Annotated in this window: 55 protein-coding genes, 1 tRNA gene, 1 pseudogene and 1 other annotated feature (1 of these 58 running past the window's edge); of the genes and pseudogenes, 11 read left to right on the top strand and 46 right to left on the bottom strand. The window is 40.1% G+C overall.

What is annotated here, in order from left to right:
* A partial coding sequence (locus tag A3I5_RS0104475) for a transposase (protein WP_018373428.1) occupies positions 1–257 on the top strand: 257 nt, incomplete at its 5' end.
* A 213-nt stretch (positions 258–470) separates the two neighbouring features.
* Here A3I5_RS0104475 and rlmD read toward each other — a convergent pair.
* The 5 genes from rlmD to aroA form a co-directional block, all read right to left on the bottom strand.
* Positions 471–1,829: a 23S rRNA (uracil(1939)-C(5))-methyltransferase RlmD gene (gene rlmD, locus A3I5_RS0104480; protein ID WP_026216922.1), complete on the bottom strand. Its 1,359-nt coding sequence runs from the start codon at positions 1,827–1,829 to the stop codon at positions 471–473.
* A 416-nt stretch (positions 1,830–2,245) separates the two neighbouring features.
* Entirely contained in the window at positions 2,246–3,847 is a 1,602-nt protein-coding gene (locus A3I5_RS0104485) for an LCP family protein (protein ID WP_018373430.1), read from the bottom strand.
* 9 nt (positions 3,848–3,856) lie between these two features.
* Positions 3,857–4,696: a prephenate dehydratase gene (gene pheA, locus A3I5_RS0104490; RefSeq protein ID WP_018373431.1), complete on the bottom strand. Its 840-nt coding sequence runs from the start codon at positions 4,694–4,696 to the stop codon at positions 3,857–3,859.
* A complete protein-coding gene (locus tag A3I5_RS0104495; protein WP_018373432.1) occupies positions 4,693–5,169 on the bottom strand; it encodes a shikimate kinase in 477 nt (158 codons plus the stop codon). The genes pheA and A3I5_RS0104495 overlap by 4 nt, the downstream gene beginning before the upstream one ends.
* A complete protein-coding gene (gene aroA, locus A3I5_RS0104500; protein WP_026216923.1) occupies positions 5,162–6,445 on the bottom strand; it encodes a 3-phosphoshikimate 1-carboxyvinyltransferase in 1,284 nt (427 codons plus the stop codon). The genes A3I5_RS0104495 and aroA overlap by 8 nt, the downstream gene beginning before the upstream one ends.
* Positions 6,446–6,786: 341 nt before the next feature.
* Here aroA and A3I5_RS0104510 point away from each other — a divergent pair.
* Positions 6,787–6,869, top strand: a tRNA-Leu gene (locus A3I5_RS0104510).
* A gap of 188 nt (positions 6,870–7,057) precedes the next feature.
* Here A3I5_RS0104510 and A3I5_RS0104515 read toward each other — a convergent pair.
* From A3I5_RS0104515 to A3I5_RS0104585, 16 genes are all read right to left on the bottom strand, one after another.
* Positions 7,058–8,080 (bottom strand): threonine aldolase family protein, encoded by a 1,023-nt coding sequence (locus tag A3I5_RS0104515; RefSeq protein ID WP_018373434.1) that lies wholly within the window; start codon positions 8,078–8,080, stop codon positions 7,058–7,060.
* A gap of 241 nt (positions 8,081–8,321) precedes the next feature.
* Positions 8,322–8,858, bottom strand: coding sequence for a biotin transporter BioY (locus tag A3I5_RS0104520; RefSeq protein WP_018373435.1), 537 nt, complete (start codon positions 8,856–8,858; stop codon positions 8,322–8,324).
* Positions 8,859–8,868: 10 nt separating this feature from the next.
* On the bottom strand, positions 8,869–9,171 hold the full coding sequence (locus A3I5_RS12240) for a CHY zinc finger protein (RefSeq protein ID WP_083903298.1): 303 nt from the start codon (positions 9,169–9,171) through the stop codon (positions 8,869–8,871).
* 102 nt (positions 9,172–9,273) lie between these two features.
* The gene (locus A3I5_RS0104525; RefSeq protein ID WP_018373436.1) at positions 9,274–10,281 is read right to left on the bottom strand and encodes a FecCD family ABC transporter permease; all 1,008 of its coding nucleotides are present in this window, start codon (positions 10,279–10,281) and stop codon (positions 9,274–9,276) included.
* Between the two features lie 138 nt (positions 10,282–10,419).
* Complete coding sequence (locus tag A3I5_RS0104530) at positions 10,420–11,433, bottom strand: FecCD family ABC transporter permease (protein WP_018373437.1); 1,014 nt, start codon at positions 11,431–11,433, stop codon at positions 10,420–10,422.
* An 18-nt stretch (positions 11,434–11,451) separates the two neighbouring features.
* Positions 11,452–12,384, bottom strand: coding sequence for an iron-hydroxamate ABC transporter substrate-binding protein (locus A3I5_RS0104535; RefSeq protein WP_018373438.1), 933 nt, complete (start codon positions 12,382–12,384; stop codon positions 11,452–11,454).
* A 17-nt stretch (positions 12,385–12,401) separates the two neighbouring features.
* Positions 12,402–13,190, bottom strand: a complete 789-nt coding sequence (locus A3I5_RS0104540; protein WP_018373439.1) for an ABC transporter ATP-binding protein — start codon at positions 13,188–13,190, stop codon at positions 12,402–12,404.
* 506 nt (positions 13,191–13,696) lie between these two features.
* Positions 13,697–14,164, bottom strand: a complete 468-nt coding sequence (locus tag A3I5_RS0104545; protein WP_018373440.1) for an 8-oxo-dGTP diphosphatase — start codon at positions 14,162–14,164, stop codon at positions 13,697–13,699.
* A gap of 9 nt (positions 14,165–14,173) precedes the next feature.
* A complete protein-coding gene (locus A3I5_RS0104550) occupies positions 14,174–14,824 on the bottom strand; it encodes a glucosaminidase domain-containing protein (RefSeq protein ID WP_231869656.1) in 651 nt (216 codons plus the stop codon).
* A gap of 1 nt (position 14,825) precedes the next feature.
* On the bottom strand, positions 14,826–16,097 hold the full coding sequence (locus A3I5_RS0104555; protein WP_018373442.1) for a dihydroorotase: 1,272 nt from the start codon (positions 16,095–16,097) through the stop codon (positions 14,826–14,828).
* Between the two features lie 19 nt (positions 16,098–16,116).
* Positions 16,117–16,452, bottom strand: coding sequence for a MazG nucleotide pyrophosphohydrolase domain-containing protein (locus A3I5_RS0104560; RefSeq protein WP_018373443.1), 336 nt, complete (start codon positions 16,450–16,452; stop codon positions 16,117–16,119).
* A 142-nt stretch (positions 16,453–16,594) separates the two neighbouring features.
* Entirely contained in the window at positions 16,595–17,116 is a 522-nt protein-coding gene (locus A3I5_RS12060) for an NUDIX hydrolase (protein ID WP_018373444.1), read from the bottom strand.
* A 53-nt stretch (positions 17,117–17,169) separates the two neighbouring features.
* Positions 17,170–17,673, bottom strand: coding sequence for a 2'-5' RNA ligase family protein (locus A3I5_RS0104570; protein ID WP_018373445.1), 504 nt, complete (start codon positions 17,671–17,673; stop codon positions 17,170–17,172).
* A gap of 37 nt (positions 17,674–17,710) precedes the next feature.
* Positions 17,711–18,181 carry an NUDIX hydrolase gene (locus A3I5_RS0104575; RefSeq protein WP_018373446.1) on the bottom strand — a complete coding sequence of 157 codons (471 nt, stop codon included), beginning with the start codon at positions 18,179–18,181 and terminating at the stop codon, positions 17,711–17,713.
* 84 nt (positions 18,182–18,265) lie between these two features.
* Positions 18,266–18,919, bottom strand: a complete 654-nt coding sequence (locus A3I5_RS0104580) for a uracil-DNA glycosylase (RefSeq protein WP_018373447.1) — start codon at positions 18,917–18,919, stop codon at positions 18,266–18,268.
* 12 nt (positions 18,920–18,931) lie between these two features.
* Complete coding sequence (locus tag A3I5_RS0104585) at positions 18,932–19,630, bottom strand: GntR family transcriptional regulator (RefSeq protein WP_018373448.1); 699 nt, start codon at positions 19,628–19,630, stop codon at positions 18,932–18,934.
* A gap of 119 nt (positions 19,631–19,749) precedes the next feature.
* Between A3I5_RS0104585 and guaA the strand changes: the two genes are divergently transcribed.
* A complete protein-coding gene (gene guaA, locus A3I5_RS0104590; protein WP_018373449.1) occupies positions 19,750–21,312 on the top strand; it encodes a glutamine-hydrolyzing GMP synthase in 1,563 nt (520 codons plus the stop codon).
* Positions 21,313–21,732: 420 nt separating this feature from the next.
* Here guaA and A3I5_RS12065 read toward each other — a convergent pair whose 3' ends face one another.
* The 6 genes from A3I5_RS12065 to A3I5_RS12975 all read right to left on the bottom strand — a co-directional run bounded on the left by A3I5_RS12065 (position 21,733) and on the right by A3I5_RS12975 (position 28,902).
* A complete protein-coding gene (locus tag A3I5_RS12065) occupies positions 21,733–23,508 on the bottom strand; it encodes a S8 family serine peptidase (protein WP_018373450.1) in 1,776 nt (591 codons plus the stop codon).
* A complete protein-coding gene (locus A3I5_RS0104600) occupies positions 23,492–23,848 on the bottom strand; it encodes a hypothetical protein (RefSeq protein ID WP_018373451.1) in 357 nt (118 codons plus the stop codon). The genes A3I5_RS12065 and A3I5_RS0104600 overlap by 17 nt, the downstream gene beginning before the upstream one ends.
* Complete coding sequence (locus A3I5_RS0104605; RefSeq protein WP_018373452.1) at positions 23,845–25,449, bottom strand: ATP-binding cassette domain-containing protein; 1,605 nt, start codon at positions 25,447–25,449, stop codon at positions 23,845–23,847. The genes A3I5_RS0104600 and A3I5_RS0104605 overlap by 4 nt, the downstream gene beginning before the upstream one ends.
* A 255-nt stretch (positions 25,450–25,704) precedes the next feature.
* Entirely contained in the window at positions 25,705–25,869 is a 165-nt protein-coding gene (locus tag A3I5_RS12585) for a hypothetical protein (RefSeq protein ID WP_156809068.1), read from the bottom strand.
* Positions 25,870–25,951: 82 nt separating this feature from the next.
* The gene (gene lanKC / locus A3I5_RS0104610) at positions 25,952–28,441 is read right to left on the bottom strand and encodes a class III lanthionine synthetase LanKC (RefSeq protein ID WP_145955184.1); all 2,490 of its coding nucleotides are present in this window, start codon (positions 28,439–28,441) and stop codon (positions 25,952–25,954) included.
* 296 nt (positions 28,442–28,737) lie between these two features.
* Positions 28,738–28,902 carry a PhrA family quorum-sensing system peptide gene (locus tag A3I5_RS12975; RefSeq protein ID WP_095114566.1) on the bottom strand — a complete coding sequence of 55 codons (165 nt, stop codon included), beginning with the start codon at positions 28,900–28,902 and terminating at the stop codon, positions 28,738–28,740.
* A gap of 194 nt (positions 28,903–29,096) precedes the next feature.
* On the opposite strand from A3I5_RS12975, the gene A3I5_RS0104615 reads away from it, so the two are divergent.
* Positions 29,097–29,960 carry a helix-turn-helix domain-containing protein gene (locus A3I5_RS0104615; RefSeq protein WP_018373454.1) on the top strand — a complete coding sequence of 288 codons (864 nt, stop codon included), beginning with the start codon at positions 29,097–29,099 and terminating at the stop codon, positions 29,958–29,960.
* Between the two features lie 120 nt (positions 29,961–30,080).
* On the opposite strand, the gene A3I5_RS0104620 is transcribed toward A3I5_RS0104615, so the two are convergent.
* Positions 30,081–30,551, bottom strand: coding sequence for a GNAT family N-acetyltransferase (locus A3I5_RS0104620; protein ID WP_018373455.1), 471 nt, complete (start codon positions 30,549–30,551; stop codon positions 30,081–30,083).
* Positions 30,552–30,822: 271 nt separating this feature from the next.
* Here A3I5_RS0104620 and A3I5_RS0104625 point away from each other — a divergent pair, with 271 nt between their 5' ends.
* The 3 genes from A3I5_RS0104625 to A3I5_RS0104640 all read left to right on the top strand — a co-directional run bounded on the left by A3I5_RS0104625 (position 30,823) and on the right by A3I5_RS0104640 (position 33,519).
* Positions 30,823–31,437 (top strand): hypothetical protein, encoded by a 615-nt coding sequence (locus A3I5_RS0104625; protein WP_018373456.1) that lies wholly within the window; start codon positions 30,823–30,825, stop codon positions 31,435–31,437.
* An 81-nt stretch (positions 31,438–31,518) separates the two neighbouring features.
* Positions 31,519–32,742: a peptidase T gene (gene pepT, locus A3I5_RS0104635; protein ID WP_018373457.1), complete on the top strand. Its 1,224-nt coding sequence runs from the start codon at positions 31,519–31,521 to the stop codon at positions 32,740–32,742.
* Between the two features lie 114 nt (positions 32,743–32,856).
* A complete protein-coding gene (locus tag A3I5_RS0104640) occupies positions 32,857–33,519 on the top strand; it encodes a DNA alkylation repair protein (protein WP_026216926.1) in 663 nt (220 codons plus the stop codon).
* Between the two features lie 59 nt (positions 33,520–33,578).
* On the opposite strand, the gene A3I5_RS0104645 is transcribed toward A3I5_RS0104640, so the two are convergent.
* From A3I5_RS0104645 to A3I5_RS0104660, 3 genes are all read right to left on the bottom strand, one after another.
* The gene (locus tag A3I5_RS0104645) at positions 33,579–34,898 is read right to left on the bottom strand and encodes a uracil-xanthine permease family protein (RefSeq protein ID WP_018373459.1); all 1,320 of its coding nucleotides are present in this window, start codon (positions 34,896–34,898) and stop codon (positions 33,579–33,581) included.
* Between the two features lie 408 nt (positions 34,899–35,306).
* Entirely contained in the window at positions 35,307–37,523 is a 2,217-nt protein-coding gene (locus A3I5_RS11635) for a pneumococcal-type histidine triad protein (RefSeq protein WP_018373461.1), read from the bottom strand.
* A 17-nt stretch (positions 37,524–37,540) separates the two neighbouring features.
* Positions 37,541–38,473 carry a metal ABC transporter solute-binding protein, Zn/Mn family gene (locus tag A3I5_RS0104660; RefSeq protein ID WP_026216927.1) on the bottom strand — a complete coding sequence of 311 codons (933 nt, stop codon included), beginning with the start codon at positions 38,471–38,473 and terminating at the stop codon, positions 37,541–37,543.
* A 160-nt stretch (positions 38,474–38,633) separates the two neighbouring features.
* Here A3I5_RS0104660 and A3I5_RS12590 point away from each other — a divergent pair, with 160 nt between their 5' ends.
* Entirely contained in the window at positions 38,634–38,993 is a 360-nt protein-coding gene (locus A3I5_RS12590) for a hypothetical protein (RefSeq protein ID WP_018373463.1), read from the top strand.
* 310 nt (positions 38,994–39,303) lie between these two features.
* Here the strand turns inward: A3I5_RS12590 and A3I5_RS0104670 are convergent, their stop codons facing one another.
* From A3I5_RS0104670 to A3I5_RS0104725, 13 genes and pseudogenes are all read right to left on the bottom strand, one after another.
* Positions 39,304–40,203 (bottom strand): ROK family protein, encoded by a 900-nt coding sequence (locus A3I5_RS0104670; RefSeq protein WP_018373464.1) that lies wholly within the window; start codon positions 40,201–40,203, stop codon positions 39,304–39,306.
* Positions 40,203–40,772: a sugar O-acetyltransferase gene (locus tag A3I5_RS0104675; protein ID WP_018373465.1), complete on the bottom strand. Its 570-nt coding sequence runs from the start codon at positions 40,770–40,772 to the stop codon at positions 40,203–40,205. Before A3I5_RS0104675 ends, A3I5_RS0104670 begins: the two co-directional genes overlap by 1 nt.
* Positions 40,756–41,541: a ribonuclease HII gene (locus A3I5_RS0104680; RefSeq protein WP_018373466.1), complete on the bottom strand. Its 786-nt coding sequence runs from the start codon at positions 41,539–41,541 to the stop codon at positions 40,756–40,758. The genes A3I5_RS0104675 and A3I5_RS0104680 overlap by 17 nt, the downstream gene beginning before the upstream one ends.
* Complete coding sequence (gene ylqF, locus A3I5_RS0104685; protein WP_018373467.1) at positions 41,519–42,379, bottom strand: ribosome biogenesis GTPase YlqF; 861 nt, start codon at positions 42,377–42,379, stop codon at positions 41,519–41,521. Before ylqF ends, A3I5_RS0104680 begins: the two co-directional genes overlap by 23 nt.
* 113 nt (positions 42,380–42,492) lie before the next feature.
* Positions 42,493–43,029 carry a tyrosine-type recombinase/integrase gene (locus tag A3I5_RS12070; protein WP_083903300.1) on the bottom strand — a complete coding sequence of 179 codons (537 nt, stop codon included), beginning with the start codon at positions 43,027–43,029 and terminating at the stop codon, positions 42,493–42,495.
* Positions 43,030–43,174: 145 nt separating this feature from the next.
* Positions 43,175–44,536, bottom strand: coding sequence for an FtsX-like permease family protein (locus A3I5_RS0104695; RefSeq protein WP_018373469.1), 1,362 nt, complete (start codon positions 44,534–44,536; stop codon positions 43,175–43,177).
* Position 44,537: 1 nt separating this feature from the next.
* On the bottom strand, positions 44,538–45,266 hold the full coding sequence (locus tag A3I5_RS0104700) for an ABC transporter ATP-binding protein (protein ID WP_018373470.1): 729 nt from the start codon (positions 45,264–45,266) through the stop codon (positions 44,538–44,540).
* 187 nt (positions 45,267–45,453) lie between these two features.
* Complete coding sequence (gene rplL / locus A3I5_RS0104705) at positions 45,454–45,822, bottom strand: 50S ribosomal protein L7/L12 (protein ID WP_018373471.1); 369 nt, start codon at positions 45,820–45,822, stop codon at positions 45,454–45,456.
* 64 nt (positions 45,823–45,886) lie between these two features.
* Positions 45,887–46,387: a 50S ribosomal protein L10 gene (gene rplJ, locus A3I5_RS0104710; RefSeq protein ID WP_018373472.1), complete on the bottom strand. Its 501-nt coding sequence runs from the start codon at positions 46,385–46,387 to the stop codon at positions 45,887–45,889.
* Positions 46,388–46,420: 33 nt separating this feature from the next.
* Positions 46,421–46,556: a sequence feature (ribosomal protein L10 leader region), on the bottom strand.
* A gap of 545 nt (positions 46,557–47,101) precedes the next feature.
* Positions 47,102–48,448 carry an asparagine--tRNA ligase gene (gene asnS / locus A3I5_RS0104715; protein WP_018373473.1) on the bottom strand — a complete coding sequence of 449 codons (1,347 nt, stop codon included), beginning with the start codon at positions 48,446–48,448 and terminating at the stop codon, positions 47,102–47,104.
* 12 nt (positions 48,449–48,460) lie between these two features.
* A pseudogene (locus A3I5_RS12890) lies at positions 48,461–48,856 on the bottom strand (VOC family protein).
* A 13-nt stretch (positions 48,857–48,869) separates the two neighbouring features.
* Positions 48,870–50,051 carry a pyridoxal phosphate-dependent aminotransferase gene (locus A3I5_RS0104720; protein WP_018373474.1) on the bottom strand — a complete coding sequence of 394 codons (1,182 nt, stop codon included), beginning with the start codon at positions 50,049–50,051 and terminating at the stop codon, positions 48,870–48,872.
* A gap of 326 nt (positions 50,052–50,377) precedes the next feature.
* Positions 50,378–53,503 carry a serum opacification factor gene (locus A3I5_RS0104725; protein WP_018373475.1) on the bottom strand — a complete coding sequence of 1,042 codons (3,126 nt, stop codon included), beginning with the start codon at positions 53,501–53,503 and terminating at the stop codon, positions 50,378–50,380.
* Between the two features lie 343 nt (positions 53,504–53,846).
* Here A3I5_RS0104725 and A3I5_RS0104735 point away from each other — a divergent pair, with 343 nt between their 5' ends.
* The 3 genes from A3I5_RS0104735 (at position 53,847) to A3I5_RS0104745 (ending at position 55,555) form a co-directional block, all read left to right on the top strand.
* Positions 53,847–54,299: a MarR family winged helix-turn-helix transcriptional regulator gene (locus A3I5_RS0104735; protein ID WP_018373477.1), complete on the top strand. Its 453-nt coding sequence runs from the start codon at positions 53,847–53,849 to the stop codon at positions 54,297–54,299.
* A 79-nt stretch (positions 54,300–54,378) separates the two neighbouring features.
* The gene (locus A3I5_RS0104740) at positions 54,379–54,924 is read left to right on the top strand and encodes an NADPH-dependent FMN reductase (protein WP_018373478.1); all 546 of its coding nucleotides are present in this window, start codon (positions 54,379–54,381) and stop codon (positions 54,922–54,924) included.
* A 268-nt stretch (positions 54,925–55,192) separates the two neighbouring features.
* Complete coding sequence (locus A3I5_RS0104745) at positions 55,193–55,555, top strand: hypothetical protein (protein ID WP_145955185.1); 363 nt, start codon at positions 55,193–55,195, stop codon at positions 55,553–55,555.
* A gap of 3 nt (positions 55,556–55,558) precedes the next feature.
* Here the strand turns inward: A3I5_RS0104745 and yaaA are convergent, their stop codons facing one another.
* Entirely contained in the window at positions 55,559–56,299 is a 741-nt protein-coding gene (gene yaaA / locus A3I5_RS0104750) for a peroxide stress protein YaaA (RefSeq protein ID WP_026216928.1), read from the bottom strand.
* Between the two features lie 12 nt (positions 56,300–56,311).
* Positions 56,312–57,671: the 3' portion of a heavy metal translocating P-type ATPase gene (locus A3I5_RS0104755; RefSeq protein WP_018373481.1), read on the bottom strand. Its footprint extends 464 nt past the window's final position; only the last 1,360 of its 1,824 coding nucleotides appear in the window; the start codon falls outside the window, past its right edge; it ends in the stop codon at positions 56,312–56,314.

Below are 57,671 nucleotides of genomic sequence, written 5' to 3' on the forward strand. Positions count from 1 at the left end.
CTTGGTTTGAGCAACAGTTGATCCCTAGCCTAAGGGAACCTCATCTTGTGATTATGGATAATGCTTCCTTTCATCCCAAATCCAGACTGGATAACATTGGTATTCAACATCATCACTATTTTTTGCCACTACCACCTTATTCCCCTGAACTAAACCCAATTGAACAAACTTGGGCAGTTTTGAAGTACCATATAACAGAGCTGTTAAGAAAACTCTCTAGCATTTCCGAATGTTTTGAAGACTATTTTAAAACTTAATGACTATATTTTCTTGACAACTATATTGTATCAAGGTTCACTCATAAAAGCAAAAAGCAACGGCACGAAACCGTTGCTTTTTGTCTGGTCTGGAACTATTATTGCCCCAGTCTCTTGAAGTTGAATTTATCCCTTTTTAACTTCGAGGGAGTAAAAAGATCCAATGGACCTTTTTAGCCTGGCACCTTGAAATTGAAAAATGCATAGGACTTCCTAATTGCGTTTCTCTAGTAAGCTGACGACTTCGCAATGATGCGTCTGCGGAAATAAATCAACTGGCTGTACTTTGGTCAGTTTATAGCCTAGTTCCTCATAGAGCTTAATGTCACGCGCCATGGTGGCAGGATTGCAGGAAATATAGATAATTTTTTCTGGTTGCACGTTAGCACTGACCTTGATAAAGCTCTCTGTCAAGCCTTTTCTAGGAGGATCCACGATAATAATCGTAGGCTTTATTCCGTCCTTAACCCATTTTTCCATAGCTTTTTCCGCCGAATCACAGACATAAGTCACATTATCAATCCCATTTGCAGCCGCATTTTTCTGAGCATCGTGGACAGCAGCAGCTACCACTTCCACACCATAGACATGCTGGACGTGTTTAGCAAAGGAAAGTCCGATCGTTCCAATGCCAGAATAGGCATCAATAACAACATCGTCTGGCTTAACGTCCGCAAAATCAATGGCAGTTTGATAGAGCTTTTCAGCCATTTCGGTATTAACTTGATAGAAGGATTGAGCAGAGATAGCATAGGTATTGCCTAGCATTTGGTCTGTAATCGTGTCCTTGCCGTAAAGCGTCCGAAACTCTTTACCAAGGATAGCGTTGGTGTTTTGATCATTGATATTTTGAATCACCGATACCAGAGCTGGAAATTCTGCAACTATTTTTTCGATGATTTGCTCAATACGAAAGATCTTTGGCCTTGTCGTCACAATAATCAGCATAATTTCACCAGAATAATGCCCCCGTCGCACGATCAAATGACGAATGAGACCGCTCTGCTCCTTTTCATCACAAGCTTTCAAATCATAACGGCGCAGCAAATCCCGCACGAAAACTAAGAGGTTATCAATTTCTTTATCTTGAATATAAAAATCCTCAATCGGCATCAAATCGTGAGAATTTTTGCGGAAAAATCCTGTTTCTAACTGTCCACTGACACGGCGGACAGGGACTTGTGCCTTGTTGCGGTAGGCAAAAGGCTGATCCATACCAAGCGTGAGTGGCACATCTATGTCCTTGATATCTGCCATTTTATACAAACTATCCTTGACCTGCTTGGTTTTAAAGATTAATTGCGCCTCATAGTTTAAATGCCCTAAATCGGCAATTCCAGACCTTAGATAAGTCATATCAATCGCTTCATTGCGCTCAGGTGACGTGCTTAGCCGCTCCTCGACTTTTCCATAACCCATTTTTTTCGTGACCTTGAGCACTCGCATCTGAATGCGCTCGCCAGGCAGAGCATTATCCACAAAAAAGACTAAATTCTCAACTTTGGCAACACCTTTTCCATCGTGACTAAGATCTTCAATCAGAACTTCAATCACTGCATTTTTTTCTAGCATAACTCTCACTTTCTTTTGATACTTTTTCGATTTTAAAGGAGGTTGGGACAAAAGCGTCTCAACCTCGTCATTCATAAAATGTAAACTCTTGATGCAATACTGGCAGAAATCTCCCTGAAGTCAATCGCTCAAGATAGTGCCTGCACGATGCTAAGCACTATCAATCACCGCAATGTTCGTCTGCTACACCGACTTGACTGTCTACTACAACTTGTGTTTATGTCCTCTCCTGTCTACCAAACGGTAGGATAACTGATGGTCAGGAATTTTCTGTCAAAGATTGAAAATGGAAATAGAATAAGCACTCTTTTTCATGACAACACCATCAGTTTGATGACATCCTGATTTTTGACATCGCAATTTCCAAACGATTGACATTTTACAGGCGAAAGCAGAACACTGATAGAGAGTCGTCATCAGCGCAGGCCTAGCTTAGCGAGACGCTTTTGATAGGACTCAAAGTCAACTAACAAACCAAGCCCACCATACATATCGTACTCATCAACCCAATCACCAGCTTCAGGGACAGTTGTCTGCTCAATTCCGTTTGAAGCATCTTTGAGCACTGAAATCCCTTGACTCAGGATAAAGGAGTAAGGCACATTAGTTGAGGTCATCCCCATAATTTTACCAATAGCCGCTGAGCCTGTAAAGAGCTTTGTCGGATCTTTAATCTGCTGTAAAACAGCAGCCAAAACCTGCTGCTGGCGCTCTGTCCGACCAAAATCGCCAGAATCATCCTTACGAAAACGTGCATAATTGAGCAAGGTTCGCCCATCCATCTGCTGTTTTCCAACCTTAATGGTCTGCTCTGGCAACACACCGTCTTTCCAATTTAGATCATCAGGAACCTGAACAGAGTCAACTGCTTCTCCATCAATTGTCGAAAAACGAGCATCAATCGTCACACCATTCGGAAAAAGAGTGTCAATGGCTGCTGCAAAAGTGAAGAAATCCACCATGGCATAGTACTTAATATCAATGTCATAATGACTTTTGAGCGCAATCCGAATAGCCTCAGCTCCCTGCTTATCATTTTGCTCTCCGATACTAAAAGCAGTATTAAGTTTCTGGTCATAGTAGGTATTGACACCATCCTCATAACTGACCTGTGGAATATTAATAAGCGTATCGCGCATAAAGCTAGCAATCTTAATCTTACCATCAGAGTTGCCAACATTCACCACCATAATCGAATCTGTACGAGATTCTGCACTGGTTTGTCCAATCCGCGAGTCCGTCCCAAGAATCAAAATATTGGTTCCATCACGCGTCTCTTTTCCATCAAAAAACTCAACTTCTGCGGCTTCTGCTGTTGCAGCATTGCTCTTAGCATCGTTGTAACCTTTGAGGAACATGATGAACATCCCAATAAGAGAGATAAGAAGTAGAATTCCTACAGCTTTCAAGGCTTTCTTCCACCAACCTTTTTGAGGTTTTGAAAATTTTGGCAACTGTTTTTGAGATTTCCGCTGAGTTTTCCGATTTTGCCTAGTGGTTAACCGCTGCCCAGACTGACGACTTTCGATGCGACCTTGACTGATCTGATTTTCACGGTGCAGTTGATGGGCCAAATCCTGAATAGATGAATAAATTTCTACATCAGGCTGCTTTGAAGAAGTCTGAGGGATTGGCGAGGCTTCCTTCTTATCAATAGAAGCTGAAGCTTTTTGAACACTAACCTTGTCAACACTACTCCCTTTCACACGTCTCGAGCGGCGGCTTTCTAAGACTGGTAATCCTTCTGGGGTAACAACTTCAGATTCTTGAGCTCTTCTTCCACTAGTAACTGAAGAAGCTGATTGCTTTCGGCTGTCTGGTGAATAGGTTGGTAAATTGACAGGCTCGCGCTTCTTTCGTGTTCTTTCTTGTGGTGTTGGAATGACTTTTCCAGCCATTTTGGCTTCTAAATAGTGCAACTCCGCCCGATCTCGGTCACTGAGAAAATGGATGTTCTTCTGCAAATAATCATAACGCAGACTCTCATGATGGCTGAGATTTTCGTAATGTCTTGCCATTTTATTTCCTTAATGTTCCAAGTTTTCCAGATGAAAAACTTCATATTTTCCTAAAATTTTACATGCAATGTCCATCGCTGCCAATTCTTCCAAGGCATATTGAACAATATCAGGTGCATCATAGACCGCATCTATGATGAAAAAATACTCCCCTAAAATTGTCTTTAGTGGTCGACTTTCAATCTTGGTCAAGTTAATTCCCCGCCAAGCAAAAGCTGACATGGCTTTGTAAAGAGCACCTGGAAGATTATCTGGCAGCGTGAGCGCCAGAGAAATTTTATGATCACAACTATTAGTTAAGATTTGGGGATTCTCTTTACCCAATAGCCAGAAACGGGTAAAGTTTTCCTGAACTTCCTGAATGTCACGGGCAACGACCTGCAGGCCATAAGCTTCTGCCGCAGAATCTGGCGCAATGGCCGCAAAGGGCTGATCCGGATGCTCCGCTACATAGCGGGCCGCATAAGCTGTTGAAGCTGTCACCTCAAGCTGTGCCTGCGGGTAATGCTTTGTGATATAGGCCTTGCCTTGAGCAATGGCCTGTGGGTGAGAGAAGATTTTTTCAATCGGCTTTGAAACATCTGTCACTAAAAGTTGCTGCTTGATAGGCTGAATAAATTCCGCTACTGCCTGCAAATTAGCTTGATGAAAGAGGTAGTCCAAGGTCTCATGCACACTGCCCTCAATAGCATTTTCGACAGGCACAATAGCCGCATCAACAAGGCCATTTTCATAGGCCTTGATCACTTCAGTGATATTGGCAAAAGCGACCAATTGGGCATCTGCCAGTGCTCTGAGGGCAACATTATGGGAAAAAGACCCTTGCGGTCCTAAATAACCTAGTTTCATGAAAGCATCTCCACAATCTCTTCTGGCTTTTTTCCTATGACATCAATAATTTGTGTCGCAACCGCTTCATATAAGGGCAAGCGCTGTTCATATAAACGTTTTAAACTCGCCTTGCTTTGATTAAGAAAAAGCGGTCGCTGATTTTCCTGATCTTGGGACAATCTCTGGTACAAGCTCTCAAAATCCGCTGACAAATAGATGTTTGGAGAATTTTTGGCAAGTAGCTTACGATTTGCTTCTGATATGACCACACCACCACCAGTTGACAAGACGATGTCCTGAGAGAGCAATTCAGCTAACACCTGGCTTTCGATTTGACGAAAAGAGGCTTCTCCCTTTTCTTCGAAATATTTAGCAATGGACATCCCAAGACGCTCTGTAATGACAACATCCATATCAACATAATTCTTATCTAAACGTTCTGCAATGGTTGACTTTCCAGAGCCCATAAAGCCTAAAAACACTTTAGCCATGAATCAAGCTTTCTAAATCGCTAAAGAAGCTTGGATAACTGGTATTAATGGCCTCAGCACGGTCTAGTTCTACCTCGCCAGACTTAACAAGCAAAGCTGCAATAGCTGCCATCATCCCGATACGATGATCACCAAATGTATCGATACGTGCTCCGTGAAGCTCAGTTTTACCATCAATAATCATACCATCGTCGGTAGGTGTGATCTTAGCTCCCATACTGTTAAGAGCATCTGCCACCACCTGAATACGATCGGTTTCCTTGACCTTGAGCTCCTCAGCATCACGAATAATGCTCTGACCTTGCGCCTGAGTCGCCAAGAGTGCTATAATCGGCAATTCATCAATCAAGCGTGGAATAATATCCCCAGCAATCTCAACTCCGTGGAGCTCTGACGTCTCCACAGTCAAGGTCGCAGATTTAGCCACTTCATCAACTTCAGTAATGCTCAAACGGCCACCCATCGATTGAATAACTTCGATAATACCCGTCCGTGTTTCATTGATACCGACATTTTTGAGAATAATCTTAGAATTTGGCACAATGAGCCCTGCCACTAGCCAGAAAGCGGCGCTGGAAATATCTCCTGGTACGATAACCGTCTGACCGACCAAGGTTTGACCACCTCGAATACGAATTTCCTTACCGTTAACCTCAAGCTGACCACCAAATTGGCGAAGCATATCTTCGGTGTGGTTACGGGTCAATTCTTTCTCGACAATGACTGACTCCCCATCTGCCTGTAAGGCAGCAAAGATCAAGGCAGACTTGACTTGAGCAGAAGCCACTGGCAGGTGATAGCGAATCGGTTTGAGGTTACGCTTACCAGATAGCGTCAATGGCGGTAAATCACGCTCTGTCTGACCCGAAATCTCTACGCCCATTTGACGCAAAGGAATCGTCACACGGTCCATAGGGCGCTTAGAGAGCGACTCATCCCCAAACATTTCAGATGTAAAATCCTGACCAGCCAAAACACCTGAAATGAGCCGAATAGAGGTCCCAGAGTTCCCCATATCAAGAGCATTCTGTGGTGCTTTCAGACCTTTAAAACCAACTCCTTCTATGGTGACTGTTTGACCATCGTCCATCACGGAAACACCTAAGTCACGAAAAACCTGCATGGTAGAGAGCACGTCCTCGCCCCGCAAAATATCGTGAACAACCGTCTTTCCTTGACTAATCGCTCCAAAGATAATGGAACGATGACTAATGGACTTATCACCAGGTACCCTTACTATGCCATTCAGGGCAGAAACATTGGACTTTAAACGCATAGCAATCCTCTCAAACAATCTGTTTTCCTTTTATTTTACCATAAATTCCATAAAAAATGGCAAAAGCACTGGAATCACACACGGATATACAAAGAAAATCATGATTTGAAAATATTTTGTGACTAGTAAATAGAGCACCCAGCAGCTCATTATCCTATATTTTCACTGCCATATTCTTAAAAACATTCTTATCAAAATAAGTACCGCTAAAAAAGTCTGGCCTGTAAAAAAACAGAAAACAATCAATCGCCTTCTGTTTGTTAATTGTCTCTTTTTTGCCATTTCTTTGAGATTGATACTTGTTTTTTTCATCATTTTCGTGTATGATAGGAATGTGTCTCGCGGAGGTGGTGGAACGGCAGACACGCATGCTTCAGGCGCATGTGCCCGTACGGGTGTGAGGGTTCAAATCCCTTCCTCCGCATTCTAAATAGTTTAAGAGACTGAGCCCCAAAGGTACTCAGTCTCATTTTTTTGTAGTTTGACCAGCTTGCCCCACCTCAGGTCAAGACAACTAGGATTTTCAAAGACGAAATCGAAGAAAATCCAGATGGCTACGATCCTAACCATACTAACCTAATTCTAGCTTCTTAGACCATCGTTCGTCACTTTTTACAAAAGTGACTTGAGGGCATCGATATCTGCCTGTGTTGTGGACCAACTGGTGGCTAAGCGGATGACGGTGTGGTCGACATCGTATTTTTCCCAGAAGCTATAGGCTACCTGCTGACCAAGCCGTTCCAGATGACTGTTCTCCATGATGATAAATTGCTGGTTGGTCGGCGACTCCAGATAGAAAGTATAACCTTTGTCCCTTAAAATCTCCCTGAGCTGCTCTGCCATTTCCAGTGCATGCTGTCCAATCGTCTCAAAAAGGCGTTCCTGTAAAAGAGCATGGAACTGCACGCTAAGCAGACGGCCTTTAGCCAAAAGCGCTCCATGCTGTTTGACATGGGTCACAAAATGCTTGGGCTGGTTATTTTTCGTAAAGACAACCGCCTCTCCACAGAGCAGGCCTGCCTTGGTGCCACCTAGATAGAAAATATCAGTCAGTCTCGCAATGGTTGCCAAATCTGGCGAATCGGGAACCGCAAGGCCATAGACCAGACGTGCCCCGTCCAGAAAAAGAGGTATCTGGTAGTTCTGACAGATTTGAGCCAGTGCTTCTAACTCCTGCTCGGTGTAGAGCGTACCATACTCTGTCGGATGGGAAATGTAGACCATTCCCGGATAGACCATGTGACTGTGATTGCCATCGGCAAAAAAGTCCTTCAAATAGGCTTCGACCTGCTCAGCATTGATTTTGCCATCCTCGTGTGGCAGAGTTAAAACCTTGTGCCCCGTAAACTCAATAGCCCCTGCTTCGTGGGTGCTGATATGACCTGTATCTGCTGCCAAAACTCCTTCGTAAGGCGCCAACATCGTATCGATAACAATTTGATTGGTCTGTGTACCACCTGTCAAAAGGGTTACTTCTGCCTGAGGGCAATCTGTCAACTGGCGAACTTGCTCAGTTACAGTCTTTGTATAAGAATCACTCCCATAACCCGACAGCCCTTCAAAATTACTACTCATCAGTGCCTCTAGAATCGCTGGATGAGCCCCTTTATTATAATCGTTCTCAAAATGCAACATAGCCCCGCCTGTCTCCCTAAAAATCATTTGCCCCATTATAAACCAAATCTATTGAAAATTCAAGGTGGACAACGGGAGCGTACCAAATACATGAAAATTGCCCTTTAGCACAATCACCAAAAGACATTTTCAACTATGAACGCTACTGTTTAAAAGCTATAAAAAGACGAATGATAAGCACTCTCTCAAACATAGAGGTTACTTATCATTCGCTTCATATTAGATTTTGACAATGTTTTCTTTACAAAAACAAATCACCTGTCATCTTTTGCATCCTAAGAGCGATCAAGGTAGCTAGAAGAGCTTTGATGGTATCTCCTGGAATAAAAATGAGATTCGAAACAAGTGTCGTACCTATTGGCGCTTGGGTATACAGCGCCAACCAAAGCGCCCCAAAACTGTCAATAAAGAGGACACCTGCTAGCCAAATGACAAGAAAGGTTAGGGTTGGATTTCCCTTTTCAACTCGAGATAACCCCCAACCAATCAAAAGCGGCACAAAGACCCAAGCAAGAACATAACCAGCAGTTGGTCCCATCAAAACTGGTATCGTTGTCGATTTGCCAGAAAAGACTGGTATAAATACCCCTAAAACCAAGACTAAGATTACTGAAATCGTTCCTTTTTTAGCTCCCAGTAGAGCTCCTGCTAGCATGACAGCCAGATTTTGCAGAATGATAGGCACTGGAATAAACCCTAGTGGAATGCCAGGTACAAAGCCCAAAACGATCATCAGGGTCGTCATCATTGTGATTTGTGTTAAATCTTTGGTTTTCACCTTGTTCTCCTTAATGGTTTTTAAAATAAATGTTCTTATGCAAGATACATTTGGGATTGAAAGCATGCGTACAGTTAGGGCAAAAATATGTCTCATAATCAGTTCTCGACAAATAGGTTTTGCAATTTCCACAAAGAACTGGATAAACTTCAGAACTATCCGTTGCGACAAAAAGATGAGATTCCATAGCGTCATGACACTCATAGCAGGCGTAGTACTTTTGACACGCTTTACACTTGAGCGCAGCAATATCTACTCTGGAATGGTAATGTTGACAACGACTCTCCTGATCTACTCCTAGTCCATAAAACATGATTTATCGCCTCTCCCAAACTGAACACTATGAGTTTAACCTAAAAAAACTAGAATGTCAACTACTTTTTTTGAAAAAAGGTAACAATCTAGTATTATATTATTACGAAGCATTCAATCTTCCCATCAAGACAAGAAAATAGGGAGCTCCAAGAACTGAAACAATCAAACCAGTGGGAATTCCCGTCCCAACTAATAAGACCCGACCCAAAGAGTCCGCAACAAGAAGTAGAATCATGCCCAGCAAGCAAGTCGCTGGTAAAAAGACTCGATGGTCACCGCCGATGTATCGTCTTGCAAGATGACCAGAAACCAGACCTACAAAGGTGATATTTCCAACAATGATAACACTAAGGGCTGCCAAGGCTGTCGCTAAAAAAAGGACAAATCTTCGACTGCTTTTCACATTGAGGCCCAGTGCTACCGCTGTTTGTTCTTGAAGATTAAGAATGTTGAGGTCTTGACTTTTACTGTAGGCTATTCCCCACAAAAGCAGGAGTAAAGGACTTATAATGACTAACGTTCGCCAATTGTCCCCACTGATGCGCCCGCTAAGCCAGTTAACAATGGCATCGACCTTGTAACGGTTAACATTGCCCACAATAGAGACCATAACACCCGACATCATGGTACTGAGCCCAACACCAGCAATAATCAACCGAACTGGGCTAATGCCCTTTTGAGGAATACGAGCGACAAAATAGACAAGTAAGATCGTTACACACCCACCCAGCATGGCTAAGACTGGCAAAACTTGCATCACCCACGGCTTTTCCAACGAAAAATAAGCAATAACCAAAGCAACCATCATTCCTGCGCCAGCATTGATTCCCAAAATTCCTGAATCCGCTAGAGGATTACGGGTCAAGGTCTGTAAAAGACCTCCACTCAAGGCTAGAGAGCCACCAGCTACCAGACAGGCCACTAAACGCGGGAGACGAATGCGCATCATGATAAGGTAAGTTGAGCGTGATGCTTGACCGCTAAATACCTTGATCAAGTCAGAAAAACCCGCACCACTCTCCCCAACTGATAAAGATATACAAAAACAGGCTGCTAAAATCAAGATCAGCACAACAAAGATTCGCAAGGGTCTCTTTTGAAAGCTCATAAACCTATTCCTTTCCTTAGGTCGCAATAGTCTACAATAAAATTCATTAGGGCAACCTTTTTTCAAATAAGCAGCGCATTTGAACTGCCTTTTCTAATTCAAAAATGTCTTACTGGTGCAATCAAGTCTAGTGTTGTACTAAAGCACATTTGATTTTCGAATTAACCAGAAAAAGAAAGGTAGCCCTAATAAACTGATGATGGCATTAAAAGGAGTTTCGTATGGTGGATTGTAGATGCGACAGACCAAGTCACCCCAAATCATGAAGGTTGCTCCTGCTAACATAGTAACTGGCAAGAGAACACGATAGTTTTGAGGGCAAAAACGCTTGACCAAGTGCGGGATAATCAGCCCCACAAAGGAAACAGCTCCGATGAGGGCTACACTTGCTGCGGATAGGAGGAGAACAATCCCTAGCAAGGCAACTGTCATTTCCCCTGTTCGTTGCCCCAGAGATTTAGCTACCGTTTCGTTAAAGCTCAACACAGTGAGCTGATGAGCTAGAAGTTGGGCTAAAATAAGGCCGATAAGGATAATAGGACCGATGATTTGCACCATTTTCCAGTTAACACCAATCAAGCCACCAGCCTGCCAGCCCACAACAGCACTAGACAGCCCAAAGTAAATTGTAATCCCCTGACCAAGCGCCGAAAAAAGGGTTGCAACCATAGCACCTGCCAAAATCAGACGCAACTGGTTATAGCCTCTTCGAGGAACATAGGACAAGCCAAAAACCAAGGCACAGGCCACCACAGATCCAAGCAAACAGAAAGCTAAAATCCAACTGTAATGCAAACTTCCAAAGAAAGCATAGGCAAGCACTAAAGCAAGCCCCGCCCCAGCATTAACCCCCAGAAGACCGGGATCGGCAATGGGATTTCGCGTAATCCCTTGCATCATCAAGCCAGCTACCGACATGGCTGCCCCCACAAGCATGGCTGCCACAATCCGAGGCAAACGAAGATCCATAATGACATCTTGGAGTTCACTTTCCACATCAGGAGCAGCTAAAACTCCCCAAATATCACTATGGCTGTAAACTCTTGCGCCAAATCTCAGCGAAAGGTATATTCCTACTAAAAAAAGGGCAAAAATTGTTAAAAAGATAAGCCAAATTGGCTTTGGCTTATCACTTGATACCGTTTTTTTCATTTGACGACAGTCACATTTCTATTTGGCTGTTGCTAAGATAGCTTCTCTCAAGACATCTAACTCATATTCCAGACTCATTGGGTCATTGAAATAAAAAGCATTGGCATCCACTCGGATAACGCGGCCTTCTTTAACCGCTGGTATAGCATTCCAGACATCGCTCTCATAAAGAGCAGTTCCTGTCTGATCATCTTCTGCTGCAACAACAACATAATCTCCAATATAATCTGCTACCACTTCTTGGGAAATAGATAAATAACCTGTTGGAAAAACGTCATCAATGACCTTTTGAGGTGCTTTAAAGCCAAGAGCTTGGTGAACAACCTCGCCACCGCGACCCCAGTTGTCCCCAAAGAGATAGATTTCCTTTTCATAAAGCCCCATAATAGTAAAGGTCTTATCCTCACCAATGGCTGCTTTAAGCTCTTTGGCAACCTCAGCTGTCTTTGCTTTCCAATCTGTCAGCCACTTTTGAGCTTGGTCTTTTTTATTGAAAATAGCGCCAAAGTCAGACATGATTTCCAGATAATTACGTGCTCCGTACTCAAGGGCTACCACAGGGGCAATTTCAGCTAATTGGTCCAGATTTTCTTCGCTAGTGCCAACGACAATCACATCTGGCTCTAAAGCTAGGATAGCTTCCAAGTCCGTCGCAGCTACTTCTTTAGCGTCCGCAACTTTTTTCTTGAGGACTGGATTTTTCTTATCATAAGAGGTCACGCCAACCAAATTAAAGTCTAACTTTGCCAAATAACCTGTATAGGTCGAAGATAGGACAACAACGCGTTCTGGATTAGCTGGAACCTCTCCATAGTAGGTCACGCCTTTAATCTCAGGCATGCTTGATACTGTAAGCTCTCCCTTAGTGGTCTCAGCAGTGTTTGACGAACCACAAGCCACTAAAAAAAGGATTGCTATCAGTGAGACAATAGGGGCAAGAATCTTTTTCATAAAAGCTCCATTCATTTTTATTTTGTTAACAATTGATAGGTGAGCAAGATTGGCCGATCATGAATTGGGTCTCTTGCTAGCTGCACTTGAACTTGAAAAATATCCCTGAGTACATCAGCAGTCATGATATCATCAACCGTTCCTTGGTACTTAATTTGTCCAGCGCGCATGGCAATGAGTTGATCTGAAAAACGAGAAGCAAGGTTCAAATCATGCAAGACCATGACAATGGTTTTATTCATCTCACGATTTAAGCGCTGAAGTAATTCAAGAACTTCTAACTGATGATTCATATCCAGATAAGTCGTAGGTTCATCTAAGAAAATGATTTCTGTATCTTGGGCGAGAGCCATAGCGATCCAAACCCTCTGCCGTTGACCGCCTGACAAGCCATCAACTGGTAGATTGGCATAATCGAGAATGTTAGTAGCTGTCATAGCCCAGTCAATTTTTTCTCGGTCTTCCTCAGTCAATCTCCCCAAGCCAGACTGGTGCGGAAAACGTCCATAAGATACCAACTCGTAAACTGTAATACTCTCCGAAGCGTCCAATACCTGCGGAAGCAAGGCCATTTGCTTGGCCACTTCCTTGGTTGGCATTTTAGCAATAGACTGACCGTCCAAAAGAACCTGCCCTGAGATAGGCGCTAAGATCCTAGTCAAAGCCCGCAACATAGTAGACTTTCCACAACCATTGGCACCAATGATTGTCGTAATTTGGCCATCAGCTACCTTTAGAGATAAACTATCCAGAATCACTTTTTGACCATAAGAGATACTGAGATTCTCAGCACTAATCCGAGCCATTGCTTCTCCTTTTATCAATACTCAACGTATTATAGCATAATTACGACCACAATTTCAATCTTAAATTAAAATTTTTAGACAATTTAATTTAACTAATGCTCTAGAATCTCATTTATCGGTTGATCAGTCGTTTTTTAGTTTAACAGTTTCAGCGATTGTGTCCTATAGCGATTCAACCAGCAAAGATAGACAAAAATAAGGGGCTGAGACAGGCAGCTATGCTAGCGCCGCCCTCTCCCCCAAGGCGTGTAACCGTTGAAGATTACGTATAAAAATACTCCATCTCGATTTATTTTATAGTTTGACGAAGGCGATTTCGAATAAATCACAGCTACTGTCTGACTCCTATTTTTCTAGCAGATGAGGCTCTATGCAATATCACGAACAGACATGCTGATTTCTCACAGTGTTAACGCCTATTCTCAATCTACGATAGGAAGCTTCTCCCTGATTTGTTAAAGGTATAAGTCAGAAAAATCTGGCTACTTTGACATCCTTAATGAGTATCAAAAGCGATATTCCACAGTACGAGCAATCACTTGTCGCTCTTCGTCCCAGTAATGAATACGTTCAAAACTCCCTTCTTCCCAATAAAGAGGCAAACGTTCTCTGATGTCAGCTTGCATATCCAAATGGTCTAACTCTGAAATCTGAAACCAGCGTGGCTCCCCCTCTGGAGCATCTACTAAGAGCTGACCCTCAAAGTCCGTACAGAGAAAATCATAGTAGACATGACGCTCTCTCTTATCGGGATTGGTATAACCAGAAATTCCCTTTAGTTGCAATTTGCGTGCTGTTAACCCTGTCTCTTCTTTTAATTCCCGAACAGCAGCCTCACGAAAACTCTCTGGAAATTCAACTTTACCGCCAGGTTGAATCCAGCCAGAAAAAGCATCATGCTGCCTATTAATCAAAAGAATCTTATCATCGTTTTTGACCACAATGTTTACAAAATTTTTAATGGTTTCTGCCATCTATCACCTCTATCGATCAAATCTAGTCAGATCATACTGCTCAATCAAGGCATTTAGTTTACTAGCGTAACTAGTATCCGTAGCATAACGGCCTTGTAGATAATCTGTGGCTTCTTGATAAGAGCCGGTCTGGCTTTTCCAAGCACCTACGTAAAAATCTGGTGCGCCTGCTAGGCCTTTTGAAAGCAAGTTAGCATTATCCTTGAGCGAGGCATGATAGGTCGGGTATTTTCGAAAGCGTGCCACTACTGTGTAAAGGTTGCCAGTTCCGTCATCCTCTGCGGTCTCGATTTCATAAAATTGTCCCCAGTAATCGCCTTTGATGCCAAAAAGATTATTGGCTTCTTTCGTCAACTGACTCTGTCCCCAATCACTCTCCAAAATAGCCTGAGCCACCATAACAGAGGCATAGAGGTCATGTTGATGTGCAAGATCTTCTGCCGTTTTACCAACGATTTCAACAAAGGCCGAACGATCCGCTTTTGCAAAAGCTTTCTGTTCGGCTTGCATCATCAAATTTCGCCTAATCCATAGCCCGAGAAAAAGCAAGGTTACCAAGACAGCAAGCATTTTGAGGCGGCGTTTAATAACGGGTTTTAATCTTCTTTTTCGCTTCTTCTTTGACTGATTGAAGCGGAATGTTTTACGTTTTTTTACCATCTTAACTATTCTGATAAACGATTTCACCATCAGCAATCGTATACTTGACAACACCTTTCAAGGTCTGACCGACAAAAGGAGAATTACTAGCTTTAGAAGCAAAGTCTGCCGTCACAAGACGGTCTTCGTTTTCAGCAAAAATAACAAGGTCAGCTGGCCCTCCCTCTGCCAGATAGCCCGCGTCCAGATCATAAAGCGCCGCTGGGTTGCAGGTCATTTTAGCCAAATAGTCAGACAAAGCCAACTCTCCTGTATGAACCAAGTGGGTCAAACCGAGCGACAGTGAGGTTTCGAGCCCCGTCATGCCAGAAGGCGCCTGCGTCAGGTCAGCCACATTTTTCTCGTCGGCATGGTGCGGTGCATGGTCCGTAGCAATCACAGAAATAACACCTGATTTGAGCCCTTCGATCACTGCCAAACGGTCACTCTCTGTCCGAAGCGGCGGGTTCATCTTAGCATTGGCGCCTGCAGTCAAAAGCAAGCTCTCTGTCGTTGAAAAATGCTGAGGTGATACTTCTGCTGTCACCGGAGCGCCCAATTCTTGGGCAAAGGCCACAACCTTGACTGATTCTGCCTTGGACAAATGTTGAATGTGCAGACGAGCATTTTCCGCGTGCGCGATCATGACGTCACGTGCGATCATACTGTACTCAGCCACACCCGTTGCGCCGCAAACGTGGAAATGGCTCTTAGCAATGTGCTCGTTGAGCCCCAGAATTCCGTTGAGCTCAGGATCCTCCTCATGAAGCGAGATTAAAGCCCGATGCTCCTTAGCCAATCGCAAGGCATCTCTGACCACCTTGGTTGACCGGAGAGGAATGCCATCATCTGAAAAACCAACCGCACCAGCCTTGAGCAAGCTAGCAAAGTCTGTCACGTTTTTCCCATCAAAGTTTTGAGTCACTGTGGCCACAGCGTAAATATGGATTTGCTCCTTGGCAGCTGAGGCAAGAACCTCTTGCAAGGTTTCGACCGTTGAGATCGTTGGATTGGTATTGGCCATCATGACCACACTGGTCACACCACCAGCAGCGGCGGCTAACGCTCCTGTATGAATATCCTCTTTGTGAGTTTGACCAGGCTCTCTAAAATGCACATGAATATCAACCAAACCAGGGGCAACTATCAGCCCTGTAGCGTCTATAACATCAGCACCTTCTCTGACGATTTCATGGCCCATCTGAACAATCTGCCTATCTTGAACCAAAATATCCATTTTCTGATCCAGACCCGATTTCGGATCAACCACACGACCATTCTTAATTAAAAGCATTTATTCACCACTGTTCTTTCTAGGACTTCCTTTGAGCTTTGAGAAAAGTCTCCAAATCCATCTCATGCTGGTACTTGACAGCAGCTCGCTTATCCTTTTCAAGGATAATCCGATTGAGATCAAGGCCATTAACTGCCGCAATCGCCACTGTGTAATGCAAAATATCCGCTAACTCTGTCACCAGCTCCAAGTCCAAATCAGCCTTATCTTGAACCTTGCGCCCTGCTCGCTGATTGAGGACTTCAGCCACTTCGCCAACCTCCTCTACCAACTTCATAAAAAAGCCCTGCTCATCTTGATCACCCTGATAATGCTGAGCTAAGTATGCTTGTAACTGTGGGATAGTGATATTCATGTTAGCCTCCTTTGAATTAAAACATAAAGCCTGTTAGAAAAAGCGTAGGAGCAGGGAAAATTAATGATGAGCGCAGACACTCTGGAAAATTTTAGAGTGTTTTCTGGCTTTTTTAGGACGTGTTCAATTAAAGTGCTTCTTTCTATCGCTCTTCCAACAGCAATCCTGACTGACCGATCATTTTTAAACCTTCTTGCAGTACTATCTTATCCCGCTGAGATAAAAAGCGTTGTTGCTCTGTAGAAGTAGCTTGCTCAAACACTTTTTGATAGGCTTCAAAGATTGGCAGAATTTCGAGTTCAAGTCCATCCAAATTTTCTTTTTCATCTAATTGTTTAGCTGATTGCTTACTTGAGACTTGAGCAAAGTAGATATAATTGACTTGAACAGTTGACACAAAGGTCCGATGTTCCTCAACAATCCCTAATTCCTGTAAACAGTCACAATCAAACCCTGTTTCTTCTTTAACTTCCCGCCAAAAAGCTGTCACCGCATCTTCATCAGGCTCTAATCCTCCACCAGGCAAAGTGTAAAAATGGTGTTTCCGATAATATAACAGTAACATCTGACTTCTATCCTCTGTTAATAGCAGTCCACGAACAGCCTCACGTTTGTTATCAGGATTGACCAATAACTCTGCATCTCTGATGATCCATTTTTTCATCTTTTCGATTCTTCCTCCGCTGCACACTAGCTTTTTTGAATATGTCATCTACACTAAGCTTTCAGGTCAAACTCACAAACCTTTACAACCTGCTTGTCCTCAAAAATCTCTAGTAATGATACTCCTGTTATCCGTCCTCTTAGAGGATCTAGTCTTTTTTCGCAATAGCCAAAGGCTGCCATCAAGTCACGCGCTGTCAGATAGTTCGCCAAAGTTACATGAGGAATCCAGCTCTGGGGCTGGTAGAAAGACACCCTGTCGCTATCAAACTGCGCCAGCGTCGCATGCAAGTCTTGATGAAAATTCAGTAACTCCCGATTGACTTGCGGTGTCAAAAGCAGAGCTCCTGACTGAGCAAAAGAACTGAGGAGTGGTAAAGTTAAGACTATCGCAGATTGCCCTTGACAGAAATCATGCAACCTCTGGATAAAATCAGCTCTATCGGTTAAATGATTGTAACTTCCCAAGGTCAAATGAGGACAGCGATTAGAAACCCTGCTGGCATAGTTAGAAATCTTTGCATCTTCCAGCTCTCGCCAGAAATGACGCACTTCCATATCCAGATCTTAATCAAAAAAGGCAACTACCGCAAACTCACTCATAAAAGGTAACCTCCTCACTCACCAATTCATTATCCTTGTAGGAAAATTTGGCTGAAAAGAACGGCTTATTATCCAAAATCCAGCCGAGAAAGGTCTTGTCACCCTCCCAAGTTGGCTGCTGCAAGACTTGGTCATAGGAAATCCAAGCCAGTTCTCCCTCAGGGCAGTCCTCGATCAATTGACCTTCAAAACCCGTCACTCGAAAAACGTAGGTATACCAATCATTATCTGGCGTAAATTCAGGAAAGGTAATCACGCCCGCCAACTTCATCTCTGTTGCCAAAAGCCCCGTTTCTTCTAAAATCTCGCGTTTCGCACAGTCTTCTGGACTCTCTCCTGTTTCAAATTTGCCACCAACACCAATCCATTTGCCCTTATGGACATCATTTGGCTTCTTATTACGATGAAGGAGCAAGAGAGACTCTCCATTATCCACATAGCAAATCGTCGCTAAAAATACCATTTCATCTCCTCCAGTCCATACTATAACAAAAGTGCCGATAGAACAGCTGAGCTAACGACCTTAAATTTTAATTTTTGACAAGTTTTAGCGTAACCAATCAATCTCCGCTCTGCCATTTTCCGCCAAAAATGCATTAGCCTTTGAAAAGGGACGGCTACCAAAAAAGCCACGATGACTAGACAAGGGGCTAGGATGAGCCGACTCTAATATCAAGTGGTGTCTATTAGTGATGAGGCCTTTTTTCTTGCGGGCATAGGCACCCCAAAGGATGAAAACTACAGGAGTTTCCAGATCATTGACCACACTGATGACAGCGTCTGTAAAGGGCTCCCAAATGCGACCAGCATGTCCATTGGCTTGGCCAGCAGGAACAGTCAGACAAGCGTTCAACAAAAGAACTCCCTGATCTCCCCATGAGGTCAAATCGTGAGAACTTTTGACACCAATATCATCACTCAGTTCCTTGAGGATATTTTGTAAAGATGGCGGTGCAGGAATGGTGTCTGGAACCGAAAAAGATAGGCCCTGGGCTTGATCTGGGCCGTGATATGGATCTTGTCCCAAGATAACTACCTTGACGTCCTGAAGGGCAGTGTGTTGAACTGCCGCAAAGACCTTCTCACGTGGTGGGTAGACCAGTCCCTCAGAATAAACCTGATCTAAAAAGGCATTGATCCTTCCAAAATAATGGTCTGGCAATTTAGCCTTGATCAACTCGTGCCAAGCAGAATGTTGCATGGTAAAATCTCCTTAATTATTTTCTAAGTAAAACTCAAATCGCTCCCCTGCATACTGACTTTTCACATACTCAAAGGGCTGACCGTCTTCAAAGTATGACACCTGAGTAAGGCCTAAAATGGCCTGCCCCGGCTCCACACCCAGATAGTCTGTGACAATGCCCTGAGCTAGACGAGCATAGATAGTCTGCTGACTCTTGCCAATTTTGTAGCCAGCCTCGGTCAATGCTTTGAAGAAATGCTGCGTCACTTCCTCCTCAGAAATCCGAGCAATAAACTTCTTAGGCACTACAGCCACTTCATAAACCACAGGAACATCATCAGCAAACCGCACCCGCTCCATACGCACGACGCTCTCCATTGGGCGTAACTCCAGATGAGCCTGCTCTTTCTTATTGGGTTTGCCACTGAGATAGGAAATCAACTGGGTTGAAGGCTGCTTGCCCTGAGACTTGATAATTTCCGTGAAAGATGTCGTCCCTCTCATCTTTTCTTGAATCCGATTGCCAGCTACATAAGTTCCAGATCCGACTTTACGCTCCAAGACCCCTTCTTCAACAAGCAATGTCATCGCCTGACGGAGAGTCATTCGGCTGACTTGAAAACGATCCGCAAAATCACGCTCACTTGGTAGCCTCTGGCCGATTTTCCAGATGCCTTGGTCAATTTCTTCCTTAATTTGATTATGAATTTGTATATATGCTGGTAACATAAGCACCTCTTTCACACTAATCTTATCAAATTTCTAACAATAAATCCATTTTACCATAGAAAATTCCGGTTTTTGTGGTAGAATAGGGATATCATATTGCTTTTTGAGAAAGGAAAGACATGACTAGCATTGCAAAAGACTTCACAGACGTGGAAAAAATCATCGTCTTGGACTACGGTAGCCAGTACAATCAGCTCATTACGCGCCGTATCCGTGAGTTCGGTGTTTTCTCAGAACTCAAGAGCCATAAGCTCTCTGCTGAGGAAATCCGCGCCATTAACCCTATCGGTATCGTCTTGTCCGGTGGTCCTAATTCCGTTTACGCTGAGAACTCCTTCGGTATTGACGAAGAAATCTTTGAGCTTGGCATTCCTATCTTGGGGATTTGCTACGGCATGCAACTCCTGACAGACCGTCTCGGAGGTAAGGTCGTTCCTGCTGGTGAAGCTGGTAACCGCGAGTACGGTCAATCTGAACTGACCCAAACAGGCTCAGCTCTCTTTGCTAATACACCTGAAAAACAGGTCGTGCTTATGAGCCATGGCGATGCAGTCACTGAAATTCCAGCAGGCTTTGTTCGCACCGGTCAATCCGCTGACTGTCCTTTTGCGGCTATTGAAAATACTGACAAACAAATTTTCGGTATCCAATTCCACCCTGAAGTTCGCCATTCAGAGTACGGCAATGATATCTTGCGCAACTTTGCTATCAACATCTGTGGCGCTAAGGCTGACTGGTCAATGGATAATTTCATTGATATGGAAATTGAAAAAATCCGCGCGACTGTCGGTGATAAAAAAGTTCTTTTAGGACTATCTGGCGGAGTAGATTCGTCTGTCGTTGGGGTCCTCCTTCAGCGCGCGATTGGTGACCAATTGACTTGTATCTTTGTCGATCATGGCTTACTCCGCAAAGGCGAGGCAGATCAGGTCATGGAAATGTTGGGTGGTAAATTTGGTCTTAATATCATCAAAGCTGACGCTGCAAAACGCTTCCTTGACAAATTAGCAGGCATTGCTGACCCAGAGCAAAAACGCAAAATTATCGGTAACGAATTTGTCTACGTCTTTGACGACGAAGCCAGCAAGCTCCAAGACGTGAAATTCTTAGCTCAGGGAACTCTCTATACCGACATCATCGAATCTGGAACGGAGACCGCACAGACCATTAAGTCTCATCACAATGTCGGTGGGCTACCAGAGGACATGCAATTCAAACTCATCGAGCCGCTCAATACCCTTTTCAAAGATGAAGTTCGCGCACTTGGTACTGCTCTAGGCATGCCTGATGACATTGTTTGGCGGCAACCATTCCCAGGGCCAGGTCTTGCTATCCGCGTGATGGGTGAAATCACCGAAGAAAAATTAGAAACGGTGCGTGAGTCCGATGCCATCCTCCGCGAGGAAATCGCTAAAGCTGGTCTTGACCGCGATATCTGGCAATACTTTACTGTCAACACAGGTGTCCGTTCTGTCGGTGTTATGGGCGATGGCAGAACCTACGACTACACCATCGCTATCCGTGCCATCACTTCCATTGACGGCATGACCGCAGACTTTGCCAAGATTCCGTGGGAAGTTCTCCAGAAAATCTCTGTCCGTATCGTCAATGAAGTTGACCACGTCAACCGTATCGTCTATGACATCACCAGCAAACCACCAGCAACGGTTGAGTGGGAATAGAGTTTATAATAGTTAGAGTTCTTAAAAAGTTAATTTAACAGCTTTTGAAGCTATTTAAAAAATTAAAAAATACCAACTAAATAATTGATTCACTACTAAATCCCCACCAGAAGATTCATCTGATGGGGATTTTTTACATAATCATTAGTCAATCAAGGTAACCGCCCACTCAACTAAATAAAATTTTACGATGCATAGTCTATAGAAATAGTCATAATACAACAATATTGAGAAAAATAAAAAGCTATAAATCAATTTCTAGTACTCATTCTATTATTGATTAAACCTATAATAGCAAGTTACTTTCAGAATAGAGTAAAGAAACTAAATTAAAGTAACAACAATTGTATATTATTTTAGATTCCGAATATTTTCTAAAATAATCAATTATCTAGTTGAAAATATACAATATTCATTCAGTTACTCTACTTCCCTTTTATAAATACGATTCATTGGACTCGTTGTAATAATCACTGAGATAATAATAATCAATCCTGCTAACGAAATTGTATATGATGGAAAATCACTCGAATTTGTTTTCGGAAGAAACCTAATTTCCATAGATAATTCTTTTTCATAATTAACATAATAATCTTTTTGCATGTCTGGATTATATTCGATTTTCTCAACTATTACAGTATTAGAATAGATAGAATTTATGAACTCTGAATGCTCTATCTTGTTGAAATTTAAACTTATTATCTCATCACTAAAGATTATATTCTCAAGATTTAAAATAGCTAGTCCATCTTTTTGTATTGTTTTATCTATGAGGTAACTCTTTATTACATTGAAATTACTAGTCTTATATTTACTTACCAATAGTGCAATAGCACCCGATACTTTGGGTGTCGCCAACGAATTACCAAATAAATATGAAAATCCTGTTTTTTGTGCTGTCAATATCCAGTTTTCAGCTATTTTTTTACGTAGCAAATCAAGGTCAGTTACAGAGTACAAAAATTCTGTAGAACCAGCATATGTATAGATTGCATTATAGCCATAATTGGAAAAATTTGATAAATTATCAAATCTATCAATTCCTCCAACTGATATTACATTATCAAAATATGCTGGTACATCAACAATTTGACCGGGTTCACGAATCTTCTTTGTTCTAGATAAAAACTCTAATAACTGATTATTATCTAAGAGGTTAAGTGAGTCATTTCCCATTGAAGCTACAATTATACTCCCTTTCAATGTCGCATAATCAACTGCCTGTTTATACTTTAGGTATAGTGGATAATCATTGGTACCATCTTCATATTGACCACTTATCATTAAATATCTTCCTAGACTGATATTTATTATTTGATTCCCGTCATCCGCAGCCTGTTTAATAGCATCAATAGTTAATTGATCATCATTGATATCTAGGTCAATAGACTTGTACATATTATAAGTAGCGCCTGGTATTATACCTTTAATATAATCATTACTAACAATCAAAGAAACCACAGACGTACCATGTCCAATATTATCCTGAAAAGCATGCTCGTCCACTTTATTATGCACTAAATCCTTCGAATTAGAACCTAGATATTTAACTAATTCTGCATGCTCATAGCTTATTCCTGAGTCTATTACAGCAACTCTAATATCATCTAACGGCCAATAATGCTTATAATATCTTCCATTATCAGTAAGTCGTTGCATATCCCACTGATATTTCCATAAATTTTGTTCTTCCGATTCTTGTCCTTCAGAGTTGCTTTTGTTAAACAATCTTAGCGTTACTTTGTCGGTTTTATTAAACTCATCAGTAGTATTCAGTTTCTCAACCTCTGTACTTGAAATAGCTATATCAACTTTTGATGAAACTGCATGCCTGTCAGAACTTCTATCTGTTTGCTCAGCAACACCATTCTTATTTCCCGCCTCCCCTTCTAAATAATTCAAATTATCATCAATAGTAGGTACTGATTCCGTAGAAAAATTTTTAATTTCTGTAATCTCTTCTAAGAAATTTGAAGTGCCTCTATCTAAACTTTGGGGTAACTCTACATTCATGCTATGATTATAAGAAATTTCATCAAATGAATCAGGTTTTATATTCGCTAAACTATAAGTAGTCCCAGCAACTTCTTCCTGCATCAAGACATTGCTATCAGCAGTAACAGTCTCTGAGGAAGTTATACAAATTAAACCAATTACTAATATAGATAGCCTTATAAATTTATTTGTGATTTTCATTTAAAAATTCTTTCTTGATAAATAACAAAAACATAGTTATATAGAAAACTAAAATTAAAACTTTTACTAAAACTTGAGAAATTAAAACTAATTTTATATGTGGAAACACTAAAAATGAAATTAATGTTATATTTAATAATAGTAATAGTGCAACAATAAATTTAGATACAATAAAACTAGTAAATTTAATATTTATATTATTAGTTGTAATAACTATATGTAGATTAGATTGCTGAATTTTATCAATAACAACCTTCAGAAATGAAAGAGTAAAAATTGTTATCAACAATATTATTAAAATATTATTCACTAATATATTTTTTAAAATATTTTCTATCATGAGATTCCTCCTACGGTGATAATTCTATCACTCGATGCTATAATTGCTGGATCATGTGTAATAATTATAATTATATTATCACGTTTTAATTGTTTTACTGATTCTATAAACCAATCGGTATAAACTTTATCAAGGTTGGATGTTGGCTCATCATAAATTTTAACGTTTACATTAGATAAAAAGCTTTCTATAATACGTAATACTTGCAGTTCCCCGCCTGATAAAGATGAATCAACTTCACTCCATTTTGTTACCAAAACTTCGTTAATTATATCTGTATCAATATTTTTATCATGTAACAAATATAAAATGTCATCAACAGTGGCACAAGAAGTATTCATAGTAAAAAAATCCTGAACAGTTAAATCAAATATAGGAAATTTTTGTTCAACTATTGTAAAATTGTTTCTTCTAAGAAAAACAGTATTTAAATCTGTAATTGAATATCCATCAACATTAATAATGTTACCTTTATCTTTTAGTATGCCTGTAATTAATTTATAAAATGTACTTTTACCACTTCCGTTTTCTCCTATAATAGACCACAAACCATTGTTGGAAATATCAAAGCTTAATGGCGGATATGACTTGTCATAGGCCCTTGTAATACTGCCCGAAATTGAATGAATTTTTTTATGTAATTCAATATTTCCCTCTCTGTCAGTTGATAACAACCAGAAACCTTCAATATTTTGAATCGATGCTTTAAAAGCCTGTAAATTTCCTCCAAAATCAAAAAAATATTCAATATTTGACAAGATTATAGAAAAGTAAGATAAAGAAACATTTACAATACCAATTTCCAGATTATCCCTCATAACATAAAAAGCAACGATTGAAAACATAACAACATTAAGCAACAACGATAGTATAGATTGTAAAAATCTAAATTTAGAGTTAATTTTAGTAAATCTATCTAACGATGCAAAATATAAATTAAAGCTATTGTTAAATCTTTTATTTTCTAAATAATAGTTCGCTTTATGTATTATATAACTTAGATTATCAACCTGATAATGAAATTGATTATAATAAATCGATGTACTATTTTTTAGTGAATTGCTGGCATCAAAAATTTTTTTTCTAAAATAAATATATATATTTACATAAAAAAATGTTACCATAACAAATACAAGAAAAATAAGATACTGTTCTCGTAAAAGATATATCAAAATCATTGCTGTTTGAATAATTCTTAGAAAATATATTATAAAATTATCTAATAAAAATGTAGTAATTTGCCCTAAATCCAGATTTACTCTTTGGGTTAGCTCGCTAGCTTTTATCTTAGTTATCTCATTATAATTTAACTTCCTAAGAATATTTAAAATATCTATTCTTACAGTTTGACTCACTTTTTCAGAAAAATGAATTGCTAAAAACTTATTTATAAATTGTAATAACTGATTTAATAGTCCTACTAAAAACATATAAAATATTGTTGTTTTCAGGTTGTTCAAGTCATGACTAACTAGCTGATTTAGAAATTGCCCAGTTAATAATGGAAATAATAATTCTAAAATAAAACTTATAAATACGATTATGTTGTAAATAGAAAATACCAGCCTCTGATTCCCTATATATTTATATACTATCTTCATATATCTTAAATCCTTGCTGAGGATAACTATGAAAATAAGATGAGATGCATCGCAAAACTTAAAAAATTAGCAATATATCTCATCTTATCCTACCATTTTATTATATTCTATAAACTAATAAAAATTTTAGACTTGTTCAGAAACATACTATATTTATAAAGCATATAAAGCTATTAATATAACTTTTTTGCAATGCTTATACAGTACACTTAGCAGACAACAATACCTACATTTCTATTTATTTTCAATATAAAGTCAACCTTTACATCTCACACTTTGAGTAGACCAGAAGCCTGTAACAGTAGTCACTGTAAAGGTAACAGTGGTAGGGAAGCGTGGATCGATACCTTGGGTTGCACCAGATACTGGTAATTTCTGTAAATCAAGTACAGATGTTACTTGGGGAATATTTTTTGACATAACTAAATCCTTTCTAAAGTAGAAAATACACTAAGAAATTTAAACAACTAAAAGAAATTTAAACAGCTAAAAAACATTCTTCTTAGTACATTTTAAACACCCCCTTTATTAATATTGGTAACCAGAGAAATGGATTTTGCCTTTTCCAAGCTTCAATAGCTAGTATAGCTCCTGAGTTACCTGTCAGAATATCCAATGATAACCGGACAGCCCCACGACCTGGCAAAACAAGTGTCTCCCCTCTGTTAACCAAATATAAATTTAAAAGTAACATAATTTCTTTCGGAACATCTTTTTCTTCTAAAATTGCTAATAATAGTATTTGTCCAAATGCTCCCGATAAAAAATTACCATCATAAAATGTAATAAGTTTTAAATTATTCTTTATTTTTTTTAATTTTTCATCGAATGAATTATCATTCAGAATATACTTGAGATAATACCAAACTAATGAGACCCCAACACTGCCCGATTCTAAATAGGGCATCAATCTATTTTCAGAAACTGTCAGTTGAATAACACCAGTAGGCACATCCTCAATTAACTTCATTTCCATTTTATTTAAAATTAATATAGCAATTTCATAATAACTTTGATTTCCAGTCTCAGAAAAGAGTACCAATAACATTAAAGCAATTCCTGAAACTCCTGTTAGCAAATCTAAATTATCAAATTTTTTTATTTCTTCCTCTATATAAAATTTATGCTTGATAAATAAATTTTCAGTTTTTATTCTGATACTTTCATGAATCTCTGAATTATAATTGCCAATACTTAATAACCCTAGAACAATCCCACTTACTCCCGATTTTAAAGATAAATCCGAAGTTACTTCAAACGAATCCAACTCTTCCAATAAGCTGCGAGATAAATCATCCGCTATTTCTATCTCCCCAATTGAGTACAAAACATTAATTATTCCAGTTCTTCCAGTAAGAAGTCCTAAGTCACATTTTTTTATCAAGTCCTTTTGAGATATTATCCAATTTTTATAACTATGTACATTTGCCCCACCCATATGCAAAGCGTATAACATTCCCAAGCCACCTGTTAAATAGTTTATTTTTCCATAACTATCTAAATACGCATCCAGCTCTCCATATGAAAAAATATCTTCTTGAATAACATTATTCACAATACCACTAACTAATCTTCTCTCGATATCTTCAAGATCATAATTGAATAGTTCTCTATCGTGAATACCTACATAATCAGAAAAATACTTTCTAATTATCTCCTTACCATATATATGGTTTATATAGCTATCTTGAATATTATGTTGTCTGTTATCGAAGTTATCAATAGGTGCTATCGGCAGAAGTAAGTATCGAATAATTTTCTTAAGAGATTTTTTATCATTTTCTTTTCTTGTGCAATCATTATTAGAAAAACCATATGTTGCTAGTCCTGAGTATTTTTCGTTTACATCGCCTGCTGTTTCAAAATCAATCAATCGACACTCTAAATCGTCATTAATCATAATATTACTAGGTTGTAGGTCTGACAAACCAATTCCATCTTCATGGATAGTACTTAAAATATACTCAAGTTCATTTGCAATCCTTCTAACTTTTAAAATATAGTCTGTTTTATCAGTTTCTGAAGTATATTCAAAATTAATGGTACACCATTGTGTTAACGTAATCCCTGTGATAAATTCTTCAACAAGATAATAATTTTCCCAGTATTCAAAAGCTTCTATTGAGTTTACTACATATTCATTGTCTTTCAGCCTTTCAAGAACATTATACTCAGATTTTAACCTTTCGATAATAGATTTTTTCTGAGAATCAAAACCAGTTGAAGAACGCCCCTCCTTAATAACAACTTTTCTATCACTACTTCTTTTCTTAGCAACATATATACCACCGGAAGTCGTATACTTCAATGATTTCAGAAATATGTAGTCATTAAATCTATCTTGATTTTCCAGAACTTCTGAATGTACGCTATTAATACTCTCCTCTAAACATTTGGGAATATTAACAAAGTTAGGAATGTCAAAAAATGGTTCTCTCTTATCTGGATAATAGTTCCCCTCAGGATCCAGAATACATAATTCACCCTGATTTTCTATTCTTTGGAATGCTCCATATCTAAAAAAAATATTTGAGTCCTTATATCTTCTATCGGTCAGAACATAACATGCCTTAGTAAATTTTTTTAATATATTATATAAATTTTCAAGAACTGTAGCAAGCATATCTTCCTGAGGATAGATAGTGATAAACTTGCCAGAAAGTAATCTATTTCCATTCTTCGACAAAGTGTCTAAAAGATCTATCTTTGAATAAATGTGCTTAAACGAGATTCTATTTTCAAACAAATATGATGCAACTTCTCTTAAAACTTCTTCGCTTTCCTCATACTTAACACTAATATGTAATTTCCAGCCCTGAAGTGGTAGTTCATCCGCTTTAGAAGTATAATATACCCAAAACTTATTTTCTGAAATGATACAATCATAATCTTTAGGGATATTTAACAATTCAAAAATCTCAGTGACATTTATATTATTTAACGAATCAACAAAAAAATCATCATCTGCTACTAAATACCTTGAATTTTCCATATCATTAAAAATGCTCACAACAAACTAAATATATACGATTTTGTGTAGCATCCCTTCTTTTATAATTTTTCAATTTTATTACAACACCCATTTAAACATATTTAAAACTCATAAAAAACAAGTCCTTATTCTCTCTTTGAAAACAAGGGAGAACCTATTGATTTTGCTATAATAAAAATATCTAGTAAAGTCATCAAATAATAACTTTATTTTAAGCTGACTAATAATAAATTAAATTTTAGTTTGTAAAATAGAATTATTAGCTTTTATTTTGATTTTAAGGGAGCAGGAATAATCTAATCTGCTTTTCCCACGTCTAAACCATTTGTTTTTTTAGTAGGTTGAATTTGTACATCAAACCTTGTATTATTAAATAGTTGCTGGTAATGAACAGTATCACATAATAATGTGTATCCTAATAATAGACAAGCCAATGATTTTATTATTGTATTCTTTTTCATAATCTGAAAACCCTTTCTTTTTATTGATTTAATTCTATCATTTCACTATGCTTCCGTCAATAGTTTTTATGAATATTTTGCCTCTTTTTTTATTTTATTACTATTAAGAATATACCGCATCTAGATATTTGCTATTTTAGACTAAAAGTAATATAATAAACCGTGAGATTATCATAAAAGGAAGTGACATTATTATGAATATGGTAGCTGAAAAATTCAGATTAAAACGAAAAGAACTAGGGCTCTCTCAGAAAGTACTTTCAGAGGGTATCTGTGAACAAAGTCAGATTAGTAAGATTGAGCGAGGAAATTTTATGCCTTCTGCAGATCTTTTGTTCAAACTTTCTCAACGTTTAGACGTTCCTCTAGATTACTTCTTCAACGAACAAATTGAAGTACCGTCTAACCTTTCAAACTTTAAACACCTTTCTAGTCGCCTATTAGATGATAGAAATTATGACGATTTAGAATATCTATACAAGGTAGAGACTGATAGGAATACATTTCTATCTTCAGAAGATCGTATGTATCTTGAGTGGGTTAAACTCATCATTGACTTCTATAAATATGATCTTAAAGATAAAGCTATTTCCTCTTTAGAAAGCATGTTATCAAAAATTTCTCCAAAAACTCAGGTATACTTGAAGGTGCTAAACACACTATCTAACTTCTATTCCTTAGTTGGGCGTGAACAAGATTATGAATCCAACTATTCTTTGTTAATGAAAATCTATCAAACAAAGAATCTTGATCATCAAGAGTTTCTCTTTGGCTATATCAGAGTTCGCTACAACTACGCTCATTATTTAGTATTCAAAGAAAAATATAATGAAGCTATACAAGAGGCTCTTGAGACTATTGAATTTTGTAAATCGAAGCAGACAAGTTATCAACTGGCTCCATTACTCATACTCGTTGGGAACTCTGGGGAACAGTTCTTGGATAAAGAGCAGGTCAAAAACTATTATTTAGAAGCAAGAGAGTTATGCAAAATATATGGTAACCCATTAATGTTAATGAAGATAGAAAATTATTTGAAAGAGCTGGATAACAATTAGTTTATATTTACTTTTGAATACCTCCTTGCAATGTCACGTTGCGCTCTAAGAAAGGGAGCCTTAAAAAAGAAGCTTGGATTGGGCTTCTTTTTCTATCATTTAAACGATGCACTAGCTGATTCAATCTTTCTCGAAGTAAACGATGTCCATCTTCTCATTGATGGTTTCGATTTCTCCTGTTTTCTGATAGCCTAGCTTTTCATACAGGTAGCAATTCCCTGCTTCTTGAAGGATAGTGTCTAATTTCCAGTGATTTTGTCCGTGAATTTTCTCGATTTGGTAAAAGGCTTTTTGAGCAAAGCCCTTACCTCTGTAGTCTTTCATGATAAAAATTGGCGCTACCCTTTTCCTACTTCCGTCTTTCCTATCTACCACGCGCACTGCACCAACGATAGCACTATCAGCACAGATATAGTAGAAGTAAGTTTCTTTTTGCTTTAACTTAGCCTCAATCTTTTCTAGAGACTCATTTCCGGGATTGGTTTCAAAATCGTGATACTTGTCCAAGAGATCCTTGAAGGCTTCTTTCTGCAATAATAACAACTTCTCTGCATCTGAAATAGCTATTCTGATCAAATGAACTTCTTCCATCAACATTTCCTCATCCGATATTTTTTCTAGCAAATTTACCGCTATTATACCATGCTCAAACATATTTTTAAAGGGTCATTTTATCTTGTCGGAGCATTTCCTGAGCGTGTTTTTTATGGTAGACTAAAAATAGATTAGTTAAAATCTTCTTTTGATGCTATAATAACTCTAGGTGTTATAGCAAGAAGCTTTTATAGCCCACTACCCCAATTATTTCTGAAAACATATTTGCTGTTTGGCATTTGGATTGGATACTAGCAAGGAGGGATTTATGTTACTCAGCTTACAAGGTTCTATGGCTGTTGGTAAAAGCACAGCTATTGATTATATACAGCAACACGCGCCTGATATCCGTATTCTTCCTGAGGACAATAGGGACATTATTCAAAAGCTGCGTCTCCTTGATTTAGACAAGACCCAGTTTGAGGATTATGTCACCATTCAGCGCTACTGGATTGCTCATGAGATAGAACGCTATCAGCTGGCTAAAGACTCCCTCTATACTCTGGTTGACTGGGGCGCTGAGGAAATGGCCTACTATACCCTTCATTTTCCAAAATCGATTGGCAAGGATTGGGATATCGCAACTGCCTTGGCTCCGGAGTTAACCGCCTTAAAAGCTTGCTTTCCTGAGAGAACTCTGTTTTTACAAACTGGACAGGAAACCTTGCAGGAGCGAAAAGACAGCGATAGAACACGTCGTCGAAACTTCTTCAACCACTACACCCAACATCTCCTGCCTGGCAAATTAGCCTGGCTACAAACTCAGTTGCCCGTTGATGTGCTAGCTGTTGACCAGCTCAGCTCCGACCAAGTTGGGCAGGCTGTCCTAGCTTGGTGTCAGAAGCATTTTGGATTGAATAATCAGTCTGATCAAGTTTTTTAGTCAGGCTGTTTTTCCATCTGGCCTTTTCCCTCCATTTGTGGTAGACTAAGAGCTATGTGATAGTACAAGAAAGGAAGAACCATGACTTATCCTCATTTACTAGAGCGTTTTTTGACCTATGTTAAAGTCAATACGCGTTCTGACGAGACATCAACGACAACACCTTCAACCCAGTCTCAGGTTGATTTTGCGCACAACGTCTTACTACCTGAGATGAAGCGCGTTGGCCTTCAGGATGTGCATTATTTGCCAAATGGTTTTGCCATCGGAACACTGCCAGCTAACGATACAAGCTTAACCCGTAAAATCGGTTTTATCGCTCACATGGACACGGCAGATTTCAACGCGGAAAATGTTTCGCCTCAGGTTATTGAAAACTACGATGGCTCTACTATTGCCCTTGGAAGCTCTGGCTATGAACTCAATCCTAAGGACTTTCCTCAGTTGACCAACTACCACGGCCAGACATTGATTACGACTGATGGGACGACCCTTTTAGGTGCGGATGATAAATCTGGTATCGCCGAAATCATGACGGCTATTGAATTTTTGGTGGAAAATCCTGACATCAAGCACTGTGAGATTCGTGTCGGCTTCGGTCCAGATGAGGAGATTGGTGTCGGTGCTGACAAGTTTGATGTGGAAGACTTTAACGTGGACTTTGCCTATACTGTCGATGGTGGCCCCTTAGGCGAGCTCCAGTACGACACCTTTAGTGCCGCTGAAGCACATCTAGAATTTATCGGACGTAATGTCCACCCAGGAACTGCCAAGGGTAGCATGATCAATGCTCTACAGTTGGCTATCGACTTTCACAACCAATTGCCAGCTGATGATCGCCCTGAGTTGACTGAAGGTCATGAAGGCTTCTTCCATTTGATGAAAATGGAGGGTACTGTGGACCATGCAACCTCTAGCTATATCATTCGTGATTTCGAGGATCAGGATTTCCAAAATCGCAAAGCCTTGATGCAATCCATCGCAGATCAGATGAATGCGAATCTAGACACTGAACGTGTGGTCTTGAACATGCACGATCAGTATTACAACATGAAGAAAATCATCGAAAAAGACATGACACCGATCAATATCGCTAAGGCAGTCATGGAAACACAAGGTATCGAACCCCTAATTGAGCCTGTTCGCGGTGGCACCGATGGTTCCAAGATTTCATTTATGGGCATTCCGACACCAAACCTCTTTGCCGGTGGAGAAAATATGCACGGACGCTTTGAATTCGTCTCACTCCAAACCATGGAAAAGGCTGTTGACGTGATCATCGGGATTGTCAGTTATAACGATTGAGGATGTTACCACTCTTCAATACCAAAGAAGCCTAAAGACATTGTTCTAAGGCTTTTTTCTATCATTACTATAACCAAGCTGGTATTTCTCTATGTTTTGTGTTACCATCAACTTATGAAAACTCAAAAAAGTTGCGAAATTCTCCTATCACGCTTTGAAAATGCCAGAAATCTCACAAAGGCACAGTCCATGTCAGCCTATATGCGCCACCAGTTTGACTTTTATGGCATTCCAACACCAGAACGGCGCAAGATTTATAAGGACATCATCAGCAAGGCTAAAGAATCTGAGATGATTGACTGGGATTTGCTCGACATCATGTGGAATCAACCCAAACGCGAGTGTCACTACTTTGTCTGTGACTATCTGGTGGCTGTGACTGCCCATCTGACTATAGCAGATCTCCCCAAGCTCATGTACTTTGCTCAAACCCAGCAATGGTGGGATACTATTGATCACCTAGACTATGTTTTTGGGCATATTGCTGATGAAAAGATGCCAGAAATTCTCCTAGCTATGTCCTTATCAGACGATTTTTGGCTTCGTCGTATTGCCATTGACCACCAGCTAGGCAAAAAAGAGCAGACAGATACAGAGTTGCTTCAAAACATTATTCTCAATAATCTGGGAAGTCAGGAATTTTTTATCAATAAGGCCATCGGCTGGAGTTTGCGTGACTACTCTAAGACGAATCCCGACTGGGTGCGAAACTTTATCGACCAGCACCATGAAAAAATGGCTCCCCTATCAATCAGAGAAGCCACTAAATACTTGTAGCATAGCGAAAACTTGGATGATTTTAACTTTGACTTAAACCATCCAAGTTCTTTTTCTGTCTAATTTTCCAGCAATTCTTCCACCTTATGGTCATCAAAGGCTTCTTCGTGAGGTAAGATGAGGTTGAGCAGAATACCTGCAATGGCCGAGAGCGCTGTACCAGACAGAGTCACTGCACCGATTTCTAGAATAGCGCCACCGAGACCAAGGACAAGCATGGAGCTAGCAATGATGAGATTACGCACCTGACGGAAGTCAACGCGCTTTTCAATCATCACCTTGAGACCGTTGCTGGCGATAACTCCGTAGAGAAGGATGGCCATTCCACCCAAGACAGCATTGGGAATGGTCGAGATAAGAGCAGTGAATTTCCCAAAGAAACTAAGCCCCAGAGCAATCACGGCTGCGTTTCGAATAACCGATACTGATGCAATGCGCGTCATTCCAATGACACCAGTATTTTCACCATAAGTCGTGTTGGCAGGACCACCCATGAAAGCAGACACTGCTGTCGCCACACCATCACCGATCAAGGTACGATGGAGGCCAGGAGATTTCAAGAACTGACGACCACAAATTTCACTCAAGACCGTGTGATCACCGATATGCTCAGCAATAGTCACCACAGCTACTGGCAGGATAGCCCAAGTCTCAGGTCCAAAGTAAAGATCATAGGTGTTGAAGAGACCGCCTGTTTCAAAGGGCAGGTAAAAACCAGGCAACTCGAACCAATTCGCTTCGAGAACAGGAGTAAAGTCTACCAAGCCAAAGAAAATCGCTACAATGTAACCACCAATTATCCCAAATAAGAAGGGAATGATTTTCAAGAAGCCCTTGGCTTTGGTGTTAATAAAAGCTGTAATTAAGAAAGTCACGATAGCCACGATGATATTTTTCACATTGCCATTTGCCACAAAGCCAGCATTGGTCACAGCAGAGCCAGCCAAACCAAGGCCGATAACCATAATCATTGGCCCGATCACAATCGGTGGCAAGATGCGATCAATCCATCTCGTTCCCAAGACCCTAACCATCGCAGCCACAATCACGTAAATCAGACCAACTAGGATAACACCTGTCTGAGCCGCCTTGATGTCACCACCCATTTGCTCAATAGCAAAGGCCATTGCTGAAATATAGGCAAAAGATGAGCCGAGGTAGACGGGGACTCGAAACTGAGTTGCCACCATATAAATAAGCGTCCCAAGACCTGAAGCAAAGAGAGCCACTGACACTGGCATGCCCAAGATGAGCGGCACCAAGATGGTTGCACCAAACATGGCAAAGACGTGCTGTATACTCAGCAAGAGCCCTTTAGCAAACGGTGGATTTTGATCCACATCCAACAATAAATTCACGCGTGAAGTGCTTGACTCCATGATTCCTCTTTTCCGGGCATACAAAAAGCCCTATTTTATTGCAATAGGGCCTAGTAGTTTTCCGGATTCTACGTGCCTTTGTCACCTCACAGGATGACATTAAAAGCCCTTCGCTGTATGATATATTACCACAAAGATGATTAAAAATCTAGTCTTAGCGTGTGAAAAGTCGCCAATCTTTTAAAGTTCACCAATAGCAGAGCGCTAAATAAGGAAACAAGTCATACCATGTGCGCAAGTGAATCAGAGCTGCTATAATGAAATTTAGTTTTCATCGCAGTTACTCCTAGAAAAAATGTTAAACGGAAATAATCTATGATTAAGAAACAAACTATTTTAATACCAGTTACAACGCTCATTCTCTTTATCTTGGGACTCCTTTACATCATCCTCATTGCCAAATCTGAGCTACTCTAACGATTCCTCAGCCTGAGTGATCACACTATCTGCTACTGACAACTCACTCGTTGCACTGTCTGATGGTTCCGTTACAACTTCTTCCATGGTATGCAGGTTGACAAGAACAATAGTGCCATCAGGTTTGGTGATACGGACTTCTGTTTCATTGATGAACTCAAGATTATCCTCACTTGCCCAATATCGGAAGCAAAGAGTTCCTATCCTTTTCTCAAACTCTTTCTGGTCCATATGATACTGTTTGGCCAGCTTTTGCATCTTCAATGTATGGTCATCGACCTCGTCCTCAGTATCTTCTTCTGGTTCCTCGTTGATATCGTAATTGTTGTCTTCTTTGTTGCCAGGCTTATCGTGGTCGCTGTCATTGCCCCAGCCTTCTTTCAATGGGCGCTCAGATGGATTTTCAACGTAATACTTAATCGTTGCCATGAGTTCCTCGATTGTGTAGCCTTCTGGAGCTTCATAAATAGCACGTGGGCCGTCAAAATAGTTGAGATCTAGATTATGATAATGATCGTGATGCGGAATGATCAGCATCCCATTTCGATAAGCAACTGCCTGATCGGCTCGGTAAGGGATCTTGTCTACTGGCACAATCTTAGCTGCTTTAACTGTTTCATAAATTTCAGGTGTTGATTTTTTTCTAGAGCCATCAGAAGGATTCTCTGGCGTTTCAGGAACTGCTGGTACCTCTGATTGCTCACCCTTTTTAGCTTTCCAGAAAGCTTCTGCTGCCGCCAATTCCTCAGCAGACAAATTTTTCTTAGGAATCCAATGCGTATGGCCCATATGAGGCGTCAGATAAGCGTCTCCCATATCGTCAATGATGTCCTTAGCATCAAAGATATAACCGTCTGAGGTTGTGTATTTTCCTGCTGCTTTAGCTTTGGCAATCTCTTCAGGACTGTAAACGATTTGCGAATTTGGTTTCCCTTTTCGCTCATTAAGCGGTGTCACACCATGATCATCTTTTGGTTTATCTGGTGAAGGTGGTGTTGGTACATTCGGCTTGGCTGGCTTAACGATGGGCTTTTCTGGTTTAGATGGTTTAACAATTGGTTGAATCGGCTGCTTAGGTTTTGGCTGGGTTGGTTGGGTTGGAGCGATAATAGACTTGTCATCAATCGGGTGGCCTGCTGCTAACAGTTTCGTAATCTTTAACTCCAAAGCAGACATAGAACTATAAGGTATGAAATGATAATGGTTACCATGTGGAACCGCAACACCTGTGCTGCTGAAGCGCGTAATAGTCCTAGGATCATAGACGAGTCCATCTACTTCAACATGACGTTCACTTAATGGGGTACGATCCAACTGTGCCAAAAGACCCGCTAGCGTTTCACCAGGTTGAACTGCTTGATTAACTGAATTCGTTCCTGACTGTATCAGATTTGGTGTGCCATCTGGATTTGCAGGTTGGTAGTGAATTGACTGATTCATTTGACCTTGAGCATTGGCATACGGTGGACGAACAGGGTTTCCTTTTCCGACTTTTTTATCCCAATACTCTTGAGCTGCAGCGAGTTCACTTGCTGAAAGGTCAGCTTTAGGAATATAGTGAAAATGATCTCCATGCGGCACAATGAATGCATCTCCTAAATCGTCTATGACATCCGTCGGACTAAAGACATAACCATCATCGGTCGTATAGCGACCTGATGTTGAAACAGAAGAAAGTGTTCCTCCATTTTCACGATGCCCTGACTTTTTACTAGCCCTAGCTTGTTGCTCTGCCACCTCTGCCTTGCTTCTAATGTTTTCAGACTTGCTGCCTTCTTTGAGGTAAAGATAGTATTTCCCTTCGACTTTGATAATATAGCCATCTTTAACTTCATTAATCACATCGGATTGCTTAAAAACATAGTTAGGATCCTTCATGATCAGCTCTTCACTCAAAATCGCATCATAAGGCACCTTACCAGTATAGTAGTGGAAATGATCCCCATGCGCAGTGACGTAGCCATCATCCGTAATCTTAATGACAATTTGCTCAGCAGAAATGCCTTCTTTAGCACTGACCTCATCAGGTGTCATACCTTTAGTATTCGTAACAACCTTACTGTCCTTTCCACTCGCATCCACATAGCTGACTTGGTTAGATCCAGCCTCATCTTGACCTTGCTGATGGCCAAGGTAATAAGCACCAGCACTTGATGCCAAACACAGGCTTAGGACTGCGCTACTGATTAATAATTTCTTTTTATTCATTTATGCTCCTTTGTTGTTTATTGGTTTAACGTTTTAACGAGAATCTCAAGGTTTTTCTCCAGATTCTCTAAATAAGTTTTACCGTTTTGAGGGTCAATTTCGAGTGGACTGAGCTCTGCTATCTTTGCCCCTGTAGCGGAGGCGATTGTTTCAGCGATTTTAGGGGAAACGCCTTGCTCAACAAAGATCGTCTTGACCTGATAGGCTTTGACAAACTCTTCAATCTCAGCTAATTGACGGGACGTTGGCTCCTGCTCAGTCGAGATCCCAGCAATCCCTAACTGTTCCAGACCAAATTGCTTAGCCAAATATGAAAAGGCCGTGTGCGAAGTGACAAAGTGCTTTGATTTGGCTTTTTTAAATTGAGGTTGATATTTTGCCACAAGCTGTTTCGCTTCATCCTGAAATTGCTGAGCATTTTTTTGATAAACCGAAGCATTATCTGGATCTATCTTTGCCAACTGACCCGCTATCACCTTAGCTTCTTCTGCTGCTTTGAGTGGATCATTCCACGTATGAGGATCATAAAGCGTTGACTCGTCCATGCCTTCTCTGGCTTCTATATCTTCCAATCCCTTGACCTTATCCAAAACCATGCCTTCTGTCGCCTCCAAGACACGAACGCTAGAACCTTGCAAGTTTGGATCCAGTGCCCCTGCCCAACTCTCTAAGGTATGAGAATGGTAGATAAAAACGTCCGCATCATAAATAGCGGCAATATCATTGGCAGATGGCTCGAAGCCATGAATCCCCTGACCGGACTGAATCATTTTGACACTGTTCAAATCTCCTGAAACAATCTTTGTTAGCGCATAAATAGGATAAAAACTCGTCACAATCTTCAATCCAACTTCTTCTTTTTTAGGTTTTGTTTGCCCACATGCCGCAAGTAATAAACCAGTTAAGCATATGATTAAAAAAAACAAACAACAACTGCTTTTGTGTTTCAACTTAATCCTCCTTTTTTTAAGATACAAAGCCCGTTTAGAAAAGCGACGAAAAATGAAAAAATTGACGACGAGTCTGTAGACTCTAGGAAATTTTTGAATTTTATCTAGCTTTTTAGGGCGTGTTCAGTTTTAGTAAGATATGAGGCCGTGAAAAAATCCGATGAAAAATGAGAAAATAGACGACAAGTCTCTGGACTTTAGGAAGTTTTCGAATTTTATCAAGGATTTTAGGCCGAATTCAGTTATACAAGATATGAGAGCGTTGCAAAATACGCTGGAAAATAAGGGAGCGATCGATGAGTCCAAGGACCCAAGGGAACTCACGAATTTTACCGAGTATTTTAGCTCGAATTCAATTACCAAGATACAAAGCCCGTTAAGAAAGGCGACGAAAAATGGCGGTAAGTCAGTCATCTTCGATGAAGTTGACGCACCCCGACTAGGTCAGCTAGGATTTTCACAAATGAAATTGAAGAAAATCCAGATGCCTACGGCCCCAACCATACCAAACTCCATTTAGCTTTTTAGGGCGTGTTCCATTTTTTACAAAAACTATTTTACCAGTTAATTATCATTTGTCAAGAAAAAAATGATTTTTTTATCTTCATAGATAAGATACTAGTTATGATTGAGTTTTTATTGATAAAACAGCCACAAAAAACTCAGCAAAAATTGCCGAGTTTAGGGAATATATTACAAAAATAAGTAGATAGCTTTCTATCTCTCAAAAGTAAAGACTAGGCAGTCATAGCTAGAATACCAATAGCTTTTTAGTGATAGCCAATCGGTTATAAAATCTACATTTTTACTATAAAACAACAGGCTCTCCACTATCGTTTATTATTGACCAAAAGAGACACTGCCCCAATCATATTACTGGCATTTCGAAAGGCGCACGGTTCGATTTTCAGATCTGTAAACATGGCATCGTAAATATCAGAAGAGCGTTTATCTTTCAGATAGATGTCACGAACCTGATCAATCAGGATATCTTGACTTGAAATCCCACCACCGATGACGACCTTTTCGACATCAATAACAGCTTGAAGGTTGTAAATCATAAAGACAATCTCACGGCAGTAAGCCTCAAAAAGTTGTGTCAACTCTGCATTGTCACCAGCTTTAATAGCTTCAAAAACTGTCTGGCCATCGTTTTTATCTGAAAGATCTAAAAGACTAGCAGCGCGACTGATAAAACCAACTGCAGATGCTGCCATACCAGTCAAATTTCTCATATCAAGCGTTCCTGCCGAGCGCAACATGAAGGTCAACTCACCTGCTTGAAAGTGAGAGCCTTGTAGGAGTTGGCCATTGAGGATGATGCCTGAGCCAACGCCTGTACCAAGAACAAGGGCTGCACCATTTTGTACCTCTTTTAGGTTCCCCAACCAATGTTCTGCCAAGACTGCTGCTTTAGCGTCGTTAATGACAGCACAGGGCAAACCAAACTTTTGCTCAAGGTGGTCTTTGAGGGCTAGGTCCTTAAGATAAAGGAGAGCTCCGCCGACATGGACATAGCCAGTTTTCACATCAATGCGACCTGGCGCTGAAATGCCGACACCAGTGATTTGATCCTTACTTTCGGCCACAAGATTTTCTAATAATATCAAAAAATCAGCCATATTATCCGGTGTGGCAACCTTTTTCTCTTGTGACACAGTGCCAGTCTCACTGATAAGAGCTGACTTGATAAAAGTGCCACCAACGTCAATACCTAAGTAAGTTTTCATTAGATTTCTCCCATTTCATTATCAATGCGCTTGATAACACGAGCAGGATTGCCAGCAATAACGACATTATCACCAAATGATTTGGTCACCACAGCTCCTGCACCGACAACAACATTATTCCCCAATTTCACACCTGGAAGAATAATCGCGCCACCTCCGATCCACACATTATCCCCAATCGTAATTGGAGCGCCATATTCCAGACCTGCAATGCGTTCCTCAGCATCCAGAGGGTGCAAAGGCGTTAGGAGTTGAACATTTGGTCCTAGCATAGCGTTCTTACCGATACGAATCTCGCAGACATCCAACATAGTACAGTTAAAATTGGCATAAAAGTTTTCACCCACATGGATATTCGTTCCATAATCACAGGCAAAATGAGGCTCTATATAGATGTTTTCACCTGTTGATCCAAGCCAAGATTTGAGGAGTTCGGTACGCTTGGTATCCACCACTTCTTGGTTGAAGTTTCTTATCTTTTCACGGGCTTGTTTCCGTGCAGTTTTTAATTCGGCATCACTAGCATCATACAACTGGCCTGCCAACATTTTGTCACGTTCCGTTGTCATGTGTCACTCCTGTCATAGATTTTATTGGTTCAAAAGTCTTTCGGTGAATGGGAGTCACTCCCAATGTTTTCAAGCCTTCCAAATGCGCTTTAGTACCATAACCGGCATTTTGAGCAAAACCGTAGCCTGGATACTGGCTATCGTAATCCGCCATTATCTGATCACGAGTGACTTTGGCCACAATTGACGCCGCTGCAATCGAAAGGCTATTAGCATCACCTTTGATAATTGACTGCTGTGGAAGGGGACTATCTAATGTCATAGCATCAATGAGCAGAGCCTGTGGCCTAACTGGCAATTTGCTAATGGCTTCCAGCATGGCTAACTTGGTTGCTTCATAGATATTAACCTCGTCAATAACAGTCTGGTCCTTGATTCCAATACCAACTGCTAAGGCCTGCGCCATCACCATCTCATAAATCTCCTGATGCTTTCTTTTTGGAATTTTTTTACTGTCATTTAAGCCTTTTATTTTGAGGTTTTTTGGTAAAATGACCGCCGCAGCCACGACTGGACCTGCTAAAGGGCCCCGCCCAACTTCGTCAATTCCTGCGATAAGATCAATTCCTTGCAGGTACAGCTCTTTTTCGTAGCGCAGCATCTTGTCCAAGCGGGCATCTTCAGCCCGATCAGCTTCAATCTCCCGCTGGCGCTTGCCAATAGCCAACTGAACCCCAGACCGAGAGTCTGATAAAAATTCAGCCCAGCGCGGATCCAATGGGTCTGTCAACTCCTGCAACTGTGCTTTAATCTCTGCTATCGTCGCCATCTAAATCTTCCAGTCTATCTAGGGTATAGCGGCCCAGCTTGCCGTCCCGAACCTCTTTAATAAAAAGATTGTAAAAACGGTCATAGTCATCACGAAAGCCCAGTTTACGCGTCATTGCCATGATCATTTCAGGCGCTTCCTGATCCAAATCCAATCCTTTGAAACGCTCTAGTAATCGCTCCTGATAATGCCTTGCAAAGTAATTAAGGCCAAAAATCGTGACCTCGTCCAGAGGCAAGAGTTGGTCTTTAATCGCACCTGTCAAAGCGAGCTTTAACCCCACTACTTCATCTTCAAATTTAGGCCAGAGAATGCCCGGTGTATCCAAAATTTCCAAATCTTTGTTGGTCTTAAGCCACTGTTGACCCTTTGTCACTCCTGGTTTATTGCCGACGACTGCAATTTTCTTTCCTGCTAATCGGTTCATCAGGGTTGATTTTCCAGCATTGGGAATTCCGATAATCATGGTCCGCAGGGTTTCAATATGGATCCCTCGTTCTTTTTGTCGGGCAATCTTGTCTGCCATCAGAGACTTAGCTGCGTCCGTCACCTTTTTAACAGTGGACTGTTCTTTTGAATTGATTGCCAAAGTCTTAATCCCTTGATTTTCGAAGAAGACACGCCATTCTTTCGTCCGAATCGGGTCCGCCAAATCTGCTTTATTGAGAATCATCAATTTTGGTTTATCACCGACAATCTTGGTCAACATAGGATTTTGACTGGATAAAGGTAGTCTAGCATCCACCAAAATCGTCACAAAATCAACAAATTTAATATTTTCCTGTACTTGACGACGGGCCTTGGACATGTGCCCTGGATACCACTGAATAGTAGCCATTACTTCTAATTCCTTTCATACCAAGGGTTTTCAGCCCTTGGAGTTCTGTTTTTCTAAAAAATCCAAAAATCAACTGATATCTATAACCAAGTCAATTCATAGCCAGTCACAATTTACTTATGACCCGATTCTTTTAGGGTAACGATATTGAATGAGTCTATATACTTTCCAACATCCGTTTTTATTTTGGGGATAATATTGCCGGCAATATGTCTCGGAGAATAGTTTTGATGAATACCAATTAAATCACGAAATTCGTTTAAATCAAAGTGAATCGATTTACTCTCTTCATGCTTGATTACTTCAGAATATATAGCAGGGGAATATTTGCATTTCCAAACTTTTAGTTCTTTGAAATCAAAAGAGTTATCTTTCACAAAATTATCCAATGCTGTTATTGACTCTGCTTGAGAATCCATTGTTTTATGAGTATAAATCACTGTTGTTTCAACATTGACATGTCCCACACGCTCCATAATTTCCTTGAGTGCCACACCTGAGTTACCATTCTGAAGGTAAGTGATGTGCATGTGTCGAAATGGATGTGATGTTATGTGCTTCGTCCATTTGAAACCATATCTCTCCTCACAGTGTTCATGAAGTTCTTTTTCAACTCGTGATAATACCTCCTGAAATGAGTGAGATGTTATTGGTGAGCTGTATTCAGTTCTATTCTAGAGATAGACTCTAAAGTTATCGGTTAAAATCTTATCCAAAGATTCCATGGAATAGAATGTTATGAATTTTAAAATTTCTTTATTCTCGATTCTAAAAATCCTGAAAACACTAAATATCCTAACGTTCTGTGTCTATGCTAAATTGTAAAATATCCCATTTCGTATTTATTACTTTAGTTCCAGCTACAATGGTCATCAATATAAAAATAACTAGCGAAAGCAAAAGAGACGGAAGCCAAATATTAATCCAAACCATAGTTGTACTAAATAATTGAGTTATTCTAACAAACATCAGACTTAACACAAAATTACACACTAAGGACAGTATTAACGTTGTGAATGAATAAATTAGAATTTCAAATTCCTTTTTCAAAAAAATATCTAATGGCCGTAACCCTACAACAAATAGTTGTTGTATTTCAAATGTTTCTTTTTCTTGCAGTAACCACATCATACATATAGTATTTGCTAATACAATGAGTAATGGAGCACTTAAAAAGACAACCATATTTGAAGTTCTAGTTCCCGCATCTCCTCCATCGGGTAGATCAACAAGTAAAGAGGAAAATCCCGAAACAAATATACTTATAATGGCTATAGGAATGTATATTTTCTTAAATACGTCAAAATGTTCATTAATGCTATAAGTAGCAAAATTTATCAAGGGGAATTTAAACCTATTTGATAAAATATTGAATAGTTTAGAAAAGAAGAATAAGATTAGTTTTCCACATGTATTTATCAATACTGATATGAACATAATTTCTAAAAAAATCAGTAGCACACTTAATACACCAAAAGAATTGACTCCTAACTTTTCTGGTAAAAGCGAAAAGAAGGCTATCATTATAGATATATTTAAAGCCAGCAATAATAGTATCTTTAAAAGATAGTATCTATCTTTATTTTTTATATTTATATTTTCGATATTTTTTTGAATCTTATAGAATGTACGTCTCGAACTAATATATCCACTATAAATGGTTATAAACATAATTAATATTGATGTCATCAAAAAGGCCTGTACTGAAAACTTAATTGACATAACAGGAAACTCTTGAGTTCCTTGAGTACTAACAAGAAAATTGTAAAAAATCTGTGCAAAAGGAATTGACAAAATAGAACCACATATTGATCCTAATAAACTGGCAATAGATAATTCTACACCTGTTAGAATAGCCAAATATTCTGGTGTCATTCCTAAAATAATTTGGACATTATTTTGCTTTTGTAAACCATTTAATATTTCTTTAACAGTATTTCTTAAAACTATTGGTATCATAATCCCACCAAATATTATCGGAACAAAGAAAAGTTGGGTATTAATTGCCATATCAGCATTTACTAAACTGCTATTCGTAAAGTTAAAAAAATTAGTTAAGCAAATATTAATTACAAAAGCACAAACGATAAATACAGGAAGTGAAAACAACCATATTTTCCAAGAATATTTAAATTGAAGCCATGCTAGTGATATCATATTACAAATTCCCCGCTATCTCATGAAGTAATAACCTTTCAGTAGGATTCGACAAAATGTTTTGTATTTTTCCATCACGTATAACAACTGCTCGATCAGTTTTTGAGGCCATTTCAATATTGTGAGTAACCATGATAACTGTTTTGCCTTTATCCGTTATCTCTCTTAAAATATTAAATACTTTCTCACTTGAGATTGAATCTAGGGCTCCAGTTGGCTCATCTGCAAAAATAATCTCACAGTCAGTTGCCAATACTCTAGCAATAGCTACTTTCTGTTTTTCTCCTCCAGAAAGAGAATCGATATTTACCGATGATTTTGGTTCAAAATTAATATTTTCAAGTAATTTATCAATTTGAGATCTATCAATTTTCTGATGACTTAGTCTTAATTGTAAAACGATATTTTCAAATACTGGTAAAGCAGAGATTAAATTATATTGTTGAAAAATAAATCCGATTTTGTCTCTTCTTAGCCTTGCTAACTTAGTTGAGTTTAGTTCATAAAGGTTCTGACCTGCCAGATAAACCTCTCCACTTGTGGGAGTTGATAAACCAGAAATAAGATTTAATAATGTACTTTTACCAGATCCAGATGGACCAACTATACTTAAAAACTCACCTTTATTTATATCAAGTGAAATATCATCTATTATTCTGATTGTTTTATTTGACTTCCCCAACACAATATCTTTAACAATATTTTTTATACTTATTATTTTGTCAGCCATAATTTTTCCTCAACTTAAAATTAAAATGTGCATTCCTGAACATTCATTACTTGAATAAAAACCCTGCCAAGTTTTATTTGGCAGGGTTTTTGCAGGAAACCAAACACATTTATCAGTTTCTTCAAGTCACTATTAGCTCTAAAAGACTGGTAAATCAGGATTCCGCTCTCAAATTGCTATGTGCTTCTTATTTAAGAGTAACGCTTGCGCCTGCTTCTTCCAACTTAGCTTTGATTTCTTCAGCTTCAGCAGCAGCAACGCCTTCTTTGATAACGTTTGGTGCGCCATCAACAAGTTCTTTAGCTTCTTTAAGACCAAGACCTGTGATTTCACGTACAACTTTGATAACACCAACTTTTTTATCGCCAGCTGCTGTCAATTCAACGTCAAATGAATCTTTAGCTTCAGCAGCACCAGCGTCACCAGCTGCAGCTACAGCTACAGGAGCAGCCGCAGTCACACCAAATTCTTCTTCAATAGCTTTTACGAGTTCGCTCAATTCAAGGATTGAAGCTTCTTTAATTTCAGCAATAATGTTTTCAATGTTCAATGCCATTGTAATTTCCTCCAAAATGTTTTAAATAAAATATAATGTTTGTAGTTCTAAGCTACTTGCAGCATTAAGCTGCGTCTTCTTTGCTGTCGGCAACAGCCTTGACAGCGAGTGCCACGTTGCGAACAGGCGCTTGAAGTACAGAAAGAAGCATAGAAAGCAATCCTTCGCGGTTTGGCAATGTAGCAAGGGCTTTAACGTCCTCAACTGAAGCGACTGCTCCTTCAATTGCGCCACCTTTAATTTCAAGTGCATCAGCAGTTTTGGCATAATCAAAGATGATTTTTGCAGGTGCAACAACATCTTCGTTAGAAAATGCTACGGCTGTAGGACCAACGAAGACATCGTTCATTCCTTCCAAACCAACTTTTTCAGCTGCACGGCGCAAGATACCATTTTTGATAACTTTGTACTCAACACCTTCGTTACGCAAGTTACGACGGAGAACAGTGTCTTGTTCTACAGTCAAACCACGGGCGTCAACGACAACGATCGAAGCTGCTGCTTTCATTTTCTCAGCAACAACATCTACGAGTTCTGCTTTTTTAGCAATACTTGCTTGGCTCATTAGTTTACCTCCGTTTTTATTTTGGCTGGGTCATTTTTCAAAGAAAAAACGCGCCCAGACCTAGACACGAAAGTACAAATGTTAATAACTTTGGTTAACGATTTGTGCCTCGGCAGGATGTTTATGGATGGACTCCCCCTGCTGTCTTAGGTCAGTTTTTTCAAACTTCTTATATTCTACCATATTTTGGAGAGAATGCAAGACTTACACACATTTTTTTCAAAAAAGAAGCGAGAAAACATTATAATTTGATTTCAGTGGTCTAGAAAGGGATTACGCCTTTAGCCCATCTTGTTAAGCGGGAGTGTTTTCATAGGTCTAGTGTAATATTATGAGGTTTGTTTTAAAGTATAGCTAATTGAATTAAGAACGGTACAACCGTGGCTCAGAAAGAAAATAGACTATGTGATGCTCTAATTTTGAGATAACTCTATCCTAATCTTGCTTCAAACAACTATAGTATAAATTACTATAATCTGTTCTGACGCTTGCAAGTTGCGTTTATCCTTTGATAAAAAAGCGACACGAAAGCATCAAGCACAAAGCACTCGTCAATGACATATCTAACGAGCACTTTGTGCTTATTTTGCTATTTTGCAAGCGGGAGAAAGGTTTTGCAACTTCAAGGCTTCTTATCAATTTATCGAAAAGTAGCACGGCACTATTGCATATTCCTTCTCTTCAAAAATTCCACTTTGGATTTGATAGTTTTCATTAAGGCTTGATACGATGTAGCATTCTTGGAAATGGAATCGCTTCTCGAATATGCTTGGTTCCTGCGACAAAGGTCACCATGCGCTCTAAGCCAAGGCCGAAACCACAGTGCGGCACTGATCCATATTTACGAAGGTCAAGGTAGAAGGCATAATCTTCTGGATTGAGGCCTTCTTCTTCAATCCGAGCTATTAACTTGTCATAGTCAGTCTCACGCTCAGAACCACCAATGATTTCCCCGTAGCCTTCTGGTGCCAAAAGATCGGCACAGAGCACGCGCTCTGGATTTTCTGGAACTGGCTTCATGTAAAAAGCCTTGAAACTAGCTGGATAATTGACAACAAAAGTCGGTACTCCAAAATAGTTAGAAATCCAAGTTTCATGAGGAGAGCCGAAATCATCACCGTGAGCAATCGGTTCGTAATCCGTATCTTGATCGTTTTGGTGTTCCTGCAAGAGTGTGATAGCATCATCGTAAGCTACACGCTTGAATGGTTCAGCAACATACCGCTTGAGAGCTTCCACATCACGCTCTAAGATTTCAAGCGCTTGAGGAGCACGATCAAGGACGCCTTGGATAAGTGCCTTGACATAGGCTTCTTGCAAGTCTAAAGACTGATCGTGGCTAAGAAATGGGTATTCAGCATCCATCATCCAAAACTCTGTCAAATGACGACGAGTCTTAGACTTCTCCGCACGAAAAACAGGTCCAAAATCATAAACACGCCCAAGAGCCATAGCCCCTGCTTCAAGGTAGAGCTGTCCTGACTGGCTGAGGAAAGCTGGTGTGCCAAAGTAATCCGTTTCAAAAAGCTCTGTCGTATTTTCTGCTGCATTTCCTGAAAGAATCGGGCTATCAAACTTGATGAAACCATTCTTGTCAAAAAACTCTGTCGATGCCATAAGAATAGCATTACGGATCTGCATGATAGCCGTTTGACGGCGCGAACGCAGCCAGAGGTGACGGTGATCCATGAGGAAGTCTGTTCCGTGCTCTTTCGGCGTGATTGGATAATCCACAGATTCACCAATCACCTCCACATCCATCACATCCAGCTCAAAGCCAAATTTAGAGCGCTCATCTTCTTTGACAATACCAGTCACATAGATTGATGTCTCCTGACTGAGACGCTTGATTGTCTCAAATTTATTCGTTCCTTCTTCCTGACCAAATTTCTCGATGAAGTTTGGTTTAAAAGCCACTGCTTGGAAAAAGGCTGTTCCATCACGGAGCTGCAAGAAAGCAATCTTCCCTTTACCAGATTTGTTCGTTACCCAGCTACCTATGGTCACCTCTTGACCCACATGGTTTGGGACATCCATAATACTTACTAATTTTCTAGACATAGCTTCTCTTTTCTATTTTTTATCTTTGTTTAATGAAATTTTCTCGTCAAAAATGTGGTCTTCATGACAGACAGCTTCAATATTATTACCATCTGGAGCTAGCAAGAACATTGCGTAATAATTGGGATAATAATGTGGACATAAGCTCGGTGTACCACTATCTTTCCCACCAGCAGCCAAACCTGCTTGGTAAAAAGCCTCTGCCTCTGCATGCGTTTTGACATTAAAGGCAAAATGTTGTGGCTCTTGTTGACCAGTCCCTAGCCAGAAATCTCCACCTGAGTCACTACTATGTGCTTCACCAAAACAACTGCATGCTCATTATCAAATCACAATTCATAACCAAGTGGGGCTAAGGTTTTTTGAAACTTGCAGATTTTTCACTCGAATTCCAAAATGATCAATCACCCTCTTCTCCGTCTCAGTCCATCTCCATAAAGGCCTTCAAGCGATGCACTGCTTCTTTGAGTGTGTCCAAACCACTGGCGTAGCTGAGCCGGACGTTATGAGGTGCTCCAAATCCATCTCCAGTAACTAAGGCAACACCAGTCTCTTCTAAAATAGCATCCGTAAACTCAGTCACATTCGTAAAACCTTTCATGGCCATCGCTTCTGAGACATCTGGAAACAAGTAAAAAGCTCCCTGAGGCTTCAACGCTTTAAAACCTGGCACTTCAGATAAGAGTGGGTAAATAGTATTGAGCCGCTCTTCGAAGGCCTGACGCATCTCTTCAACAGAGTCCTGCGCTCCTTCTAAGGCTTCAATAGCTGCATACTGAGCGGCCGTTGTCAGGTTAGAGGTTGTTTGACTGACCATCTTAGCCATGCTGGAGATAATTTCAGGATTTCCTGTCGCATAACCCACGCGCCAGCCTGTCATCGAGTAAGCTTTTGAAACACCGTTAACCACAATAGTCTGCTGACGAATAGCCTCCGAGATAGAAGAAATCGGTGTGAAGGTATTACCATTATAGACCAGACGACCATAAATATCATCCGCTAAAATCAAAATACCATGCTCAACAGCCCAATTTCCAATCCCTTCTAACTCGTCTCGACTATAAATCATTCCTGTCGGATTTGACGGAGAATTGAGCAAGATGACTTTCGTCTTGTCTGTCCGAGCTGCCTCCAACTGATCTACCGTCACCTTAAAGGCATTGCTTTCTGTGGACTCTACAAAGACTGGAACGCCCTCAGCCAGCTTGACTTGGTCCGCATAACTGACCCAATAGGGAGTCGGAATGAGAACTTCATCTGCAGGGTCAAGAACCGCCATAAAGAAAGCGTAGAGAATAAACTTAGCCCCAGTCCCTGCCACGATTTGATTTGGCTCTAGTGAATAACCGTAAAAAGTTTCAAAATGACTGCTAATCGCTGTTTTTAAAGCTGGTAAACCACTAGCTACCGTGTAAAAACTGGCCGAACCATTCTTAATGGAGCTAATAGCCGCCTCCCGAATATGAACAGGTGTTGGAAAATCAGGCTCACCTACCGTCAAGCTGATAATATCTCGCCCTTCAGCTTTCAAAGCTTTAGCTTTAGCCGCAGCCTTCAGCGTAATGCTTTCTTCCATTTCTCTGATACGCTTTGATACTGTCATAACTCCTCCTTGCAGAGATAGTCACCTACTCTGAAATCTCATTATTATTTGGATGAACGCTTCAAAAACGATGTTAGAAATCCCTATCAAAAAACACTCATACCAATATTTTTAGCGACTAGTAAATCCACTCTGTTGTGACCATAAAATCGCTCTTCCAATTATACCAGAAATAGGATGAATTTTCTAATATTTCTATAAAAAGTTGCAATAAAAGTCTTGTCTGTAAATTCTGTAAATTCACGGCATGTTTTTTATCCAATCAACATAAAACAAGACTAAATTTATAGCCTTGTTTATGCTGCTATTTTACCGACATCCGATGACTAATTACTCTGATCCTCACGACTTTTTTTACCAAGAAGTCCTACTGCTCCAATAATAGTTAATGCTGCAACAGTAAAGAATGCTTCTGGTTTATCTTTGTCTCCAGTTTGAGGTAGTCTATTTTCCACTTTGGAAACAGAAGGTTGAGAGATAGTTTGATTAACTGCCGAAGAAGGTTCTTCATTATCAAAGTGGCATCGAGGTTTAGAACGTTTCTCTTCTTCGATAACAGTAGCTTTATTCAATCCAGATATACCAGTTTGAGTATCTTCAGTAATAGTCGTGTTACCAGAATGACCAGTCAAGCTAGGCATCGTGTCTTCTGTTATTTCAATCGGAGCATTTTGCCCACCGATTATAATGGTCTTAGTGGCTGATCTTGTATCTTCGATAATCTCTTGAACGCTATCAGTTGAGTTATGACCAGTTTCTGTAGTAATGGTCTCTTCTGTAAAATCGATAACATGGCCACTAATAACAGTATCTGATTTCGTATCTTCAGTAAGCGTAGTATTACCAGAATGACCAGCCAAGCTAGGCATCGTGTCTTCTGTTATTTCTATCGGGGAATTCTGTCCACCGATTATAATGGTCTTAGTGGCTGGTCTTGTATCTTCGATAATCTCTTGAGTGCTATCAGTTGAGTTATGACCAGTTTCAGTAGTAATGGTCTCCTCTGTAAAATCAATAACATGACCACCAATAACAATATCTGATTTCGTATCCTCCGTAAATGTTATTTGGGTGTTAGGGGCATAACGCCCATGTTCCAGTGGCAACTGATAAATGGTTTCTTCCTCAAAATCCAAGTTAGGACCATGAGCAATAATAGGAGGTAACTCTGGCAACTGAGGTGCTTGAGGCTCAATCACTTCTCCATCAAGTTCTGGTACAGGAACCATTAGTTTGCTGTAAGTCAATCTGACATCATCAAGATTCTGAGCATTAGCTGATTTATCATTAATTTTGTAAGAAATCGTATTAGAAATTATTTTTTCAACTAACAAATTGTTATTCTCTGCCGATGTTGAGCGTCTCTGTCTGCGCTTATTGAGAGCTGCTCTAAACTTGGCATTGTTAATGTTAAGTTTATAAGTCAAAGTTAACGGTGTTTCAGTTTCAAAAGCGTTTTGCAACTGCTCTTTGGAGATTGTCCAAGTAAGGCTTTCTGAAGTCGTACTAAACCAGCCAGATGACGCACGCGTATGGTTAACTTTTGTGGAACTACTTTCTTCAGCAGCTTTCCAGGAGTTCTCTTTTACGGTGACTTTATCTGAAAATTTCTCTACCATTTTTAATTCTGATAAAGCATCCTTAAATTTATCTTTATCATCAACATCTTTAAAGAAATCCCTGCCATCTGACATTTCTTTTAAATATTTATCAAACCTATCATTTCGTTCCTTTGCAGTCTTCTTAGCCTCTTCTGCTTTTTTCTCTAGGTATTTAGTATATGTCTCACTACGACTATTAGACTTAGACTCTTTTGTAACACGGTTAGGATCCGTGACATCAAAAGCATAAAAAGTGATGCCCTCATCTCTTGCCATTTTAGCTTCTGCTTGAGCAGAGAGATTATGATTGTAGTAAATATAATCACGCTTGTAAAATAAATAATCAATGACTTTATTAATCATTTGTTCTTCTAACTGATCAGCCCCCAAAGCTTTTGAGATGCTATCTGACCAATCGGCTATTCCCAAAACATCAAACCATCTGTCCTCTGTTTCAATCTTTTTCTTCAGTTTTTCTATTTTTGACTTAACTACCGATTTAACGATATTTTTTAAAGGCACCTCACTGCTTTCTCTAGTATAGTAACTTCTAAAATGATACCCTTCGCCTAATTTTTTTGAGTAATCAAATGCTTTTTCTTGTAAATCTTTTGTATTTAACTCAGATAAAGTAATATAATCTAAAGGACTATTAGTACCTAATAAGCTACTTCCTAAATTTAAGATTGACCCTCCTTGAGAGACAACCTGATCTAGTAAATCTCCGTAACGACTGATTCCCAACTTCTTCAGAAATTCTTGGATTCTTTTAGCATCTTTTACAAGATTAGCAGAGCTAGTAGTTGAGTCAACATAAAATGGCCAAGGTAACAGAGGGTTAGTACTCGTAACAGGCTCCTTTAAAATAATTTTTGACAATGCATTTTTATCTTTAGTATCGTAACTGAAAGTTGCCTCTCCCTGTGAAAAAAGTACAATGTGCTGGCGTTTTCCAGAAGCTTTTTCTTTATTAAAAATCTCTCTTGCCCTATGAATGGCTCCTTGAAGATCTACACCCCAGCCATTATAATCCTCAATTGCCTTTTTGCGAACGGCTGCTAATTTATCATCAACATTGGCTGTGGTTAACTCAATCGGATCATCAACATGACGGTAAAAGTCAACCAAGCGAACTGAGTTACGGTTGTTATAGTTTGGGGTGTCGTTAATAGGCTGAGACGTCAGTGTCGTGACTAACTTTTTGATATGCTCTTTGGCGGTGTTAAAGTCATCGTCTGACATCTTTTTAGAAGTGTCCAAAAGGACAATGACTTCAGCACCTTTGTCAATTTCTCGAGGTGTAACGGTTAGAGTGACGTCAATCTCCCCTTTGGCTACGTCAACTTTCACGTCGCGTTCAACTTTGAAAAGCTCCCTTTTTTCTGATTTATCGCGAGTAACAATCAGGTTCTTTTCATCTTTTACCACTTTACTTTCAGCAGGTTTATCCACAGAATAATGCTCCACCTCAATCATCTGAGTAGCTGTCTCTTCTTGCGCTGAACGTTCACTTCGTGGACTAGCCTGAGTATGAGAAGGATCTTCTCCTTGACTGCTAACTACTGTTTTTGAGAGTTTTTCTGAGCTTAGCTGAGAATCCTCAGATGTAGTATTAACCGACTCAGGTTGTGTGGTTGTAAGGCTTTGTGATTCTTCTGCTCTTTCAACCGTAATCGTTTCAGGAGTGACACCTGCTGTGTCAGATTGCTCGCTTGTTTCTTGCTGGGGAGTCACTTCAATAGCAGTTGGCTGAGAAACCTCGTCCCCCATAACAGTCGTTGCCGTGAACATAGTTCCAACGGAGACAAGACCGACAGATAATTTCCGTAATTTATACTTACAGTTAGCCATTTAACGATTCCCCTATCTTATTGTTTTCAAGCTCAATTATTTTACTATAAATCTAATCATAGCTCAAGGCCGTTCCTTTTAAAAAGGTCTAATTTTTTTGTGATTTTTTTATGTTTTTTTCGTGTCACATCGTAACAATAACCAAACCAATCAAAAGTGAATTCTAGGATAATGATACGTTGAAAACGCTCACTGGAACATGCTCTCATTTGAAAAAGTTTTCCTCAGGCATTTGGTGCGCCACAAAGTTATCAATGAATGATTCGTTAAGGAATTTGCGTTTTTTTCACAAAGTATTCAAAAATGGCTTGTCACTTCAATTAAAACTTGTTACAATAGACGCATGAAAAAAACAGAAATTAACCAAATTATTGCGGAGCACCGCTCTGCTCTCAATAGTATTATTGCCCTACGACGCACGATGCACACTGTTAACTTACTAGAGTCACCACTCATCAAGCAACATGGCATCACCTTAACCCAATTTGGTGTTTTGGAAATTCTCTATAATAAGGGAGACATGCGCATTCAGGACTTGATTGAAAAGATGCTGACAACTTCTGGTAATATGACCGTTGTCATTAAAAACATGATTCGTGATGGCTTGATTACCAGAGAGCCAAACCCAAATGATAAAAGAGCATGCCTCATCTCTATCACTGACAAGGGGCAAGAATTTATTGAACAAATACTACCTGACCATTACCGTAATATAGGTAACATTTTCAATGTTTTGACTGAAGAAGAGCAGGTTGTTTTGGTCTCTCTTTTAAAAAAGTTTAGAACGCTGAGCTAAATTATTGCTAATTAGTGATATAAAGAGTATACTACTCCTATAGCTTGAAAAAGCAGATTTTATCAAAGGAGTTTTCATCATGAAAAAAGTATTATTTATTGTCGGTTCGCTTCGCAAGGGATCATTCAATCACCAATTAGCAGAATTGGCTGAAAAAGCTCTTGAAGGAAAAGCTAAAGTCAGCTACCTTGATTATTCTGCCGTTCCAATCTTTAACCAAGATTTAGAAGCACCTGTATTACCAGCAGTGGCGAGCGTTCGTGAAGTAACTGAAGCTGCTGATGCTATCTGGATTTTCTCACCCGTTTACAATTTTGCCATCCCTGGTCCAGTCAAAAACTTGCTCGACTGGATCAGCCGTGCCAAAGACCTTTCTGATCCAAGCGGTCCTTCTGCCATCAACGAAAAATTAGTAACGGTTTCTTCAGTTGCTAATGGTGGTCAGGACAACCTCTTTGGCAGCTATCGAAATCTCCTTCCATTCATCCGTACAACTGTTGTTGAGCCATTTGTTCAAACACGTGTGAACGATTCTGCTTGGGGTGATGGTAAGCTTGTTCTTGAGGCTAACAAATTAGCAGAATTGCAAGCACAAGCTGAGGCCTTGCTTGCAGCGATCGGTTAATCTAGAATCTAACCTTATAAAAGTAAAAACTGAAGTCCATCTAGGCTTCAGTTTTTGTGTGATCAGCAGTTTTGAAACTCTATTTTCAAGCAAAGTCAACAATAGATAGTGAAAAAGAATGGTTAAGCCAAGACTATCGAAGAAATCTGAAATACCAAAACTAGAATCCATTGACCAAGAACAGTACAACTTCGGTTCAGAAAAGACATACTAGATGATGCTCCATTTTGAGACAATTTTTATACGTAATCAACGGTTACATGCTTTTATGGGTGAAGTTGAAGCACTCGTGAATGTTTGTCCTAACCTTGTTTCAATCGTCTATGCTATTAAAACAAAAAACACGAACGACAAGGCTGGGCTCAAGACCAATCTCACCTCTCATCGTTTGCGTCAACATCTCAGTGCAGTGGCTGGGAGTAAGACCTGTTGGCTATGCCAACTTAGTCTTACCCCTGCACAGATCATTAGGCGCTTTAGTGTCAATGAGCCACTGCTGATTGTGATTGGCAGATTTATTCGTGTTTTACACTCCAAATCTGGTGCGGGGTGGGAAAACGAACTCTTTTTTAGTTGCTCGAGTTCTTTCTCACTCCCTATCATTCGCTTTCAAAATTTTATCTATCGTTAGCGTTTAAGACGAAGCACTTTGCTCCTTAACAAAGACTAACGTTCTTTCCTTAGACAACTTTTCTCGGTAGGAAAAGCCGCCAAACTGAAGTTGCTTGATTTGCTCCAGACTGGTTACTTGATTGTCAACCAAGGCGTTGAGGCATTTTCCTCTCGCCTTTTTCGAAATGGTCGAATGCGTTTTGAGCTGACCAGCCTTATTTTCCATAAAGACTAGCTTGACCATTTTATCTTGGGCAACTTTTGAAAAGACTGTCTCAAACTCACTGGATAAGAGGGAAATGAGAAAATCATCTTCTGCAACAGCCTGATCAAAGGCCTCACGCCAATAGCTTTTCAGGCTCTGCCCATTGACCTTAAAACCCATGAGAAAATCCAAACGGTGTGGCGAAATCAAATCAAAAACATTGATGATGCCGTAGAGAGCCGAGGTGATAAAAGCGTGCCTGCTCAGATAAACTTGATCCTTGTCAGATAGGTTCTCGCGCTTTATCTGACGGTACATGAGTCCATCAAAAAGTTGCCAAGCAGGATAGGCTTGTGAGGTACCTTGAGCTAAGTCAGCCCATCGGGAGGATTCCAGACCTGCAGCTTCTGGCTTGATTTTATAGTGCTTAACTAATGCTTGCTCAGATAAGTTTGTGATGGCCTCCACAATAGGCAATGATTGTAAACTCAGTGCGGTCATGGTCTGACCAGGTAAGCGTGTATTCATTTCTTTTGCGGTCGGAAGTAAAATTTTCATAGTTTTAGTATATCATACTTTCCAGTTCAAAAGGCGAAGACCATTAACGATGACTAAAATGGTTGATCCTTCATGGAAAATGACTCCACGGGTCAAGTCAAGGATTCCAATGATATTCAAAACGATGAGGATGACCATAATACCAACTGAAAAGACAACATTTTCGACAACAATAGACTTGAGTTTGCGACTGAGTCTATAGACCTGATAGAGTTTGCTGAGATTATTTTGTACCATGACCAGATCCGCAGTTTCCATGGCAATGGCAGAGCCAGACCCCATAGCGATTCCTAAATGAGCATGAGCAAGAGCTGGCGCATCATTAATGCCATCACCGATCATAGCAACGGTCTCTGTCTGTACAGCTTTTTTGACCTGCTCTGCCTTATCAGCTGGCAGGCAAGAAGCTTTAAAGTGAGAAATAGTGGTCTCTTTCGCTATCTTCTGTGCTACGGAAGGCTGATCGCCAGTCAGCATTTGCACCTCAATGCCTTGTGCCTGAAAGGCCTTTACTGCCTCCACAGCCTCAGGCCGCAAGCGATCTTCTAAAGCTATAAAGCCAAGAACTTCCTGACTGTCTGCCCAAAATACTGTCGTTAGGTAGTTATTCGCTTGAATCAGATACCCGTTAGGATCCGATAAATGTGCTACAGCCTTGGCATTTATCAGGTAGAATTCTCCTGATTGGAGGCCTTCTCCAGCCAACTCTAGAACGGGTGTTTGAAGAGGTTTTGGCAATACATTTTGCTCTAGCAGATAGGTGCTAATGGCTTTCGAAATCGGGTGTTGCGAGTGACTGGTCATGGCTAACAAGTGAGATCTGGAGGCTTCAGAAACCTGAAACGCCACCACCTCAAACCTTCCCTCAGTCAAAGTCCCTGTCTTATCTGTGAATAACAAGCTGATGTCAGCTAGGTTTCCCATGGCCTGACCGCCCTTGACTAAGACACCGAGTTTAGCGGCACGGCTAATCGCACTAAGGGTGGCTGGAGTGACCGAGGCAACAAGAGCACAAGGGCTAGCAACGGTCAGAAGCACCATTCCACGGTAGAAAGCCTCCTGCCAACTCAAAGACTGAACCAGCATCAAGACTAAAATAAACAGTGGCACTATGAGTAAAACAGCTAAAACATACCACCCCTCAAAACAATCAATCCATCTCGCTAGCTGCGAAGGATGATCTTGAGCTTCCTGAACCAAACGGACAATATTTGAAAACACAGTCTGATCGCTAGTTTTAGAAACCTTTACACGCACAGCCTCTCCTAAGTTAACAGTCCCAGCCAATACCTCCTGTCCCTGAGCCTTTTCAATCGGAACAGCTTCACCTGTCAAAGCCATCTCGCTCACTGTCGTACGCTCCAGAGCCACC

It is taken from the genome of Streptococcus merionis DSM 19192, from assembly GCF_000380085.1.
GTDB classification, from domain to species: domain Bacteria; phylum Bacillota; class Bacilli; order Lactobacillales; family Streptococcaceae; genus Streptococcus; species Streptococcus merionis.

Bases quoted from the DNA above. Each gene is read 5' to 3' on its own strand.
- A3I5_RS0104625 (WP_018373456.1), top strand. From the start codon at position 30,823: ATGTTACTCAGCTTACAAGGTTCTATGGCTGTTGGTAAAAGCACAGCT.
- A3I5_RS0104620 (WP_018373455.1), bottom strand. From the start codon at position 30,551: ATGGAAGAAGTTCATTTGATCAGAATAGCTATTTCAGATGCAGAGAAG.
- A3I5_RS12240 (WP_083903298.1), bottom strand. From the start codon at position 9,171: ATGTTTTATGGACTAGGAGTAGATCAGGAGAGTCGTTGTCAACATTAC.
- A3I5_RS0104720 (WP_018373474.1), bottom strand. From the start codon at position 50,051: ATGACAGTATCAAAGCGTATCAGAGAAATGGAAGAAAGCATTACGCTG.
- pepT (WP_018373457.1), top strand. From the start codon at position 31,519: ATGACTTATCCTCATTTACTAGAGCGTTTTTTGACCTATGTTAAAGTC.
- A3I5_RS12590 (WP_018373463.1), top strand. From the start codon at position 38,634: ATGAAAAATGAGAAAATAGACGACAAGTCTCTGGACTTTAGGAAGTTT.
- A3I5_RS11635 (WP_018373461.1), bottom strand. From the start codon at position 37,523: ATGAATAAAAAGAAATTATTAATCAGTAGCGCAGTCCTAAGCCTGTGT.
- A3I5_RS0104550 (WP_231869656.1), bottom strand. From the start codon at position 14,824: ATGGTAAAAAAACGTAAAACATTCCGCTTCAATCAGTCAAAGAAGAAG.
- A3I5_RS0104670 (WP_018373464.1), bottom strand. From the start codon at position 40,203: ATGAAAACTTACTTAGGTATTGACGTTGGTGGCACTTTTATCAAGTCA.
- A3I5_RS0104695 (WP_018373469.1), bottom strand. From the start codon at position 44,536: ATGATATCACTAGCATGGCTTCAATTTAAATATTCTTGGAAAATATGG.
- A3I5_RS0104735 (WP_018373477.1), top strand. From the start codon at position 53,847: ATGAAAAAAACAGAAATTAACCAAATTATTGCGGAGCACCGCTCTGCT.
- A3I5_RS0104600 (WP_018373451.1), bottom strand. From the start codon at position 23,848: ATGATAGAAAATATTTTAAAAAATATATTAGTGAATAATATTTTAATA.
- A3I5_RS0104540 (WP_018373439.1), bottom strand. From the start codon at position 13,190: ATGGCTCGGATTAGTGCTGAGAATCTCAGTATCTCTTATGGTCAAAAA.
- A3I5_RS0104740 (WP_018373478.1), top strand. From the start codon at position 54,379: ATGAAAAAAGTATTATTTATTGTCGGTTCGCTTCGCAAGGGATCATTC.
- A3I5_RS0104530 (WP_018373437.1), bottom strand. From the start codon at position 11,433: ATGAAAAAAACGGTATCAAGTGATAAGCCAAAGCCAATTTGGCTTATC.
- A3I5_RS0104580 (WP_018373447.1), bottom strand. From the start codon at position 18,919: ATGCAACATTCTGCTTGGCACGAGTTGATCAAGGCTAAATTGCCAGAC.
- A3I5_RS0104545 (WP_018373440.1), bottom strand. From the start codon at position 14,164: ATGGCAGAAACCATTAAAAATTTTGTAAACATTGTGGTCAAAAACGAT.
- A3I5_RS0104495 (WP_018373432.1), bottom strand. From the start codon at position 5,169: ATGGCTAAAGTGTTTTTAGGCTTTATGGGCTCTGGAAAGTCAACCATT.
- A3I5_RS0104640 (WP_026216926.1), top strand. From the start codon at position 32,857: ATGAAAACTCAAAAAAGTTGCGAAATTCTCCTATCACGCTTTGAAAAT.
- A3I5_RS0104515 (WP_018373434.1), bottom strand. From the start codon at position 8,080: ATGTTGCATTTTGAGAACGATTATAATAAAGGGGCTCATCCAGCGATT.
- A3I5_RS0104680 (WP_018373466.1), bottom strand. From the start codon at position 41,541: ATGGCGACGATAGCAGAGATTAAAGCACAGTTGCAGGAGTTGACAGAC.
- pheA (WP_018373431.1), bottom strand. From the start codon at position 4,696: ATGAAACTAGGTTATTTAGGACCGCAAGGGTCTTTTTCCCATAATGTT.
- A3I5_RS0104560 (WP_018373443.1), bottom strand. From the start codon at position 16,452: ATGAATATCACTATCCCACAGTTACAAGCATACTTAGCTCAGCATTAT.
- A3I5_RS0104570 (WP_018373445.1), bottom strand. From the start codon at position 17,673: ATGGAAGTGCGTCATTTCTGGCGAGAGCTGGAAGATGCAAAGATTTCT.
- A3I5_RS12060 (WP_018373444.1), bottom strand. From the start codon at position 17,116: ATGAAAAAATGGATCATCAGAGATGCAGAGTTATTGGTCAATCCTGAT.
- rlmD (WP_026216922.1), bottom strand. From the start codon at position 1,829: ATGCTAGAAAAAAATGCAGTGATTGAAGTTCTGATTGAAGATCTTAGT.
- A3I5_RS0104485 (WP_018373430.1), bottom strand. From the start codon at position 3,847: ATGGCAAGACATTACGAAAATCTCAGCCATCATGAGAGTCTGCGTTAT.
- A3I5_RS0104575 (WP_018373446.1), bottom strand. From the start codon at position 18,181: ATGGTATTTTTAGCGACGATTTGCTATGTGGATAATGGAGAGTCTCTC.
- asnS (WP_018373473.1), bottom strand. From the start codon at position 48,448: ATGTCTAGAAAATTAGTAAGTATTATGGATGTCCCAAACCATGTGGGT.
- A3I5_RS0104725 (WP_018373475.1), bottom strand. From the start codon at position 53,503: ATGGCTAACTGTAAGTATAAATTACGGAAATTATCTGTCGGTCTTGTC.
- ylqF (WP_018373467.1), bottom strand. From the start codon at position 42,379: ATGGCTACTATTCAGTGGTATCCAGGGCACATGTCCAAGGCCCGTCGT.
- A3I5_RS0104745 (WP_145955185.1), top strand. From the start codon at position 55,193: ATGGGTGAAGTTGAAGCACTCGTGAATGTTTGTCCTAACCTTGTTTCA.
- A3I5_RS0104585 (WP_018373448.1), bottom strand. From the start codon at position 19,630: ATGTTACCAGCATATATACAAATTCATAATCAAATTAAGGAAGAAATT.
- rplL (WP_018373471.1), bottom strand. From the start codon at position 45,822: ATGGCATTGAACATTGAAAACATTATTGCTGAAATTAAAGAAGCTTCA.
- A3I5_RS0104645 (WP_018373459.1), bottom strand. From the start codon at position 34,898: ATGGAGTCAAGCACTTCACGCGTGAATTTATTGTTGGATGTGGATCAA.
- lanKC (WP_145955184.1), bottom strand. From the start codon at position 28,441: ATGGAAAATTCAAGGTATTTAGTAGCAGATGATGATTTTTTTGTTGAT.
- A3I5_RS0104615 (WP_018373454.1), top strand. From the start codon at position 29,097: ATGAATATGGTAGCTGAAAAATTCAGATTAAAACGAAAAGAACTAGGG.
- A3I5_RS0104700 (WP_018373470.1), bottom strand. From the start codon at position 45,266: ATGGCTGACAAAATAATAAGTATAAAAAATATTGTTAAAGATATTGTG.
- A3I5_RS12975 (WP_095114566.1), bottom strand. From the start codon at position 28,902: ATGAAAAAGAATACAATAATAAAATCATTGGCTTGTCTATTATTAGGA.
- A3I5_RS12065 (WP_018373450.1), bottom strand. From the start codon at position 23,508: ATGAAAATCACAAATAAATTTATAAGGCTATCTATATTAGTAATTGGT.
- A3I5_RS0104535 (WP_018373438.1), bottom strand. From the start codon at position 12,384: ATGAAAAAGATTCTTGCCCCTATTGTCTCACTGATAGCAATCCTTTTT.
- rplJ (WP_018373472.1), bottom strand. From the start codon at position 46,387: ATGAGCCAAGCAAGTATTGCTAAAAAAGCAGAACTCGTAGATGTTGTT.
- guaA (WP_018373449.1), top strand. From the start codon at position 19,750: ATGACTAGCATTGCAAAAGACTTCACAGACGTGGAAAAAATCATCGTC.
- A3I5_RS0104525 (WP_018373436.1), bottom strand. From the start codon at position 10,281: ATGAGCTTTCAAAAGAGACCCTTGCGAATCTTTGTTGTGCTGATCTTG.
- aroA (WP_026216923.1), bottom strand. From the start codon at position 6,445: ATGCGTTTAAAGTCCAATGTTTCTGCCCTGAATGGCATAGTAAGGGTA.
- A3I5_RS0104605 (WP_018373452.1), bottom strand. From the start codon at position 25,449: ATGAAGATAGTATATAAATATATAGGGAATCAGAGGCTGGTATTTTCT.
- A3I5_RS0104675 (WP_018373465.1), bottom strand. From the start codon at position 40,772: ATGACAACGGAACGTGACAAAATGTTGGCAGGCCAGTTGTATGATGCT.
- A3I5_RS0104555 (WP_018373442.1), bottom strand. From the start codon at position 16,097: ATGCTTTTAATTAAGAATGGTCGTGTGGTTGATCCGAAATCGGGTCTG.
- yaaA (WP_026216928.1), bottom strand. From the start codon at position 56,299: ATGAAAATTTTACTTCCGACCGCAAAAGAAATGAATACACGCTTACCT.
- A3I5_RS12585 (WP_156809068.1), bottom strand. From the start codon at position 25,869: ATGTCAAAAAATATTCCCCAAGTAACATCTGTACTTGATTTACAGAAA.